Source organism: Stenotrophomonas sp. YJH_SMC_29 (assembly GCF_059371235.1).
In genome coordinates, this window is the sequence record NZ_JCAFUK010000024.1 from 1 (window position 1) to 54,512 (window position 54,512).

The 54,512-nt window shown below is 66.3% G+C and carries 61 protein-coding genes (1 of these 61 running past the window's edge); 49 read left to right on the plus strand and 12 right to left on the minus strand.

Annotated elements, in window-relative coordinates; all coding sequences use genetic code 11:
- From AC5P9I_RS19520 to AC5P9I_RS19660, 29 genes are all read left to right on the plus strand, one after another.
- Nucleotides 1–141 (plus strand): EF-Tu C-terminal domain-related protein (locus tag AC5P9I_RS19520; RefSeq protein WP_487247787.1); only part of this gene is annotated, 141 nt, incomplete at its 5' end.
- Between the two features lie 332 nt (nt 142–473).
- Nucleotides 474–785, plus strand: a complete 312-nt coding sequence (gene rpsJ, locus AC5P9I_RS19525; RefSeq protein ID WP_005408208.1) for a 30S ribosomal protein S10 — start codon at nt 474–476, stop codon at nt 783–785.
- A gap of 11 nt (nt 786–796) precedes the next feature.
- Nucleotides 797–1,447, plus strand: a complete 651-nt coding sequence (gene rplC / locus AC5P9I_RS19530; RefSeq protein WP_004145336.1) for a 50S ribosomal protein L3 — start codon at nt 797–799, stop codon at nt 1,445–1,447.
- A gap of 12 nt (nt 1,448–1,459) precedes the next feature.
- Entirely contained in the window at nt 1,460–2,065 is a 606-nt protein-coding gene (gene rplD / locus AC5P9I_RS19535) for a 50S ribosomal protein L4 (RefSeq protein ID WP_049470438.1), read from the plus strand.
- Nucleotides 2,062–2,361: a 50S ribosomal protein L23 gene (rplW, locus tag AC5P9I_RS19540; RefSeq protein ID WP_004145338.1), complete on the plus strand. Its 300-nt coding sequence runs from the start codon at nt 2,062–2,064 to the stop codon at nt 2,359–2,361. The genes rplD and rplW overlap by 4 nt, the downstream gene beginning before the upstream one ends.
- Before the next feature lie 10 nt (nt 2,362–2,371).
- Nucleotides 2,372–3,199 carry a 50S ribosomal protein L2 gene (gene rplB / locus AC5P9I_RS19545; protein WP_004145339.1) on the plus strand — a complete coding sequence of 276 codons (828 nt, stop codon included), beginning with the start codon at nt 2,372–2,374 and terminating at the stop codon, nt 3,197–3,199.
- Nucleotides 3,200–3,205: 6 nt separating this feature from the next.
- The gene (gene rpsS / locus AC5P9I_RS19550) at nt 3,206–3,475 is read left to right on the plus strand and encodes a 30S ribosomal protein S19 (protein WP_005415413.1); all 270 of its coding nucleotides are present in this window, start codon (nt 3,206–3,208) and stop codon (nt 3,473–3,475) included.
- Nucleotides 3,476–3,487: 12 nt separating this feature from the next.
- Nucleotides 3,488–3,823 carry a 50S ribosomal protein L22 gene (gene rplV / locus AC5P9I_RS19555; RefSeq protein WP_004145348.1) on the plus strand — a complete coding sequence of 112 codons (336 nt, stop codon included), beginning with the start codon at nt 3,488–3,490 and terminating at the stop codon, nt 3,821–3,823.
- An 18-nt stretch (nt 3,824–3,841) separates the two neighbouring features.
- Entirely contained in the window at nt 3,842–4,576 is a 735-nt protein-coding gene (gene rpsC, locus AC5P9I_RS19560) for a 30S ribosomal protein S3 (RefSeq protein ID WP_004145350.1), read from the plus strand.
- Nucleotides 4,577–4,581: 5 nt separating this feature from the next.
- Nucleotides 4,582–4,995: a 50S ribosomal protein L16 gene (gene rplP / locus AC5P9I_RS19565; RefSeq protein WP_004154486.1), complete on the plus strand. Its 414-nt coding sequence runs from the start codon at nt 4,582–4,584 to the stop codon at nt 4,993–4,995.
- Nucleotides 4,995–5,180 (plus strand): 50S ribosomal protein L29, encoded by a 186-nt coding sequence (gene rpmC, locus AC5P9I_RS19570; protein ID WP_004154487.1) that lies wholly within the window; start codon nt 4,995–4,997, stop codon nt 5,178–5,180. The genes rplP and rpmC overlap by 1 nt, the downstream gene beginning before the upstream one ends.
- Nucleotides 5,181–5,191: 11 nt before the next feature.
- Complete coding sequence (gene rpsQ / locus AC5P9I_RS19575; RefSeq protein WP_004154489.1) at nt 5,192–5,461, plus strand: 30S ribosomal protein S17; 270 nt, start codon at nt 5,192–5,194, stop codon at nt 5,459–5,461.
- Nucleotides 5,462–5,473: 12 nt separating this feature from the next.
- The gene (gene rplN / locus AC5P9I_RS19580) at nt 5,474–5,842 is read left to right on the plus strand and encodes a 50S ribosomal protein L14 (protein WP_010483978.1); all 369 of its coding nucleotides are present in this window, start codon (nt 5,474–5,476) and stop codon (nt 5,840–5,842) included.
- A gap of 16 nt (nt 5,843–5,858) precedes the next feature.
- A complete protein-coding gene (gene rplX / locus AC5P9I_RS19585) occupies nt 5,859–6,176 on the plus strand; it encodes a 50S ribosomal protein L24 (RefSeq protein WP_004154490.1) in 318 nt (105 codons plus the stop codon).
- A gap of 11 nt (nt 6,177–6,187) precedes the next feature.
- On the plus strand, nt 6,188–6,730 hold the full coding sequence (rplE, locus tag AC5P9I_RS19590) for a 50S ribosomal protein L5 (RefSeq protein WP_005415416.1): 543 nt from the start codon (nt 6,188–6,190) through the stop codon (nt 6,728–6,730).
- Between the two features lie 18 nt (nt 6,731–6,748).
- Entirely contained in the window at nt 6,749–7,054 is a 306-nt protein-coding gene (rpsN, locus tag AC5P9I_RS19595) for a 30S ribosomal protein S14 (RefSeq protein WP_005408209.1), read from the plus strand.
- A 259-nt stretch (nt 7,055–7,313) separates the two neighbouring features.
- Nucleotides 7,314–7,712, plus strand: coding sequence for a 30S ribosomal protein S8 (rpsH, locus tag AC5P9I_RS19600; RefSeq protein ID WP_005408210.1), 399 nt, complete (start codon nt 7,314–7,316; stop codon nt 7,710–7,712).
- Between the two features lie 18 nt (nt 7,713–7,730).
- Complete coding sequence (gene rplF / locus AC5P9I_RS19605) at nt 7,731–8,255, plus strand: 50S ribosomal protein L6 (protein WP_014646052.1); 525 nt, start codon at nt 7,731–7,733, stop codon at nt 8,253–8,255.
- 80 nt (nt 8,256–8,335) lie between these two features.
- Nucleotides 8,336–8,695: a 50S ribosomal protein L18 gene (rplR, locus tag AC5P9I_RS19610; protein ID WP_169411773.1), complete on the plus strand. Its 360-nt coding sequence runs from the start codon at nt 8,336–8,338 to the stop codon at nt 8,693–8,695.
- Between the two features lie 161 nt (nt 8,696–8,856).
- A complete protein-coding gene (rpsE, locus tag AC5P9I_RS19615) occupies nt 8,857–9,399 on the plus strand; it encodes a 30S ribosomal protein S5 (RefSeq protein ID WP_005408213.1) in 543 nt (180 codons plus the stop codon).
- The gene (gene rpmD, locus AC5P9I_RS19620; protein ID WP_005408214.1) at nt 9,392–9,583 is read left to right on the plus strand and encodes a 50S ribosomal protein L30; all 192 of its coding nucleotides are present in this window, start codon (nt 9,392–9,394) and stop codon (nt 9,581–9,583) included. Before rpsE ends, rpmD begins: the two co-directional genes overlap by 8 nt.
- 6 nt (nt 9,584–9,589) lie before the next feature.
- Nucleotides 9,590–10,033 carry a 50S ribosomal protein L15 gene (gene rplO / locus AC5P9I_RS19625; protein ID WP_004154498.1) on the plus strand — a complete coding sequence of 148 codons (444 nt, stop codon included), beginning with the start codon at nt 9,590–9,592 and terminating at the stop codon, nt 10,031–10,033.
- A gap of 7 nt (nt 10,034–10,040) precedes the next feature.
- Nucleotides 10,041–11,408, plus strand: coding sequence for a preprotein translocase subunit SecY (secY, locus tag AC5P9I_RS19630; RefSeq protein WP_495217395.1), 1,368 nt, complete (start codon nt 10,041–10,043; stop codon nt 11,406–11,408).
- A 347-nt stretch (nt 11,409–11,755) separates the two neighbouring features.
- Nucleotides 11,756–12,112: a 30S ribosomal protein S13 gene (gene rpsM, locus AC5P9I_RS19635; RefSeq protein ID WP_004154500.1), complete on the plus strand. Its 357-nt coding sequence runs from the start codon at nt 11,756–11,758 to the stop codon at nt 12,110–12,112.
- Between the two features lie 11 nt (nt 12,113–12,123).
- Nucleotides 12,124–12,513, plus strand: coding sequence for a 30S ribosomal protein S11 (gene rpsK / locus AC5P9I_RS19640; RefSeq protein ID WP_004145443.1), 390 nt, complete (start codon nt 12,124–12,126; stop codon nt 12,511–12,513).
- Between the two features lie 15 nt (nt 12,514–12,528).
- A complete protein-coding gene (gene rpsD, locus AC5P9I_RS19645; RefSeq protein ID WP_004145446.1) occupies nt 12,529–13,158 on the plus strand; it encodes a 30S ribosomal protein S4 in 630 nt (209 codons plus the stop codon).
- A 55-nt stretch (nt 13,159–13,213) separates the two neighbouring features.
- On the plus strand, nt 13,214–14,212 hold the full coding sequence (locus AC5P9I_RS19650) for a DNA-directed RNA polymerase subunit alpha (protein WP_005408216.1): 999 nt from the start codon (nt 13,214–13,216) through the stop codon (nt 14,210–14,212).
- 190 nt (nt 14,213–14,402) lie between these two features.
- On the plus strand, nt 14,403–14,786 hold the full coding sequence (gene rplQ, locus AC5P9I_RS19655; protein ID WP_005408217.1) for a 50S ribosomal protein L17: 384 nt from the start codon (nt 14,403–14,405) through the stop codon (nt 14,784–14,786).
- Between the two features lie 199 nt (nt 14,787–14,985).
- Nucleotides 14,986–15,492, plus strand: a complete 507-nt coding sequence (locus tag AC5P9I_RS19660) for a disulfide bond formation protein B (protein ID WP_049470440.1) — start codon at nt 14,986–14,988, stop codon at nt 15,490–15,492.
- Between the two features lie 63 nt (nt 15,493–15,555).
- Here the strand turns inward: AC5P9I_RS19660 and AC5P9I_RS19665 are convergent, their stop codons facing one another.
- Entirely contained in the window at nt 15,556–17,682 is a 2,127-nt protein-coding gene (locus AC5P9I_RS19665; RefSeq protein ID WP_049470443.1) for a TonB-dependent receptor, read from the minus strand.
- Nucleotides 17,683–17,913: 231 nt separating this feature from the next.
- On the opposite strand from AC5P9I_RS19665, the gene AC5P9I_RS19670 reads away from it, so the two are divergent.
- Both AC5P9I_RS19670 and AC5P9I_RS19675 read left to right on the plus strand, forming a co-directional pair.
- Nucleotides 17,914–19,305, plus strand: coding sequence for a class II 3-deoxy-7-phosphoheptulonate synthase (locus tag AC5P9I_RS19670; RefSeq protein ID WP_088476034.1), 1,392 nt, complete (start codon nt 17,914–17,916; stop codon nt 19,303–19,305).
- 642 nt (nt 19,306–19,947) lie between these two features.
- On the plus strand, nt 19,948–21,075 hold the full coding sequence (locus AC5P9I_RS19675) for a mechanosensitive ion channel family protein (protein ID WP_176422010.1): 1,128 nt from the start codon (nt 19,948–19,950) through the stop codon (nt 21,073–21,075).
- 83 nt (nt 21,076–21,158) lie between these two features.
- Here the strand turns inward: AC5P9I_RS19675 and AC5P9I_RS19680 are convergent, their stop codons facing one another.
- From AC5P9I_RS19680 to typA, 3 genes are read right to left on the minus strand one after another with little or no spacing between them, the layout of a single operon-like run.
- Nucleotides 21,159–22,781: an amidase gene (locus tag AC5P9I_RS19680; protein WP_088476005.1), complete on the minus strand. Its 1,623-nt coding sequence runs from the start codon at nt 22,779–22,781 to the stop codon at nt 21,159–21,161.
- A gap of 41 nt (nt 22,782–22,822) precedes the next feature.
- Entirely contained in the window at nt 22,823–23,290 is a 468-nt protein-coding gene (locus AC5P9I_RS19685; RefSeq protein ID WP_049467554.1) for a DUF2127 domain-containing protein, read from the minus strand.
- A gap of 11 nt (nt 23,291–23,301) precedes the next feature.
- Entirely contained in the window at nt 23,302–25,149 is a 1,848-nt protein-coding gene (typA, locus tag AC5P9I_RS19690; protein ID WP_049467556.1) for a translational GTPase TypA, read from the minus strand.
- A gap of 272 nt (nt 25,150–25,421) precedes the next feature.
- Between typA and AC5P9I_RS19695 the strand changes: the two genes are divergently transcribed.
- The 6 genes from AC5P9I_RS19695 (at nt 25,422) to AC5P9I_RS19720 (ending at nt 32,144) form a co-directional block, all read left to right on the plus strand.
- Entirely contained in the window at nt 25,422–25,913 is a 492-nt protein-coding gene (locus AC5P9I_RS19695) for a peptidylprolyl isomerase (protein WP_004153629.1), read from the plus strand.
- Nucleotides 25,914–26,031: 118 nt separating this feature from the next.
- Nucleotides 26,032–27,018, plus strand: coding sequence for a malate dehydrogenase (locus AC5P9I_RS19700; RefSeq protein ID WP_495217396.1), 987 nt, complete (start codon nt 26,032–26,034; stop codon nt 27,016–27,018).
- A 160-nt stretch (nt 27,019–27,178) separates the two neighbouring features.
- Nucleotides 27,179–27,793, plus strand: a complete 615-nt coding sequence (locus AC5P9I_RS19705; protein ID WP_049467560.1) for an RluA family pseudouridine synthase — start codon at nt 27,179–27,181, stop codon at nt 27,791–27,793.
- A gap of 649 nt (nt 27,794–28,442) precedes the next feature.
- The gene (gene prpE, locus AC5P9I_RS19710) at nt 28,443–30,323 is read left to right on the plus strand and encodes a propionate--CoA ligase (RefSeq protein ID WP_049468319.1); all 1,881 of its coding nucleotides are present in this window, start codon (nt 28,443–28,445) and stop codon (nt 30,321–30,323) included.
- A gap of 215 nt (nt 30,324–30,538) precedes the next feature.
- Nucleotides 30,539–31,042: a hypothetical protein gene (locus AC5P9I_RS19715; protein WP_049468321.1), complete on the plus strand. Its 504-nt coding sequence runs from the start codon at nt 30,539–30,541 to the stop codon at nt 31,040–31,042.
- A 46-nt stretch (nt 31,043–31,088) separates the two neighbouring features.
- Nucleotides 31,089–32,144, plus strand: a complete 1,056-nt coding sequence (locus AC5P9I_RS19720; RefSeq protein ID WP_049468323.1) for a suppressor of fused domain protein — start codon at nt 31,089–31,091, stop codon at nt 32,142–32,144.
- A gap of 93 nt (nt 32,145–32,237) precedes the next feature.
- On the opposite strand, the gene AC5P9I_RS19725 is transcribed toward AC5P9I_RS19720, so the two are convergent.
- The 5 genes from AC5P9I_RS19725 to AC5P9I_RS19745 form a co-directional block, all read right to left on the minus strand.
- Nucleotides 32,238–32,849, minus strand: a complete 612-nt coding sequence (locus tag AC5P9I_RS19725) for a glutathione S-transferase N-terminal domain-containing protein (RefSeq protein WP_032955882.1) — start codon at nt 32,847–32,849, stop codon at nt 32,238–32,240.
- Nucleotides 32,850–32,933: 84 nt separating this feature from the next.
- Complete coding sequence (locus AC5P9I_RS19730; protein ID WP_004154513.1) at nt 32,934–33,392, minus strand: cell wall hydrolase; 459 nt, start codon at nt 33,390–33,392, stop codon at nt 32,934–32,936.
- A gap of 298 nt (nt 33,393–33,690) precedes the next feature.
- On the minus strand, nt 33,691–35,721 hold the full coding sequence (locus tag AC5P9I_RS19735) for an NADPH-dependent 2,4-dienoyl-CoA reductase (protein ID WP_049468326.1): 2,031 nt from the start codon (nt 35,719–35,721) through the stop codon (nt 33,691–33,693).
- A gap of 137 nt (nt 35,722–35,858) precedes the next feature.
- Entirely contained in the window at nt 35,859–36,488 is a 630-nt protein-coding gene (yczE, locus tag AC5P9I_RS19740) for a membrane protein YczE (RefSeq protein WP_049468328.1), read from the minus strand.
- A 196-nt stretch (nt 36,489–36,684) separates the two neighbouring features.
- On the minus strand, nt 36,685–37,704 hold the full coding sequence (locus AC5P9I_RS19745) for a zinc-binding alcohol dehydrogenase family protein (protein ID WP_049468329.1): 1,020 nt from the start codon (nt 37,702–37,704) through the stop codon (nt 36,685–36,687).
- A 357-nt stretch (nt 37,705–38,061) separates the two neighbouring features.
- Between AC5P9I_RS19745 and AC5P9I_RS19750 the strand changes: the two genes are divergently transcribed.
- The 4 genes from AC5P9I_RS19750 (at nt 38,062) to AC5P9I_RS19765 (ending at nt 41,127) form a co-directional block, all read left to right on the plus strand.
- The gene (locus AC5P9I_RS19750) at nt 38,062–39,153 is read left to right on the plus strand and encodes an OmpA family protein (RefSeq protein ID WP_049468332.1); all 1,092 of its coding nucleotides are present in this window, start codon (nt 38,062–38,064) and stop codon (nt 39,151–39,153) included.
- A gap of 219 nt (nt 39,154–39,372) precedes the next feature.
- On the plus strand, nt 39,373–39,879 hold the full coding sequence (locus AC5P9I_RS19755) for a hypothetical protein (RefSeq protein WP_049468334.1): 507 nt from the start codon (nt 39,373–39,375) through the stop codon (nt 39,877–39,879).
- A 20-nt stretch (nt 39,880–39,899) separates the two neighbouring features.
- Nucleotides 39,900–40,706 (plus strand): pseudouridine synthase, encoded by an 807-nt coding sequence (locus AC5P9I_RS19760; protein WP_049468335.1) that lies wholly within the window; start codon nt 39,900–39,902, stop codon nt 40,704–40,706.
- 85 nt (nt 40,707–40,791) lie between these two features.
- Nucleotides 40,792–41,127, plus strand: coding sequence for a hypothetical protein (locus AC5P9I_RS19765; RefSeq protein ID WP_005412356.1), 336 nt, complete (start codon nt 40,792–40,794; stop codon nt 41,125–41,127).
- Nucleotides 41,128–41,218: 91 nt separating this feature from the next.
- On the opposite strand, the gene kbl is transcribed toward AC5P9I_RS19765, so the two are convergent.
- On the minus strand, nt 41,219–42,427 hold the full coding sequence (gene kbl / locus AC5P9I_RS19770; RefSeq protein WP_049468337.1) for a glycine C-acetyltransferase: 1,209 nt from the start codon (nt 42,425–42,427) through the stop codon (nt 41,219–41,221).
- 196 nt (nt 42,428–42,623) lie between these two features.
- On the opposite strand from kbl, the gene AC5P9I_RS19775 reads away from it, so the two are divergent.
- Entirely contained in the window at nt 42,624–43,316 is a 693-nt protein-coding gene (locus AC5P9I_RS19775) for a TorF family putative porin (protein WP_049468338.1), read from the plus strand.
- Between the two features lie 132 nt (nt 43,317–43,448).
- Here AC5P9I_RS19775 and tdh read toward each other — a convergent pair whose 3' ends face one another.
- Complete coding sequence (gene tdh / locus AC5P9I_RS19780) at nt 43,449–44,471, minus strand: L-threonine 3-dehydrogenase (protein ID WP_049468340.1); 1,023 nt, start codon at nt 44,469–44,471, stop codon at nt 43,449–43,451.
- Between the two features lie 512 nt (nt 44,472–44,983).
- Between tdh and AC5P9I_RS19785 the strand changes: the two genes are divergently transcribed.
- From AC5P9I_RS19785 to AC5P9I_RS19815, 7 genes are all read left to right on the plus strand, one after another.
- Entirely contained in the window at nt 44,984–47,146 is a 2,163-nt protein-coding gene (locus AC5P9I_RS19785; RefSeq protein ID WP_495217397.1) for a S46 family peptidase, read from the plus strand.
- Nucleotides 47,147–47,384: 238 nt separating this feature from the next.
- Nucleotides 47,385–48,029 (plus strand): histidine phosphatase family protein, encoded by a 645-nt coding sequence (locus tag AC5P9I_RS19790; protein WP_049465896.1) that lies wholly within the window; start codon nt 47,385–47,387, stop codon nt 48,027–48,029.
- Between the two features lie 32 nt (nt 48,030–48,061).
- Complete coding sequence (folC, locus tag AC5P9I_RS19795; RefSeq protein WP_049465899.1) at nt 48,062–49,333, plus strand: bifunctional tetrahydrofolate synthase/dihydrofolate synthase; 1,272 nt, start codon at nt 48,062–48,064, stop codon at nt 49,331–49,333.
- A gap of 81 nt (nt 49,334–49,414) precedes the next feature.
- A complete protein-coding gene (locus AC5P9I_RS19800; RefSeq protein ID WP_049465901.1) occupies nt 49,415–50,461 on the plus strand; it encodes an SPOR domain-containing protein in 1,047 nt (348 codons plus the stop codon).
- Nucleotides 50,462–50,507: 46 nt separating this feature from the next.
- The gene (locus AC5P9I_RS19805; RefSeq protein ID WP_049465903.1) at nt 50,508–51,287 is read left to right on the plus strand and encodes a CvpA family protein; all 780 of its coding nucleotides are present in this window, start codon (nt 50,508–50,510) and stop codon (nt 51,285–51,287) included.
- Between the two features lie 30 nt (nt 51,288–51,317).
- Nucleotides 51,318–52,784 (plus strand): amidophosphoribosyltransferase, encoded by a 1,467-nt coding sequence (purF, locus tag AC5P9I_RS19810; protein ID WP_049465904.1) that lies wholly within the window; start codon nt 51,318–51,320, stop codon nt 52,782–52,784.
- A gap of 9 nt (nt 52,785–52,793) precedes the next feature.
- On the plus strand, nt 52,794–53,618 hold the full coding sequence (locus AC5P9I_RS19815) for a ferritin-like domain-containing protein (RefSeq protein WP_049465906.1): 825 nt from the start codon (nt 52,794–52,796) through the stop codon (nt 53,616–53,618).
- Nucleotides 53,619–53,685: 67 nt separating this feature from the next.
- Here AC5P9I_RS19815 and AC5P9I_RS19820 read toward each other — a convergent pair whose 3' ends face one another.
- Nucleotides 53,686–54,512 carry the 3' portion of a T6SS phospholipase effector Tle1-like catalytic domain-containing protein gene (locus tag AC5P9I_RS19820; protein WP_049468178.1) on the minus strand. 631 nt of this gene lie beyond the right edge of the window, so only the last 827 of its 1,458 coding nucleotides appear in the window; the start codon falls outside the window, past its right edge; its stop codon occupies nt 53,686–53,688.

Consider the following 54,512-nt stretch of genomic DNA (forward strand, 5'->3'; position numbering starts at 1 on the left):
GAAATGGTGATGCCGGGTGACAACGTCAAGATGGTCGTCACCCTGATCAACCCGGTGGCCATGGACGAAGGCCTGCGCTTCGCCATCCGCGAAGGCGGCCGTACCGTCGGCGCCGGCGTGGTCTCGAAGATCATCGAGTAATCTGGTAGTATCTGCGCCCCGATGTTGCCTGGGTAGGGCATCGGGGCGTATCAAATGGGAAAGCAGGCACAGGACGTGCCTTGTGTTCCCCGGACCAGGAAGGGTCAATGCCATTCAGGCGGCGTCAACAGGCGACTGTTGACAGCTGCCTTGCGTGCCATTATGCTTCTACGTCTGGGCGGGCCGGGAAACTGGTCTGCCTACGTTTTTGAGGTCCATGGAGTGACCTTGTCGGCCTGCAGGACTGCGGGCCGTCCGTATTCAGGAATTTCATGGGGCAAAGCAACCCAGAGGCTTTGTCTGTCGCTCTTTTAACGAAGGAACCTACCGCCATGGCGGACCAAAAGATCCGGATCCGGCTGAAAGCGTTCGATCATCGTCTGATCGACCGTTCGGCCAGCGAGATCGTTGAAACGGCAAAGCGGACCGGCGCGCAAGTGCGTGGCCCGATCCCGCTGCCGACCAAGATCGAGCGTTACACCGTTCTCGTCTCCCCGCACGTCGACAAGGACGCGCGTGACCAGTACGAGACCCGCACGCACAAGCGCGTGCTCGATATCGTTGACCCGAATGACAAGACCGTGGACGCGCTGATGAAGCTCGAACTGGCTGCCGGCGTCGACGTTCAGATCAAGCTGACCTGAGGACTACGACCATGACGAAGAAGTATTCGTTGGGCTTCGTGGGCCGCAAGGCCGGCATGAGCCGCGTGTTCACCGAAGATGGCCGTTCCATCCCGGTGACCCTGATCGAAGCAACCCCGAACCGCATCGCGCAGATCAAGACCGTCGAAACCGACGGCTACAGCGCCGTGCAGGTGACCGTCGGCGCGCGTCGCGCTGCCCTGGTCAACAAGCCGGAAGCCGGCCACTTCGCCAAGGCGAAGGTGGAAGCGGGTCGTGGCCTGTGGGAATTCCGCGTTGAAGACGCGCAGCTCGGCGATTTCGCCGTTGGCGGCGAAGTCAAGGCGGACATCTTCGAAGTCGGCCAGATCGTCGACGTCCAGGGTGTCACCAAGGGTAAGGGCTTCCAGGGCACCATCAAGCGCCACAACTTCCGTATGGGCGATGCAACCCACGGTAACTCGCTGTCGCATCGCGCGCCGGGTTCGCTGGGTCAGCGCCAGACCCCGGGTCGCGTTTTCCCGGGCAAGAAGATGTCGGGCCACATGGGCGCGGTGCAGCAGAGCACCCAGAACCTGGAAGTGGTCAAGGTCGACGTCGAGCGCGGTCTGATCGCCGTTCGCGGCGCCGTTCCGGGCGCGGCGGGTGGCGATGTGATCGTCCGTCCGGCGAGCAAGGCATAAGGAGAGATGACGATGGAACTCGTTATCACGGGTAGCAACAACAAGGTCTCGGTCTCCGACGCCGTGTTCGGTCGCGATTTCAGCGAAGATCTGGTCCACCAGGTCGTCGTTGCCTACCGCAACGCCGGTCGCGCCGGCACCAAGGCACAGAAGACTCGCTCCGAAGTGGCTGGTACCACCAAGAAGTCGAAGAAGCAGAAGGGCGGCGGCGCGCGTCATGGCGCACTGACGGCTCCGATCTTCGTCGGCGGCGGTGTCACCTTCGCGGCCAAGCCGCGCAGCTTCGAGCAGAAGGTCAATCGTAAGCAGTACCGTGCCGCCATGTGCGCGATCCTGTCCGAGCTGAACCGTCAGGGCCGCCTGACCATCGTGGAGTCCTTCGACGTCGAAGCGACCAACACGAAGGGTCTGGTCGCCAAGCTGGCCGGCCTGGAAGTGGGCAAGCGCCCGCTGATCGTCACCGAAGAAGCGTCCGAGCACCTGTACCTGTCCGCCCGCAATCTGCCGTACGTGCAGGTGCGTGACGTCCAGGGCCTGGATCCGGTCTCGCTGGTGGGTGCCGACACGGTCGTCATCACCGCTGACGCGGTCAAGAAGGTCGAGGAGTGGCTGGCATGAACAGCAACGAAAAAATCTTCAGCGTGCTGCGTGCCCCGCGTGTCTCCGAAAAGACCGCGCGCCTGCAGGAACTCTCCAACCAGTATGTCTTCGAAGTTTCGAACGAAGCCACCAAGGCCGATGTAAAGGCCGCGGTTGAGCAGCTGTTCGACGTCAAGGTCGAAGCCGTCAACGTGGTCAACGTCAAGGGCAAGAACAAGTCCTTCCGTAACCGTGCTGGCCGCCGCGGCGATTGGCGCAAGGCGTACGTTCGCCTGGCCGACGGCCAGTCGATCGATGTAACGGCCAAGGCCTGAGGTACATCCCATGCCATTGATGAAATTCAAGCCCACTTCCCCCGGCCGCCGTTCGGCCGTGCGCGTGGTTACGCCCGACCTGCACAAGGGTGCTCCGCACGCCGCACTGGTCGAGTCGCAGAGCCGCTCGGGTGGCCGCAACCACCACGGCCGCATCACCGTGCGTCACGTCGGTGGTGGTGCCAAGCAGCACTACCGCATCATCGACTTCAAGCGCAACAAGCTGGGCATCCCGGCGCGCGTGGAACGCATCGAATACGATCCGAACCGCACCGCCCACATCGCCCTGCTGTGCTACGTCGATGGTGAGCGTCGCTACATCATCGCCCCGAAGGGCCTGAAGGCCGGTGATCAGGTGATCGCTGGTTCGGACGCCCCGATCAAGGCCGGCAACACCCTGCCGCTGCGCAACATCCCGGTCGGCACCACCATCCACTGCATCGAGCTGAAGCCGGGCAAGGGCGCTCAGATCGCTCGCGCCGCTGGTGCGGCCGTGCAGCTGGTGGCTCGCGAAGGCATCTACGCCACCCTGCGCCTGCGCTCGGGTGAAATGCGCAAGGTTCCGGTCGAGTGCTGCGCCACCATCGGCGAAGTCGGCAACGACGAGCACAGCCTGGAAAAGCTGGGCAAGGCCGGTGCCAAGCGTTGGCGCGGCGTCCGCCCGACCGTTCGTGGTGCTGCCATGAACCCGGTTGACCACCCGCACGGTGGTGGTGAGGCCAAGGCCGGCCAGGGTAACCCGCATCCGGTCACCCCGTGGGGTGTTCCGACCAAGGGTTACAAGACGCGCCATAACAAGCGCACTCAGCAGTTCATCGTCCGCGATCGTAGGGGCTAATCGACCATGGCACGTTCACTCAAGAAGGGCCCGTTCGTCGATCACCACCTCGTCAAGAAGGTGGAGGCCGCTGCGGGCAGCAAGAAGCCGATCAAGACCTGGTCGCGCCGTTCGATGATCCTGCCTGACATGGTAGGCATCACCATTGCCGTGCATAACGGCAAGAACCACATCCCGGTTCTCGTCAACGAGAACATGGTCGGCCACAAGCTCGGCGAATTTGCCATCACCCGGACCTTCAAGGGTCACGGTGGTGACAAGAAGTCGGGCAAGTAAGGAGAGATGACAATGGAAGCGAAAGCCATCCTGCGCACTGCGCGCATCTCCCCGCAGAAGGCTCGTCTGGTCGCTGACCAGGTGCGCGGTCTGCCGGCCGAACGTGCGGTCAACCTGCTGAAGTTCTCGGACAAGAAGGCTGCCCACCTGATCAAGAAGGTGGTGGAGTCGGCAATTGCCAACGCCGAGAACAACCAGGGCGCCGACGTCGACGAGCTGAAGGTTCAGACCATCATGGTTGATGAAGGTCCGACCCTGAAGCGTTTCATGGCGCGGGCGAAAGGCCGCGGTACCCGCATCCTCAAGCGCACCAGCCACATCACTGTGGTTGTGGGCGCCGCCAAGTAAGCGGATAAGGAAAAGACCATGGGTCATAAAGTTCATCCGATTGGTATCCGCCTCGGCATTTCCAAGGACTGGAACTCCAAGTGGTACGCCAACAAGGCCGAGTTCGCCGGTTACCTGGCAGCCGACCTGAAAGTGCGCGAAATGCTGCGCAAGAAGCTGGCCCAGGCCGGCATCAGCAAGATCCTGATCGAGCGTCCGGCCAAGACCGCTCGCGTGACGATCCACACCGCCCGTCCGGGCGTGGTGATCGGCAAGCGCGGTGAGGACATCGAGAAGCTGCGCAAGGAAGTGAGCGAGATGATGGGCGTCCCGGCGCACATCAACGTCACCGAAGTGCGCAAGCCGGAACTGGACGCGCAGCTCGTTGCCGAGTCGATCGCCCAGCAGCTGGAGCGTCGCATCATGTTCCGCCGTGCAATGAAGCGCTCGGTCGGCAACGCGATGCGCCTGGGTGCCCTGGGCATCAAGGTCAACGTTGGTGGCCGCCTCAACGGTGCTGAAATCGCCCGTTCGGAGTGGTACCGCGAAGGCCGCGTGCCGCTGCACACCCTGCGTGCCGACATCGACTATGGCTTCGCTGAAGCCAAGACGACCTACGGCATCATCGGCATCAAGGTCTGGATCTACAAGGGCGAGGTCTTCGATTTCTCCCAGGTTGGCCAGGAAAAGCAGGACGACACCCCGTCGCGCAACGATCGTCACGATCGCGGCGACCGTGGTGACCGTCAGCGCCCGGCCCGTGAAGCGAGGTAACGACAATGTTGCAACCCAAGCGAACCAAGTACCGCAAGGTACACAAGGGCCGTAACGATGGCCTGAGCTGGAGCGCCAACGCTGTCAGCTTCGGCGAATACGGCCTGAAGGCAACCGCACACGGTCAGCTGACCGCGCGTCAGATCGAAGCGGCCCGCCGCTCGATCAGCCGCTACGTCAAGCGCGGCGGCAAGATGTGGATCCGCGTGTTCCCCGACAAGCCCATCACCAAGAAGCCCATCGAAGTTCGAATGGGTTCGGGTAAGGGTAACGTGGAATACTGGGTGGCCCAGATCCAGCCCGGCCGCATGATCTATGAAATCGAGGGTGTTTCCGAGGAAGTGGCTCGCGAGGCGTTCCGCCTGGCCGCCGCCAAGCTCTCGGTCACCACCACTTTCGTGACCCGTACGGTGCGCTGATGGATATCAAAACTCTCCGTGAAAAGTCGGCTGACGAACTCAAGGCCCACCTGATCGACCTGCGTAAGGAACAGTTCTCTGTCCGTATGCAGCAGGTCACCGGCCAGCTGCCGAAGACCCACGACATTCGCCGGGTCCGTCGCGAGATTGCTCGCGTCAAGACCCTGCTCGGCAGCACGAAGTAAGGATGGCCGCTATGAGCGACAATACTGAAAAGAAGACGCTGCGCACGGTCGAAGGCCGTGTCGTCAGCAACAAGATGGACAAGACGGTTACCGTCCTGGTTGAGCGTCAGGTCAAGCACGCGCTGTACGGCAAGTACATCAAGCGCTCGACCAAGCTGCACGCCCACGATGCCGACAACGCCTGCAAGGAAGGCGATGTCGTCCGCGTGACCGAGATTGCTCCGATGTCCAAGACCAAGAACTGGCGCGTGGTGGAAGTCATCACGCGTGCGGCTGAATAAGGAGTCTGAATCATGATCCAGATGCAGAGCTACCTTGACGTCGCGGACAATTCGGGTGCCAAGCAGGTGATGTGCTTCAAGGTGCTGGGTGGTTCCAAGCGCCGTTACGCCGGCATCGGCGACATCATCAAGGTCACCGTGAAGGATGCGATTCCGCGCGGCAAGGTCAAGAAGGGTGAAGTGTATGACGCCGTCGTGGTGCGTACCCGCAAGGGTGTGCGTCGCGCCGACGGTTCGCTGATCCGCTTCGACGGCAACGCTGCCGTCCTGCTGAACAACAAGCAGGAGCCGATCGGTACCCGTATCTTCGGGCCGGTGACCCGTGAACTTCGTTCGGAGAAGTTCATGAAGATCGTCTCGCTCGCTCCCGAAGTGCTGTGAGCGACAGGAGATAATCATGGCTAACCGTATCAAGAAGGGCGACCAGGTTGTCGTCAACGCTGGCAAGGACAAGGGCAAGCAGGGCGAAGTCGTCCGCGTCGACGGCGACCGTGTGGTCGTCGCCAACGTGAACATCGTCAAGCGCCACACCAAGCCGAACCCGCAGGCAGGTGTTGCCGGCGGCGTGGTCGAGCGCGAAGCTTCGATCCATATCTCCAACGTGAACGTGCTGAACCCGGCTTCGGGCAAGGGCGAACGCGTTGGCTTCAAGGTGCTGGAGGATGGACGCAAACTGCGTGTGTTCCGCTCCAGCGGTGAGGCGCTCGACGCCTGAGGAATGTGAAGATGACTTCCCGTCTCGAAAAGATCTACAAGGAAGAAGTGGTGCCGGCGCTGATGAAGCAGTTCGGCTACACCAATCCGATGGAAGTACCGAAGCTCGTCAAGGTCACCCTGAACATGGGTGTCGGCGAGGCTGCCACCAACAAGAAGATCCTGGAAAACGCCGTCGCGGACATGACCAAGATTTCCGGCCAGAAGCCGGTTGTCACCAAGTCGCGTATCTCGGTTGCGTCGTTCAAGATCCGTGATGGTTGGCCGATCGGCTGCAAGACCACGCTGCGTCGCCACAAGATGTACGAGTTCCTGGACCGCCTGATCAACATCTCGCTGCCGCGCGTGCGCGACTTCCGTGGTGTTTCCGGTCGTTCCTTCGACGGCCGCGGCAACTTCAACATGGGTGTGAAGGAACAGATCATCTTCCCGGAAATCGACTTCGACGCCGTCGACGCGATCCGCGGTATGGATATCGCCATCACCACCACTGCGAAGACCGACGCGGAAGCGAAGGCGCTGCTGGCAGCGTTCAAGTTCCCGTTCCGTAACTGATCTGTCGAGGAAACCGAAATGGCAAAGACCTCCATGGTCAACCGCGACATCAAGCGGGAAAAGCTGGCCAAGAAGTACGCTGAGAAGCGTGCGGCTCTGAAGAAGATCGTGTCCTCCGTGGACGCGACCTACGAAGAGAAGATCGACGCCGCAACCAAGCTGGCCAAGCTGCCGCGCGATTCGTCGCCGAGCCGTCAGCGCAACCGTTGCGAGCTGTCGGGTCGTCCGCGTGGCGTGTACAGCAAGTTCGGCCTCGGCCGCAACAAGCTGCGCGAAGCCACCATGCGTGGCGACGTCCCGGGCCTGCGCAAGGCCAGCTGGTAATCCCAGCCGGCCCTGCGATCAGCACCTCCTTGCGGGGGTGCTGAACCGGGGGAGGGGGCTGTTCAGCTTCCTTTCTGCGAAAAAAACCCGAAGAGCCCGACGCAAGTCGGGCTCTTTTGGCGTATACTCCCGCGTCTTGCCCTGTGCAGACGGGGTTGTAGGAGTGGGCCCTGGCCCGCTGCATCAAGGGACCTGGCCCGTTTCCAGGAGACAACAGATTTTCGCGAAAGCGGATATCGGTGCACTCAAAGGTACTCATATGAGCATGACTGATCCCATCGCCGACCTGCTGGTCCGCATCAAGAATGCGGCCGCAGTTGGCAAGCAGACGGTGAAAGCCCCGTCGTCCAAGATCAAGGTTGCGATCGCCCAGGTCCTGAAGGACGAGGGTTACATCACCGACCTGCGCGTGACCCAGCTGGAAAACAACAAGTCCGAGCTGGAAATCGTGCTGAAGTATTTCGAAGGCAAGCCGGTCATCGCGACCCTGAAGCGCTTCTCGCGTTCGGGCCTGCGCCAGTACCGCGGCAAGAGCGAGCTGCCGAAGGTCATGAACGGCCTGGGTATCTCCATCATTTCCACCTCCAAGGGCATCATGACTGATGCGCAGGCGCGCCAGCTGGGCGTCGGCGGCGAAGTCCTGTGCTTCGTGGCCTAAGGCGAAAGGAGTAGAACTATGTCCCGCGTAGCCAAGAAGCCGATCACCCTGGGTAAGGTTGAACTGAACGTCCAGTCGGACAGCGTCACCGCCAAGGGCCCGAAGGGCACCCTGTCGCTGGCCAAGCCGGCCGGCATTGCCATCAACGTCGACAATGGCGTTGCCACCCTGAGCACCGAGAACGCCGAGCTGGTCGCACTGACCGGCACCGTGCGTGCGATCCTGTCCAACATGGTCAAGGGCGTGTCCGAAGGCTTCGAGCGCAAGCTGGAGCTGGTTGGCGTGGGTTACCGCGCTGCCATGCAGGGCAAGGACCTGAGCCTGTCGCTGGGCTTCTCGCACCCGGTCGTGTTCGTGGCGCCGGAAGGCATCACCATCACCACCCCGACCCAGACCGAGATCCTGGTCCAGGGCGCTGACAAGCAGGTTGTCGGTGAAGTCGCCGCCAAGATCCGTGCGTTCCGCAAGCCGGAGCCGTACAAGGGCAAGGGCGTGAAGTACTCCGACGAAGTCATCATCCGTAAGGAAGCCAAGAAGGCGTAAGTGCGAGTCCCTCGCGAGAGCCCGCACATCCATGTGCGGACTCCTCAGGGAAAAGCCCATCCTTCAGCTTTCAAGGAACAATCAAAATGAACAAGAACATCGCCCGCCTGCGTCGCGCCAAGTCGACCCGCGCCCACATCCGTGAGCTCGGCGTCGCCCGCCTGTCGGTGCTGCGCACCGGCCAGCACCTGTACGCCCAGGTCTTCACCGCTGACGGTTCGAAGGTGCTGGCTGCCGCCAACACCACCCAGACCGACGTCAAGGAAGGCCTGAAGAACGGCAAGAACGCCGATGCCGCTGCCAAGGTTGGCCGCATCGTCGCCGAGCGCGCCAAGGCCGCCGGCGTCGAGAAGGTTGCCTTCGATCGTTCGGGCTACCGCTACCACGGCCGCATCAAGGCCCTGGCAGAAGCCGCCCGCGAAGCCGGCCTGCAGTTCTAAGGGACAAGGGCAGGGGGCCGATGGCCTCCTGCCTGCCTGCTCGCCAGCCTGAGCGAGGCTGGACGGCGCCGCTCTTCTGCAGCGGCCCACCGGAACAACGCGTCACTCCACAACCATAAGCGGCCTCGAGCCGTACATACCCAAACAACCAAGGAATCAACATGGCAGAAGAGCGTCAGCAGCGGGGTCGCGATCGCGACCGTAACCGCGAAGAGAAGATCGACGACGGCATGATCGAAAAGCTGGTCGCGGTCAACCGCGTCAGCAAGACCGTCAAGGGTGGCCGCCAGTTCACCTTCACCGCCCTGACCGTTGTCGGCGACGGCGAAGGCAAGGTCGGTTTCGGTTATGGCAAGGCCCGCGAAGTGCCGGTCGCCATCCAGAAGTCGATGGAGCAGGCCCGCAAGAACCTGGTCAGCGTTGACCTGAACAACGGCACCCTGTGGCACACCATCAAGGATGGTCACGGCGCAGCCCGCGTGTTCATGCAGCCGGCTTCGGAAGGTACCGGCGTGATCGCCGGCGGTGCCATGCGCGCCGTGCTGGAAGCCGTTGGCGTGAAGAACGTGCTGGCCAAGGCCACCGGTTCGCGCAACCCGATCAACCTGGTGCGTGCCACCGTGAAGGGCCTGTCTGCTGCGCAGTCGCCGGCTCGCATCGCGGCCAAGCGCGGTAAGAAGGTGGAGGAACTCAACCATGGCTAATGAGTCCAACAAGACTGTGAAGGTCCGCCTGGTGCGTGGCCTGCGTGGTACCCAGTCGCGTCACCGCCTGTCGGTGCGTGCCCTGGGCCTGAACAAGCTCAACGATGTGCGTGAACTGAAGGACAGCCCGCAGGTACGCGGCCTGATCAATAAGGTTCAGTACCTCGTCCAGGTTGAGGAGTAATCGACCATGACTCTGCGTCTCAATGAACTGAGCCCGGCACCGGGCGCCCGCACCGAGCGCACCCGCGTCGGCCGCGGTATCGGCTCGGGCCTGGGCAAGACTGCCGGCCGCGGCCACAAGGGTTCGTTCGCCCGTAAGGGTGGCGGCAAGATCAAGGCTGGCTTCGAAGGCGGCCAGACCCCCATGCAGCGCCGTCTGCCGAAGATCGGCTTCCGTTCGCCGATCGCCAAGGACACCGCTGAAGTGCTGCTGTACGCGCTGGACAAGCTGCCGGCCGGTGAGATCGATTTCGCCGCCCTGCGTGCTGCCAAGCTGGTCCCGAGCACCGCAAAGAAGGCCAAGGTCGTCGTCAAGGGCGAAGTGACCAAGGCGTTCACCCTGAAGGGTATTGCTGCCACGGCCGGTGCCAAGGCTGCAATCGAAGCTGCCGGCGGCAGCGTAACGGAGTAAGAAAATCATGGCGCAAGCTGGCATCGGTAACCTCGCGGGCGGAATGGGCAAGTTCACTGAACTTCGCCAACGTTTGCTGTTCGTCGTCGGGGCTTTGATCGTCTATCGCATCGGCTGCTACGTGCCGGTGCCGGGCGTCAATCCCGATGCCATGCTTGCCATGATGCAACAGCAGGGCGGCGGCATCGTGGACATGTTCAACATGTTCTCGGGCGGCGCCCTGCACCGTTTCAGCATCTTCGCGCTGAACGTGATGCCGTACATTTCGGCATCGATCGTGATGCAGCTGGCGGTGCACATCTTCCCCGCGCTGAAGGCGATGCAGAAGGAAGGTGAGTCCGGCCGCCGCAAGATCACCCAGTATTCGCGCATCGGCGCCGTGCTGCTGGCGGTGGTGCAGGGCGGCTCGATCGCGCTGGCCCTGCAGGGCCAGGTCTCGCCGTCGGGCGCTCCGGTCGTGTACGCGCCGGGCATGGGCTTCGTGCTCACCGCCGTGGTCGCGCTGACCGCCGGCACCATGTTCCTGATGTGGGTGGGCGAGCAGGTCACCGAGCGTGGCATCGGCAACGGCGTCTCGCTGATCATCTTCGCCGGTATCGTGGCCGGCCTGCCGGGTGCGGTCATCCACACCTTCGACGCCTACCGCGACGGCAACATCCAGTTCATCCAGCTGCTGCTGATCGCCATCGTTGTGCTTGCCTTCACCTTCTTCGTGGTGTTCGTCGAGCGCGGCCAGCGCCGGATCACGGTGAACTACGCGCGCCGCCAGGGCGGTCGCAACGCGTACATGAACCAGACCTCGTTCCTGCCGCTGAAGCTCAACATGGCCGGCGTCATCCCGGCGATCTTCGCCTCGAGCCTGCTGGCCTTCCCGGCCACCCTGGCCATGTGGTCGGGCCAGGCGGCCAACCAGAGCAGCTTCGGCCAGGTGCTGCAGAAGGTCGCCAACGCGCTCGGCCCGGGCGAGCCGCTGCACATGATCGTATTCGCTGCGCTGATCACCGGCTTTGCGTTCTTCTATACCGCGCTGGTCTTCAACTCGCAGGAAACCGCCGACAACCTGAAGAAGTCGGGCGCGCTGATCCCGGGCATCCGTCCGGGCAAGGCCACCGCCGACTACATCGACGGCGTGCTGACCCGCCTGACCGCTGCCGGTTCGGCGTACCTGGTGATCGTCTGCCTGCTGCCGGAACTGATGCGCACGCAGCTGAACGCCTCGTTCTACTTCGGTGGTACTTCGCTGCTGATCGTGGTGGTGGTGGTGATGGACTTCATCGCCCAGGTGCAGGCGCACCTGATGTCCCAACAGTACGAGAGCCTGCTGAAGAAGGCCAACCTGAAGGGCGGCAACCGCGGCGGTTTTGCCCGCGGCTGATTGAGCTGTTATACTTTCGTCTTCCTGACGTGATGGTCCCTCCGCTTCGCGGACTTCGGCCACACAAACGAAGGGCGGCCCCCGCAGCGGTTCCGGGTGGGGGTGTGATGAGGTGGTCCCGCGCTGGAGTAGCGCGGGCGGCCCCGGGGGAAACCCCAGGTCCAACCCCATCCGGCGCCGGAGCCTGGGCACACTCCCCAGGCCGGGTTCATGAAACCAATGGTTTCACGGGCTTCCATGTAAACCGGAACCTTGTTAGTATCGCTAGTTCACTTTTTTGATCCATCCTGCCGGATTGGCGTGCCCGAGGCGCGCTGTCGGCCATCACTCAGCTGGAGAACCGCGTCATGGCGCGTATTGCAGGCGTCAACCTGCCAGCCCAGAAGCATGTCTGGGTCGGGTTGCAAAGCATTTACGGCATCGGCCGTACCCGTTCGAAGAAGGTCTGCGAAGTCGCAGGCGTTGCTTCGACCACCAAGATCCGCGATCTGTCGGAGCCGGAAATCGAGCGCCTGCGCGCCGAAGTCGGCAAGTACATCGTGGAAGGCGATCTGCGCCGTGAGATCGGCATCGCGATCAAGCGCCTGATGGACCTGGGCTGCTACCGCGGCCTGCGTCACCGTCGTGGTCTCCCGCTGCGTGGCCAGCGCACCCGTACCAACGCCCGCACCCGCAAGGGTCCGCGCAAGGCGATCAAGAAGTAAGGGACTGAGAAATGGCTAAGCCCGCTGCTAAGACCAAGAAGAAGATCAAGCGCGTCGTCACCGACGGCGTCGCCCACGTCCACGCTTCGTTCAACAACACCATCGTCACCATCACCGACCGCCAGGGCAACGCTCTGTCGTGGGCAACCTCCGGTGGCGCTGGCTTCCGCGGTTCGCGCAAGTCGACCCCGTTCGCTGCCCAGGTGGCGGCTGAAAAGGCCGGTCGTGCTGCGCTGGACTACGGCGTGAAGTCGCTGGAAGTCCGCATCAAGGGCCCGGGTCCGGGCCGTGAGTCGGCCGTGCGTTCGTTGAACAACGTCGGCTACAAGATCACCAACATCATCGACGTGACGCCCATCCCGCACAACGGGTGCCGTCCGCCGAAGAAGCGTCGCGTCTAAAGGGAGCGATAAGAAATGGCTCGTTATATCGGTCCTACCTGTAAGCTCGCCCGCCGCGAAGGCGCCGACCTGTCCCTGAAGAGCCCGGCGCGTGCGCTGGACTCCAAGTGCAAGCTGGAGCAGAAGCCCGGCCAGCACGGCGCCACTGCCCGCAAGGGCAAGCTGTCCGACTACGCCACCCAGCTGCGTGAAAAGCAGAAGGTCAAGCGTATCTACGGCCTGCTGGAGCGTCAGTTCCGCAACTACTACAAGAAGGCCTCGACCAAGAAGGGCAACACCGGCGAGAACCTGCTGCAGCTGCTGGAAACCCGCCTGGACAACGTCGTCTACCGCATGGGCTTCGCCGTGACCCGTCCGGCTGCCCGTCAGCTGGTGTCGCACCGCGGCGTCACCGTGAATGGCAAGTCGGTCAACCTGGCCTCGTACCAGGTCAAGGCTGGCGACGCCATCGCTCTGTCCGAAAAGGCTGCCAAGCAGCTGCGCGTCCAGGAAGCCCTGACCGTCGCCGCCCAGCATGACCTGAGCCCGTCGTGGGTTGAAGTGGATTCCGGCAAGTTCACCGGCATCTTCAAGGCTGTTCCGGATCGTTCGGATCTGCCTGCGGACATCAACGAAGCGCTGATCGTCGAGCTGTATTCGAAGTAATTCACATTGGAGAGCCCCCGGCGACGGCCGGGGGTTCACTAGGAGAACCCGCAACATGACGGTTACCGCCAACCAGGTTCTGCGTCCTCGCGGTCCGCAGATCGAACGCCTTACCGACACCCGCGCAAAGGTCGTCATCGAACCTTTGGAGCGGGGTTACGGGCATACGCTGGGCAACGCCCTGCGTCGCGTGCTGCTGTCGTCCATCCCGGGCTTCGCCATCACGGAAGTCGAAATCGACGGCGTGTTGCATGAGTACACCACGGTCGAAGGTCTGCAGGAGGACGTGCTCGAAGTCCTGCTGAACCTGAAGGACGTGGCCATCCGTATGCACTCCGGCGACAGCGCCACCCTGTCCCTGTCCAAGCAGGGCCCGGGCGTTGTCACCGCTGCCGACATCAAGGTCGACCACAATGTGGAGATCCTGAACGGCGACCATGTGATCTGCCACCTGACCAAGGATACGGCGATCAACATGCGTCTGAAGATCGAACGTGGTTTCGGCTACCAGCCGGCGGCCGCGCGTCGTCGTCCGGACGAAGAAACCCGTGCCATCGGCCGCCTGGTCCTGGATGCCTCGTTCTCGCCGGTCCGCCGTGTCGCCTACGCCGTGGAAGCGGCGCGTGTCGAACAGCGCACCGACCTGGACAAGCTGGTCATCGATATCGAGACCAACGGCACCATCGATGCCGAGGAAGCCGTGCGCACCGCCGCCGACATCCTCAGCGACCAGCTGTCGGTGTTCGGTGACTTCACCCACCGCGACCGCGGTGCGGCCAAGCCGGCCAACAACGGCGTGGATCCGGTGCTGCTGCGCCCGATCGACGATCTGGAGCTGACCGTGCGTTCGGCCAACTGCCTGAAGGCTGAAAGCATCTACTACATCGGCGATCTGATCCAGAAGACCGAAGTGGAGCTGCTGAAGACCCCGAACCTGGGCAAGAAGTCGCTCACCGAGATCAAGGAAGTGCTGGCTCAGCGCGGCCTTTCGCTCGGCATGAAGCTGGAGAACTGGCCGCCGGCCGGCGTCGCCAGCCACGGTATGCTGGGCTGATATCGGTAATGCCTGGAGGCTCCACCGCTCGCGGTGGAGCCTTCAACGCAACACACCACGCCACGACGAACCGCAGGTTCGCGGGCAGGTCGTCCAGGACGGGTGACCAGGACCAACCGCAGTCCGCGCAGTAACGCCAGGATGGCGACAACGATCCACACAGCCGCATCATTAACCAAGGAATATCACCATGCGTCACCAGAAGTCTGGCCGTAAGTTCAGCCGCACCAGCGCCCACCGCGAAGCGATGTTCAAGAACATGGCCGCCTCGCTGTTCAAGCACGAGCTGATCAAGACCACCCTGCCGAAGGCCAAGGAACTGCGCCGCGTTGCCGAGCCGCTGATCACCCTGGCCAAGGTCGACTCCGTCGCCAACCGCCGTCTGGCCTTCGCCCGCCTGCGCGACAACGAAGCCGTGGGCAACCTGTTCACCATCCTGGGCCCGCGCTACGCGAACCGTCCGGGCGGCTACCTGCGCCTGCTGAAGTGCGGTTTCCGCGCCGGCGACAACGCACCGATGGCCTACGTCGAGCTGGTTGACCGTCCGGTCGTGGCCGAGGAAGTGGCCGAGTAATCGGACTGCTCCAATGCGACACAGCGAAAGCCCGGCCTCTGCCGGGCTTTTGCATTTCCGGAGCGGAGGTCCGGGGTCGGATCCCGTGCCACGGGCGCGGGATCTGACCCGCACCGTTCCGACAGGCGTCACCTGTGGCGGTTCGAATGGCGCGCGCTCTCGGTTACGCTTGGCGCCTTGATCCATTCGAGCGTTGACGATGAATCCACTGCGCTGGCCCTTCCGCGCCCAGTTCTTCCTGGGCTTCCTGATCTGCGCGGGCCTGCTCGGCTACGCGATCTTCCTGCAGCTCAAGATGGGCCTGGAGCCGTGCCCGCTGTGCATCTTCCAGCGCCTGGCTTTTGCCGCGCTGGGCCTGCTGTTCCTGATCGGTGCGCTGCACGGGCCGTCCAACCGTCCCGGCCGAGCCACCTACGGCGTGCTGGCCTTCATCGCGGCGGCCGTCGGCGTGGGCATCGCTGCGCGCCACGTCTACGTGCAGATGCTGCCGCCGGAGATGGGCGCGACCTGTGGCCCGCCGCTGAGCTTCCTGCGCGAGACCATGGGGCCGCTGGAAGTGTTCCGCACGGTACTGACCGGTACCGGCAACTGCGGCAACATCGACTGGACGTTCCTGGGCCTGACCATGCCGATGTGGTCGGGCGTGTGGTTCGTGCTGCTGGCGCTGTGGGCGCTGGTGGCGTCGCTGCGCAAGGTCAAGCGCTGAAGCAAGGCGGGGTCGGAGCCCTTTCCTGCGGAAAGGGATCCGACTCCAGGCACCCTGGCGTCCTCAGAAGTCCTGCTGCAGGCTCAGGTAGGCGCCCCGGCGCGGGCCCCACTGCGGGGCGAACACGCCGACGCCACCGCCATCACGCAGCTGGTAGCTGCGGTCCAGTGCGTTGATCAGGGCGAGTTGCACGTGCAGGGGATGGCCACTGTCGGCGTTGAAGTCATGCCCGGCGCTGAGGTTCACCTGCAGGTAGGACGGCAGTTCGCCGCCGTTGGGCACGCCGTCGGGGTCCGAGCGCAGGCCGCTGCCGAACAGGTAGTTGGCACCGATCCGGTTGTGCCCGGCAAAGGCGTAGCTGAAGCCGCCCGAAGATGTCAGTTTCTGGTCGTGGTCGAGGTGGATCCAGTGGTTGGCCACATAGGCCAGTGCGTCCGGGTCGAGGTTGTACTGGCTGGTGATGACCTGGGTGCCGATCGCCTTGTTGTAGGCCGCGTTGAAGTAGGCGCTGAACGGGCCGTTGCTGTAGTCGGCGCTGAACTCCAGCCCACGGATGTGGCCACGGCGATAGTTGAACGTCGAGTAGATGTAGGCGGCGCCGAACTGGCCTTCGTCCTGCAGGCGCGCAACGCGGCGGTCGTAGGCGTCCAGGCCCAGGGTCAGGTGGTCGCCCAGCTGCTGCGAGATGCCGATGTCGTAGTAGTCGCTGCGTTCGGCCAGGGGCGTGTTGTTGCCGCCGCTGGGCTGCTGGTTGGTGGTGCCGTCGTACAGCGCGATGTCGCTGCTGGCAATCAGCTCACTGGCCGGCGGCGTGAAGTAGCGCGCGTAGCCCGCATGCACGGTGGTACGGTCGCTGGCATTCCAGACCACGCCTGCGCGCGGGCTGAGCTGGCCCTCGGTGCGTCCAAACGCCTTGTAGCGATCGCCGCGCAGGCCGTAGTTGACGGTCCAGTCGTCGCCGATCTTCCACTCGTCCTGTACGTACATCGCCAGCGTGCTGGCGTGGAAGGCGCTGCGGTCTGGAATCAGCAGTGGCGTGGTGCTGGATTGCTGGCCGGCGCCATCGACCGGGAACACCCAGCTGTTGTTGCTGGCGCGCGCATTCTCGTAGTTGCCGTACAGGCCGTAGCGCAGCGTGTGGTCATTGCCCAGCGGGGTGGAGAAGTCGGCCTGCAGCGTGTTGGCGCGGTTGCTGCGCTGCACCTGTGAGGCGACGCCACTGAACACCAGGTCGCCGATGACATCCGGATGGAATGCCACATCGCTGTAGCGCTGGCCGGCCGAGAGCTGATAGGCGGTGCTGCCCAACGTGCCCTGCAGCACCAGCATGCCGAAGCGGGTGGCCTCGCGCTGGGTTTCATCCAGCTGGCTGGAGTCGAAGGCGGTGGTATCGAGGTAACCGAACTGCGGCGTCTGCCCGGGGTTGACCGGGATCTGGAAGCGATTGTTGGCAAAGCCGGCGAACACGCTCAGGCGCGTGTTCTCGTTGACCAGGTAGGTGAGGTCGGCGAAGGCCTTGCCCTGGTGGGTGTCGTCGTGCTGCGGCTTGCGCGTGCTGGTCGGGTTCTCCAGGCCCACCTCGTTCTGGTCGTAGTTGCCGGTCAGGAACCAGCTCCAGCGCCCCTGGTTGCCCCACCAGGAGGCATTGGGATTGATCTTGCCGAACGCGCCTGCGGTCAGCCCGGCGCTGCCGCCATTGCCAAGCTCGGCGCCGCTGCGGGTGGTGATGTCGACCACCGCTGCCGTGCGTTCGCCGAACTGTGCCGGCAGCGCGCCATCCATCAGGCGGAGGCTCTTGATCGTGCGGGCATCCAGGGTCTGGCCAAAGCCGGAGATCGACTCGGGCAGCAGGACGCCGTTGATGCGGTACTGCAGATTGGCGTGGTCGCCGCGCACGTGCACGCCGCCGTAGGAATCCTGGACCACGCCCGGGGCCTGCAGCAGCACCTGGCTCAGCGGCGCAGAGGCGCCCAGCGGCTGCTTCTGGATGTCCTCGGCGGTGATCTGGTACTGGCTGCTGCCGATGTCCGGCGACAGCGCATTGCGGGCCTGGTCGAGCTGGGCACTGACGGTGACCGTATCCAGGTCCTTGACCGACGGTTTGCCGTCGTCGGGCGCGGCCGCGAACGCGGGCAGGCTGGCCAGGGCCAGGGCGAAGGTGATGCCGGTAGCGAGCAGGGAGGGCTTCATGGCAGGCGGGCTGTGGAAGGGAGCTGTGGAAGGGAGGGCGGGGCGATTGTTACTTCGTAACAGTGCGTGGCGAATCATGCGCCTGTCCGGGAGCCCCCGGCCATGCGGTTTCTGGCTGATCGCGAGAGCCTTTGCCCGGCGTTCAGCCATGTGCAGGCGGCGGCCGGGCCTTTGCGGCAGCGGTCGGCTCTGCGACCATGAACGCCTTCTCCCCCCCGCCGGAAACCTGCAATGAGCCTGTCCGCCGTTTCGCCTGTTCCCGATCCTGCCGTGACCGCCGTCGGCGCTGCCTGGTCGCCGGAGAGCTGGCGTGGCAAGACCGCGCTGCAGATGCCGACCTACCCCGACCCGGTGGCCTTGGACGCTGCCCTGCACGAGCTGAAGCGGCTGCCACCACTGGTCACGTCGTGGGAAATCCTGGCACTGAAGCAGCAGCTGGCCGAGGCCCAGGAAGGCAAGCGGTTCCTGCTGCAGGGCGGCGATTGCGCCGAGAACTTCAGCGACTGCGAATCCGGCACGATTTCCAACCGGCTGAAGGTGCTGCTGCAGATGAGCCTGGTCCTGGTGCATGGGCTGCGCCAGCCGGTGATCCGCGTCGGCCGCTTCGCTGGCCAGTACGCCAAGCCGCGTTCGGCCGATACCGAAACCCGCGACGGCGTGACCCTGCCCAGCTACCGCGGCGACGTGATCAATGCGCCGGCGTTCACCGAGGCGGCGCGCCTGCCCGACCCGAAGCGCATGCTGCAGGCGCACGCGCATTCGGCGATGACGATGAACTTTGTGCGCGCGCTGATCGATGGGGGGTTCGCCGATCTGCACCACCCCGAGTACTGGAACCTGGAATGGGTGAGCCATTCGCCGCTGGCCGCCGAATACCAGAAAATGGTGGCGTCCATCGGTGATGCGGTGCACTTCATGGAAACCCTGGCCGGGGCCCGCGTGCACAACCTCAACCGCATCGACTTCTACACCTCGCATGAAGCATTGCTGCTGCCCTACGAGCAGGCGCTGACCCGGCAGGTGCCGCGCCAGCAGGGCTGGTTGAACCTGAGCACGCATTACCCGTGGATCGGCATGCGTACCGCCGCGCTGGAGGGCGCCCACGTGGAGTACCTGCGTGGCGTGCGCAATCCGATTGCAATCAAGGTGGGCCCGTCGGTGTCGCCGGACCAGCTGCTGCGCCTGATCGATGTGCTCAACCCGCATGACGAGCCTGGCCGCCTGAGCTTCATCCATCGCATGGGGGCGGCGCAGATTGCCGAGAAGCTGCCGCCGCTGCTGGATGCGGTCAAGCGCGACGGTCGCCGCGTGCTGTGGGTGTGCGATGCGATGCATGGCAATACCGAGAGCACCGCCAATGGCTTCAAGACGCGCCGCTTCGACAACGTGCGCGGCGAAGTGGAGATGTCGTTCGATCTGCATGCGGCGGCAGGCACGCGCCTGGGCGGTGTGCACCTGGAGCTGACCGGCGAGGACGTGACCGAGTGCACCGGCGGCGCGCGCGAGCTGACCGAGCGTGACCTGGAGCGCGCATATCGTTCGACGGTGGATCCGCGGTTGAACTACGAGCAGTCGCTGGAGATCGCGATGGCGATCGTGCGCAAGCAGGAGCAGGTGCGGTAAGGGGGTTGCGGCAGGGCCTGCAGCCCTGCACCTGCGGACGCAACGGCAACGGTAACGGCCGAAGCAACGGCAACAGCACTCATTCCGTGGGATGGCGGGGCGGTGTCGGAGTGCGGGGACGCTGCAAGTACGTCCCTGTAAGCTTGGCAGCCGCATCCATGCGGCTGACACCCCGCACTCCGACACCGCCCCACCTTTGACAGATTCCCGCGGCTGTTGGTAGGTGTCGACCTTGGTCGACACGGTAGATCCACGCCATGCGTGGATGCTTTGGGATTCCAATTCGAAATATTCGATTCCGATGGAGATTCATCCACGCACGGCGTGGATCTACTGCAGATCGCGGGAATCTGTCGAAGGCGGGGTGGGTCCGGTTGCGGGAGTGTCCGCGGCATGGATGCCGCGGCCAAGCCCCCATGGATGGGTTTACGGCGTCTCCCGCAACCGGACCCACCCCGCCATCCCTCGGAATGCACGCTGTTGCTGTTGCCGGCCAGCGGCCGGCACTGCCGCAGGTGCAGGGCTGCACGCCCTGCCGATCAACACCCTGCTTACGAACGACTGACACGGCGCTCATGCGCCATGCGCGACGCTGCCCGTTGGTGTGTTCACGCAGAGGTGGCAAGGGTGCATTGGGAGCGCATGCAGGCCTATGCATGGCCGTTGGGTCTGGCGGTGCTGGTGGGTGGCATCGGCGCCTGGCTGATCCTGTGGATCTATCATCGGCTGAAAGGGCGTGATCGGCGGCGCGCGCGCATCGGTCGCGTGCTTGGATTGCCGATGGCCACCGCATGGCCGCTGCTGCTGTTGATCCCTGCATTGCAGGCCACCCCGCTGCAGGATCCCGTTCTGGGCAACCTGCAACGGGTGCTGCATATCGCGCTGACCGCGTGCTTCATCTGGCTGCTGGTGCGGGCGGTGGCGGCGGGCGAACGGGCCATCCTGCGCAGCCATCCCATCGATGTCTCCGACAACCTGGAAGCGCGCCGCATCCAGACCCAGACCCGGGTACTCAGCCGCGTGCTGATGGGCGGCATCATCGTGCTGGGCGCATCGCTGGTGCTGCTGACGTTCCCGATGGTGCAGAAGATCGGCACCGCATTGCTGGCCTCGGCGGGGCTGATCGGGCTGGTTGCGGGCATCGCCGCCAAGCCGGTGTTCGGCAACCTGATCGCCGGCCTGCAGATCGCAGTGACGCAGCCGATCCGGCTGGATGACGTGGTGATCGTCGAGGGCGAGTGGGGCCGCATCGAGGAGATCGGCAGCAGCTATGTCGTGGTGCGCATCTGGGATGAGCGGCGGATGGTGGTGCCGCTGACCTGGTTCATCGAGAACCCGTTCCAGAACTGGACGCGGCGCAGCGCCGACCTGCTCGGCACCGCGTTCCTGTGGCTGGACTATCGTGCCCCGGTGGCAGCGATCCGTGCCGAGCTGGAGCGCATCTGCCGCGGTGAAGCGCTGTGGGACGGCCGGGTCTGCGTGACCCAGGTGACCGAGACCAGCGAGCGTGCGATCCAGGTCCGCCTGCTGGTCAGCGCGCGCAGCTCCGGCGATGCCTTCGACCTGCGCTGCCTGGTCCGCGAACGCATGCTCGATTTCCTCGCGCGCGAGCATCCGCAGTCGCTGCCGCAGGTGCGTGCGCGGCTGCAGCACGAGGACGAGCAGGACATGCCGCGGGCGCCTCGCGCGCGTACCGCCGATGTGCGTTCGCCGGGTGCTGAAGATGGTGAGGCGGCGATCGTGCCGGTAGAGCTGGAGCCCGAACGGTAGCGCCGGTCGCTGGCCGGCGAGCGTGGTTCTGCCGGCCAGCGGCCGGCACTACCGGAAGCAGGATGTCGCGGCGTTACCGGAGCTCACGGCTCGCCGGCGTCGATCAGCGCATCGGTATCGAAGTGCGGAGGACGCCGCGCGCGGGTGCGCTGTTCGTAGGCGTAGGCCATTTCGATCAGCTTCGGCTCGCTCCAGGCGGTGCCCATGAACAGCAGGCCCACCGGCAGGCCGTTGATCTGGCCCATCGGCACGCTGAGGCTGGGATAGCCGGCCACGGCGGCGGCGCTGTAGCTTTCGCCGGGAAAGTCGTCGCCTTCGCTGCGGATCGGCCACGCCACGCCGGTGGTGGGGGCCACCAGCGCGTCCAGCCGGTGGGCGGCAAGGGCCGCATCGATGCCTTCGGGGCCGGCCAGCCGGCGGGCATCGCTGCGTGCGCGGATGTAGGCGGGGTCGGCCAGGCCAGCGGTAGCCTCGGCTTCCACCAGCAGTTCCTGGCCGAACAGGCCCAGTTCCTGCTTGCTGTGCGCCTGGTTGAAGGCGATCAGGTCGGCCACGCTGCGCACGGGGGCATGGTGGGCGCTGAAGTAGCGCTCCAGCCCGGCCTTGAACTCGTACAGCAGCAGCGTGCGCTCGGCCTCGGCCCAGGCGCCCTGGTTGGGCAGCGTCACCGGCACCACGACCGCACCCGCGCGGCGCAGCTCGGTGGTGGCCTGTTCGATCAGCGGTGGCATGCCGCGGTACGTCAGCAGCGGTGTCTGCAGCAGGCCGATGCGCTTGCCGCGCAGGCCCTGTGGATCCAGCCGCGCGGTGTAGTCGTAGACCGCGCGGCCGGGCATGGTCGCCGTGGCCGGGTCGGCATCATCGCGGCCGGCGATCGCGGTCAGCACAGCGGCGGCGTCGGCGACGCTGCGTGTCATCGGCCCGGCGGTGTCCTGGCTGAAGGAAATCGGGATGATGCCGTCACGACTGACCAGGCCGACGGTCGGCTTGAGCCCGACGATGCCGTTGATCGCTGCCGGGCAGACGATACTGCCGTCGGTTTCGGTGCCGATCGCCACGCTGGCCAGGTTGGACGCGACTGCCACCGCGCTGCCGCTGCTGGAGCCACAGGGCGAGTGGCTCAGGCGATAGGGGTTGCGGGTCTGGCCGCCGCGCGCGCTCCAGCCGGAAATCGAATCATTGCCGCGGAAATTGGCCCATTCGCTGAGATTGGTCTTGCCCAGCACCACCGCACCGGCGTCGCGCAGCCGCCGTACCAGGTACGCGTCATCCGGGCGGAAGCCCTGCAGGGCCAGCGAGCCGGCGCTGGTGGCCATGGGCGCGGCGTTGATGTTGTCCTTCAGCAGCACCGGGATGCCGTGCAGCGGGCCGCGCAGGCGTCCCTCACGGCGCTCGCGGTCGCGTTCGGCGGCGTCCTTCAGGGCATCGGGGTTGAGCTCGATCACCGCGCGCAGGCGGGGCCCGGCGCGATCCAGGGAGGCGATCCGCTGCAGGTAGGCCTGGACCAGGGTGGCGCTGTCCAGCTCGCCGGCGGTCATCTGCGCCTGCAGGTCGGCGACATCGGTTTCAGCGTAGGGGAACGGCACGTTGCGGCTCGCGGGTTCGGCCGCATGCGCGCTGGACGCGGCCGGGCTGCAGCCAGCCGAAAGCAGCGCAGGCAGCGCGGCAAGCAGGCAGGTCAGCAGAGGCGGCAAGGACGGGCGCATGGGGCGGCTTGGTCGGCTCCAATCCCCAGTGTAGCCGGTGCTCAGCGGTGGCGCTTGCGCAGGTCGCGGGCGAGGACGTAGACCACGATCAGGTTGATCGCCAGGATCGTCCACGATGGCCAGCCGGGATGGCGGATGATCGCGAAGATATCGAAAGGCAGGTACAGGGAGGCGGTCAGGCAGCCCAGCCAGGAGGCCCAGGCCTTGGCCCGCCACAGGCCCCAGGCTTCGACCAGGTGCAGCAGGCCGTAGCCGATCATCCCCGCCGCGGCCAGATGGACCGCGTCGGGGCTGATCATGTGCAGCAGCGAGGGCAGGGTGCCATGGTCCGGATCCAGGCTGAAACGCCGGATCAGGACCATGATGCCGTGCCGCAGCGGTTGCGGTCCGAGCACTTCCAGCCCGGTCGCGGCCAACAGCGCCAGCATCGCCTTGCTCGCTTCGAGCAGGGCGATGACGTGCAGACCCGGATGCCGGTGCGGATCCGGGTTGTAGCCGCTCGGGTTCACGGGGTGCTGGCTCAGCCGCCGCGCGAAGCCTTCTTGCGGTCGCTTTCGGTCAGGAACTTCTTGCGCAGGCGGATCTCCTTCGGGGTGATCTCGACCAGCTCGTCGTCTTCGATGAAGTCCAGCGCCTGTTCCAGCGAGTACTTGATCGCCGGGGTCAGCTGGATCGCATCGTCCTTGCCCGAAGCGCGCATGTTGGTCAGCGGCTTGGTCTTGATCGCGTTGACGGTCAGGTCGTTGTCCTTGGAGTGGATGCCGACCAGCTGGCCTTCATACACGTTGTCGCCTTCGGCAGCGAAGAGCTTGCCGCGCTCCTGCAGCGGACCCAGCGAGTAGGCGGGGGTGACGCCCGGCGCATTGGCGATCATCACGCCGTTGATGCGCTTGGCGATCGCGCCCTGTTCCTTCGGACCGTAATGGTCGAACACGTGGAACAGCAGGCCCGAGCCCTGGGTCAGGGTCTTGAACTCGTTCTGGAAACCGATCAGGCCACGGGCCGGGATCTGGTACTCCAGGCGCACACGGCCCTTGCCGTCCGGCTCCATGTTCTTCAGCTGGCCCTTGCGGGTGCCGAGCTTTTCCATCACGCCGCCCTGGTGCACTTCCTCGATGTCGACCACCAGCTGCTCGATCGGCTCCATCATCTGGCCGTCGATTTCCTTGATGATCACTTCCGGGCGCGACACGGCCAGCTCATAACCTTCACGGCGCATGTTCTCGATCAGCACCGACAGGTGCAGTTCGCCGCGGCCGGAGACCAGGAACTTGTCGGCGTCTTCCAGCTGTTCCACCTTCAGGGCCACGTTGTGGACCTGTTCGCGGTCCAGGCGGTCCTTGATCTGGCGGCTGGTCAGGAACTTGCCACCGGACAGGTCCTTGTTGCCGGCGAACGGCGAGTTGTTGACCTGGAAGGTCATCGAGATGGTCGGCTCGTCGACGGTCAGCGCCGGCAGGGCTTCGGGGGTGTCCGGGTGGCACAGGGTGTCGGAGATGGTCAGCTCCGGAATGCCGGAGATGGCCACGATGTCACCGGCTTCGGCGGTGTCCTGCTCGATGCGCTCCAGGCCCAGGAAGCCCAGCACCTGGGCGACCTTGCCGTTGCGCTTCTTGCCTTCACGGTCGATGACGGCGACCTGCATGTTCTTCTTCAGGGTGCCGCGCTGGATGCGGCCGATGCCGATCACGCCCACGAAGTTGTTGTAGTCCAGCTGGCTGATGCGCATCTGGAACGGGCCTTCCGGGTCCACTTCCGGACGCGGGGCGTGCTGCATGATCGCTTCGTACAGCGGGGTCATGTCGCCGTCGCGCACGGTGTCTTCCAGGCCGGCGTAGCCGTTCAGGGCCGAGGCGTAGACGATCGGGAAGTCCAGCTGCTCATTGGTGGCGCCGAGCTTGTCGAACAGGTCGAAGACCTGGTCGATCACCCATTCCGGACGGGCGCCCGGACGGTCGATCTTGTTGACCACGACGATCGGCTTGAAGCCCATCGCGAAGGCCTTCTGGGTCACGAAGCGGGTCTGCGGCATCGGGCCGTCCATCGCATCGACCAGGATCAGCACGGTGTCGACCATCGACAGCACGCGCTCGACCTCACCGCCGAAGTCGGCGTGGCCGGGGGTATCGACGATGTTGATCCGGTTCTTGATGCCGGTCTTCTTGTCTTCCCAGGTGATGGCCGTGTTCTTGGCCAGGATGGTGATGCCGCGTTCCTTTTCCTGGTCGTTGCTGTCCATCACGCGCTCGGCGAGGACGGTACGCTCGGACAGGGTGCCGGACTGCTTCAGCAGCTGGTCGACCAGGGTGGTCTTGCCATGGTCGACGTGGGCGACGATGGCGATGTTGCGAAGATTTTCGATGGACATACGAAAGGGGGCCAGTCGGCGCCGGATTTGGAAAAAGAAGTCCAACATTATACGTCGAACTTGACGATTCGCGAAAAGGTGGATTTCACGCCGGTCCCGGGCGCCATTCAGGTGGCTGTCCAGCGCCCCGGCCGAGGCTGCCAGGACGGCGGGCGGCGCTGCCCGTCCGGTGGCTGAAGCCGGCGTCTCCACCGATGGTCGAAGCCGCCGCCGCCACGAGGCAGGTGTAAACTAGGGGGCTAGACGCATTCCCCTTTGCATCAAGGATCTTCATGTCCCTCATCGCCACTTTCGACACCACCCAGGGCCCGATCAAGGTCGAGCTGTTCGCCGACAAGGCGCCGCTGACCGTGGCCAACTTCGTGAACCTGGTCAAGCACGGCTTCTATGACGGCCTGATCTTCCACCGCGTGATCGCCGACTTCATGATCCAGGGCGGCTGCCCGCAGGGCCGTGGCACCGGCGGCCCGGGCTACAAGTTCGAAGACGAGAAGAATGGCGTGAAGCACGAGGTCGGCTCGCTGTCGATGGCCAACGCCGGCCCGAACACCAACGGCAGCCAGTTCTTCATCACCCACATCAAGACCGATTGGCTGGACGGCCGCCACACCGTCTTCGGCAAGGTCCTGGAAGGCCAGGCCATCGTCGATTCGGTCAAGCAGGGCGACGTGATCCATTCGATTACCCTGGAAGGCGACGTCGACGCCGTGCTGGCCGCCCAGGCCGAGCGCGTGGCGGAGTGGAACAAGCACCTCGCCGCCTGATCCCCCTTCGAAACGGCCACCCACGGGTGGCCGTTTCCCTGTTCCCCGCCGCCCGCCCGGCCTGCATGGCCACGCCCGCGGCGTCCCATCAAACGCTTGCAAGCAAGAGGAAACCCCCATGAAAGCACCCGTTCGTGTTGCCGTGACCGGCGCCGCCGGCCAGATCGGTTATGCCCTGCTGTTCCGCATCGCCTCCGGCGAAATGCTGGGCAAGGACCAGCCGGTCATCCTGCAGCTGCTGGAACTGCCGGTCGACAAGGCCCAGGCCGCCCTGAAGGGCGTGATGATGGAGCTGGAAGACTGCGCCTTCCCGCTGCTGGCCGGCATGATCGGCACCGACGACGCTGAAGTCGCGTTCAAGGACGCCGACATCGCCCTGCTGGTGGGTGCACGTCCGCGCGGCCCGGGCATGGAGCGCAAGGACCTGCTGCTGGAAAACGCCAAGATCTTCACCGCCCAGGGCGCGGCGCTGAACAAGGTCGCCAGCCGTGACGTGAAGGTGCTGGTGGTCGGCAACCCGGCCAACACCAATGCCTACATCGCGATGAAGTCGGCCCCGGACCTGAAGCCGGAGAACTTCACCGCCATGCTGCGCCTGGACCACAACCGCGCGCTGAGCCACCTGTCGGCCAAGCTCGGCAAGCCGGTCGGTGGCATGGAGAAGCTGGTCGTGTGGGGCAACCACAGCCCGACCATGTACCCGGACTACCGTTTCGCCACCGCCGATGGTGCGTCGATCGCCGATGCGATCAACGACCAGGAGTGGAACGCCAACACCTTCATCCCGACCGTCGGCAAGCGCGGCGCGGCGATCATCGAAGCCCGCGGCTCGTCCTCGGCCGCTTCGGCCGCCAACGCTGCCATCGACCACGTGCGTGACTGGGTGCTGGGCAGCAACGGCAAGTGGGTCACCATGGGCGTGCCGTCCGACGGTTCCTACGGCATTCCGGAAGGCGTGATCTTCGGCTTCGCGGTCACCACCGAGAACGGCAAGTACACCCTGGTCAAGGATCTGCCGATCGACGACTTCAGCCAGAAGTACATCGACAAGACCCTGGCCGAGCTGGAAGAAGAGCGCGCCGGCGTCGCCCACCTGCTGGGCTGATGCAGGCGGTACCGGCTCCGGCCGGTACGTCTTCCATCGAGGTCGGTACCGACCGCTGGTCGGTACTTTTCCTTCAGGGTAGGTACCGACCGCTGGTCGGTACGCAGAGAACGGGGAAGCTTCGGCTTCCCCGTTTGCGTCTGGACGGATACGGAACGGCATGATCCACCTGCACTACATCGACGACGCACTGCTGGTGGCCGAGAAGCCGGCCGGACTGCTGTCCGTGCCCGGCCGCAGTGCCGAGAACCAGGACTGCGTGGTTGCGCGCCTGCAGGCGCTGTACCCGGATGCATTGACCGTGCATCGCCTGGATCAGGTGACGTCCGGCCTGCTGCTGCATGCGCGCGGCAAGGCGATGCAGGCAGCACTGTCGATGCAGTTCGAGCAGCGCCAGGTCGGCAAGCGGTATGAAGCGGTGGTGCAGGGGCTGCTCGAGGGTGATGCCGGCGCAGTGGACCTGCCGTTGATCGTTGACTGGCCGAACCGGCCGAAGCAGAGGGTCGATCACGAATGCGGCAAGCCGGCGCTGACACGCTGGCGCGTACTGGATCGCGATGCTGGGGCGCAGCGCACCCGCGTGGCGCTGGAGCCGGTCACCGGCCGCAGCCATCAGCTGCGCCTGCACATGGCCAGCCTCGGCCATCCCATTGTCGGTGACGTGCTGTACGGCGCCGCCCCGGCGCAACGCGTGCACCTGCATGCGCGCAGCCTGCGGTTCATTCATCCGGTGACGGGCGAGGCGCTCGCGTTCGAGTCCGCGGCTCCGTTCTAGGGGTTCGGCAGGGCTGCGCCCTGCACCCGCGGTAGTGCCGGCCGCTGGCCGGCAACCTCAGAAGCAACAGCGGGCTATCCGTGGGATGGCGGGGCAGTGTGGGTCTGCGGGGACGCCGTAAACCCATCCATGGGGGCTTGGTCGCGGCATCCATGCCGCTCACACCCCGCAAACCCACAGTGCCCTGCCTTCGACAGTTGGCCGGCGGCCAGTAGATCCACGCCATGCGTGGATGCATCTCAATCGGAATCGAATATTCCGAATTGAAATCGAAATGCATCCACGCATGGCGTGGATGTCGACCAAGGTCGACACCCACCAAGGCAGAACGCAGTTCCGACAGATCGCGGCAGTCTGTCGAAGGCGGGGTGGGTCCGGTTGCGGGGGCGTGAGCCGCATGGATGCGGCGACCGAGCCTCCATGGACGGATTCACGGCGTCCCCCGCAACCGGACCCACCCCGCCATCCCACGGGAAACCCGCTGTTGCTTCGGCTGTTGCTTCTGAGGTTGCCGGCCAGCGGCCGGCACTACCGCGGGTGCAGGGCGCAGCCCTGCAGAACAAACCCCACCCCCTACCAAGGTAGGGCGGCCCGCGCGGCAGCGCCGGACTATCCTCGAACCCATGACTTTGTCTGGGAGGGCTGCGTCATGAACTACGAGGAAACCTACCGTCGCTCGATCGACGAGCCGGAGGCCTTCTGGGGCGAGGAAGCCAAGCGCATCCACTGGCATAAACCGCCGCAGCAGGTGCTCGACTACAGCAATCCGCCGTTCCGGCGCTGGTTCGTCGGCGGTGAAACCAATCTCTGCTACAACGCCGTCGACCGCCACCTGGCCGAGCGCGCCGACCAGCTCGCTCTGGTCGCCATTTCCACCGAAACCAACAGCACCCGCGAGATCACCTATCGCCAGCTGTATCGCGAAGTGAACGACTTCGCCGCCGTGCTCAAGCACCTCGGCGTCGGCCACGGCGACCGCGTGGTGATCTACATGCCGAACATGGCGGAAGCCGTGTTCGCAATGCTGGCCTGCGCGCGCATCGGCGCGGTGCATTCGGTGGTGTTCGGTGGCTTTGCCGCGCACAACCTGGCACTGCGCATCGACGACGCCAAGCCCAGGCTGCTGATCGCTGCCGACGCGGGCATGCGCGGTGGCAAGCTGATTCCGTACAAGCCGATGGTCGACGCCGCCTGCGCCGAAGCGGCGTCGCCTCCGCCATACGTGCTGATCGTCTCGCGTGGGCTGGATGCCGCCGAACCGCGCGTGCCGGGTCGCGACGTGGAGTACGCCGCGCTGCGCGCACAGGTGGGTGAAGTCGACGTGCCGGTGCAGTGGCTGGAAGCGAGCGAGCCGAGCTACCTGCTGTACACCTCCGGCACCACTGGCAAGCCGAAGGGCGTGCAGCGCGATGTCGGCGGCTACGCGGTGGCGATGGCGCAGTCGATGGAAACCGTATTCGACTGCAAGCCGGGGCAGGTGATGTTCTCCACCTCCGATGTGGGCTGGGCGGTAGGCCATTCCTACAATGTGTACGGGCCCTTGATCGGCGGCTGCACGTCGCTGCTGTACGAAGGGTTGCCGACGAATCCGGACCCGGGCATCTGGTGGGCGCTGTGCGAGCAGTACAACGTGCGCACCATGTTCTCCTCGCCCACTGCCATCCGCGTGCTGAAGAAGCACGATGCGGACTTCATCCATCGCCACGACCTGCGCGCGCTGAAGTACCTGTTCCTGGCCGGCGAGCCGCTGGACGAACCGACCGCGCACTGGATCAGCGAAGCGCTCGGCAAGCCGATCATCGACAACTACTGGCAGACCGAGACCGGCTGGCCAGCGCTGACCCTGCTGCCGGGCCTGGAAATGAAGCCGGTGCGCTTCGGCTCGCCGGGCTTCCCCAACCTCGGCTACCGGATGAAGGTGATCGACGAGAACACCGGCGAGGAAGTCGCAGCGGGGCAGAAGGGGGTGCTGGTGGTGTCGCCGCCGTTGCCGCCGGGCTGCATGAGCACGGTGTGGAACGACGACAACCGTTTCCTGCAGAGCTACTTCAGCCACTTCAAGGAACTGCTGTACAGCTCGCTGGACTGGGCGATCCGCGACGACGATGGCTACACCTTCATCCTCGGCCGTACCGACGATGTGATCAATGTGGCCGGACACCGGCTGGGCACGCGCGAGATCGAGGAGGCCATTTCGAGCCACCCGCGGGTGGCCGAGGCGGCGGTGATCGGGGTCAAGGACGAACTGAAGGGGCAGGTGCCGCTGGTGTTCGTTACCCTCAAGCAGGGCCTGGATGGCGAGGATCCGGCGCCGGTGGTGGCCGAGATGATGGCCACGGTGACCACCTCGCTCGGCGCGGTCGCGCGCCCGGCGCACGTGCACGTGGTCAACGCGCTGCCCAAGACCCGTTCGGGCAAGCTGCTGCGGCGCTCGTTGCAGGCGCTGGCCGAGCAGCGCGACCCGGGCGACCTGTCGACGCTGGACGACCCCGGCGCGCTGGAAGAGATCCGGCGGGCGCTGGGGCGTTGACCGGGTAGTGCCGGCCACTGGCCGGCACCCCCATCAATCCCGAGGTTGCCGGCCAGCGGCCGGCACTCCCCTCTGCACTTGCGCTAAGCTCGGCCTGTCATCGACCTGCAATACGCGGCGCGCGCCGGGGAAGGCGCGTGCCCTCGGGGGATGGCACACAGGGGGGCGTGCCCGCGAGGGCCCGCCGGCATGGCGCATCGAGGGAGGGGGAGGCAATGGCATTGCTGCACGCCAAGACGGCTGCTGGCCGTCAGGAAATCGAAGACCGTGGCCGGCGCCTGCCGGCGGGGCTGCGCTCGATCCTGCTGATGGTCGATGGCCGTCGCGACGACACTGAACTGCGCGGCCTGTTGGAAGGCCTGCGCGCGCCTGCCGATGCGCTGGAGCAGCTGGCCGCGCAGGGACTGATCGAAGTGATCGGTGGAAGCGCAGACGTGGCGCCCGCACGTGGCCTCAGCACCGGTCGCGAACACGACCCGGCGCTGTACCAGCAGCTGTACGACGCAATGAGCGAGGCGGTGCGGCGTCATCTGGGCCTCAAGGGGTATTTCATGCAGTTGAAGATCGAACGCTGCACCGATGCACTGGCACTGGAACGCCTGTGCCCGGAACTGCTGGCGGCGGTCGCCAAGGCGCGCAGCCCGGCGCTGGCCCAGCGCTGGTGGCAGGAAACCCGGCTGGCCCTGCTGGACACCGGCAGCGAGGTCGTGCAGGCCTGAGCCAACGCTTAAAGTGATCGGTTCACTTCCCCACAAGGAGTCCCGCGTGCAGGACGACCACGACGACACCGATACCCCTGGCTGGGACGCGATCAATGCGGCACTGGCACCGCTGTACGCGGGCCAGGAACCCCGCCACTACGGCACGGCATTGCCGTACACGCTGGGGGGCCAGGATCCACTGGATGGCATCAGCGTGTACTGGGTGGACGCGCCGCTGCCGCATTGGCACTACATCACCTATGGCTTCTCCGAGCTGTATGCCAAGGAGAGCCGCGATGCCGCCGCCAGCGGCTATGGCTTCGAGCTGACCTTCCGCCTCGCGGCCGAAGCCGGCGAGGAAGCCGGCAGCCCGCCACCAGTGTGGCCGATGAACCTGCTGCAGAACCTGGCGCGCTATGTGTTCGGCAGTGGCAACGTGTTCGAGGACGGTCACCACCTCAATGCCAACGGCCCGATCGCGCTGGAGACCGACACGCGGCTGTGCCATCTGGCGTTCATTGCCGACCCGCAGTTGCCGGCACGCGACACCGCCAATGGCCACCTGCAGTTCCTGCAGCTGGTCGGACTGACCGATGAGGAAATGGAGGCAGTCAAGCGCTGGTCCACGCGCGGCGTGCTGCAGGCGTTGCAGCCGGCAATGCCGCTGTGGGTCAGCGACCTGCACCGCGGCAACCTGCTGGAGGACCCGGTGCTGGCGGCTGAGGTGCGGGCCGGCAGCGAGCGCGAAGGCTCCAGCACCGGCATGTTGTTCATCGAGACACTGGACTGGCGCCAGGAGGCGGGCATGACCACGCTGGTGCTTGGCGCCGGCCAGGTGGCGAGCGTGTGCGAACTGCTGCCGCTGCGCCTGCGCCACGGCAGATCGCTGGAACTGGTCAGCCGCGAGCGGCAGTGGGAGTTCATCGCGGACGGGGGCGGTGAAGTGGCGGACGTATCCGCCGACAGCGCGCGCTGGTCACTGGACGAGGCGGGCCTGCAGGCCCTGGCAGGAGTGCGCGCCGAGCGCGGGGTCTACCCGCTGGCAGGAAGGTTGCGTATCGAGGTGGTGCCGACCTACCTGCGCGATGCCAAGGGGGAAGTGATCCGCCAGATCGGCTGATCACGCCAATGACATCGAGGGGGTCGGAGCCGCCTGGTAGCCGATGGGGTCAGAGCCGTTCGCCACGCGAACGGCTCTGACCCCTGACCAAGGTCAGGCCAGGCCTTCGGCCTTCAGCGCGGCCTGCACGCCGGCGTCGGCGTCCATGCGTGCCTTGTAGGCGGCCAGGTTGTCCAGGCCCGACAGGTCGACCTTGGTGCCGGCGGCCCAGCGCAGGGTGATGTAGAAGTACGGGTCGGCGAAGCTGCGGAAGCCGGCCAGCCACGGCTTGTCGGCCAGCTGCCTGTCGGCGGTCTCGAACAGGCCACGCAGGCGCTTGTGCGCGGCGGCGCGGATCGCGTCGTACTGGCCTTCGTCGGCAATGAACTTGCCCGGCGCGAACAGCGGCGAGAAGGCCGGATGCACGTCGGAATTGACGAACGCCAGCCAGCGGGTGGCTTCGGCGCGCTGGCGCGGGCTGCCATCACCGCCGAGGCCGGCCTGCGGGAAGCGATCGGCGATATAGCCCATGATCGCGGCGTTCTGCAGCAGCACGAAGTCGCCGTCGACCAGCGCGGGCACCGCACCGGCCGGATTGATCTTGAGGAATTCCGGACCCTTCAGGGTGTCCTTGTTCAGCAGTTCGACCTCGAACGGCTGGCCGGTCCACTGCAGGGCAATGTGGTCGGCGGTGGAACAGGCACCGGGCTTGCTGTACAGCTTCATGGGAACTCCAGGTGATGCGGGCGGGAAACGCCCACTATCCCAGAGCCTGCCGGCAGGCGGCAACGCTGCCGCCGGCACGGATCGTTACGACTGCCGCGGCTTGAGGTTCTGCACCTTATAGAAGGTGTGATCGCCGATGGTGGCCACCTGGTAGGCATTGCGCCAGTTCGGGCTGGCGATGGACAGCGCGGCGAAGTGGCTGGCACCGGGCACGATCTCGCGGCGCTCGCCGGCCGGCAGCGCCCAGTTGCGCTCGGCGTCGAAGGCCACGTTCATGGCCTCGCTCCAGGCCGCGTCGTTGCCCAGCTGGGTGCCGGGGGAGACGATGGTCGGTGCGAACTGCTTGCGTGCGGTGACCACCTGGCACATCGAATCACCCCACAGGCCGCTGTCGAGGCGGCGCAGCGCGACCTCGGCGACGGCCTGCTGGCCGCGCAGGGTCTGGTCGCGGGCTTCCAGGTAAACGGTGGTGCTCAAACACAGTGAATCAGCGGCCGGCTGAGGCAACAACTGCGACAGCCAGAGAATCCAGGCCAGTTTCATATAACTCCTTGCTCCGTATGGGTCGCACTCTCCGGTTCCGGCCGCGGGGGCGACAGGAGGCGGGGTACGACTTGGCGTCATGGGGAGGCGGCCATCGGGGCCGCCCCGTGGGCAGCCCCAAAAGAAACGACCAGTACCGGTCGTGGGGGCTGCGCCGGCTCACCGGAAACTGGCTGGTGAGCGGAAAGATGGCGCAAGGTAGGGGGGCGTAGCCGAACGCATCGTGAACCGCCCGGCTTGACATTCAGGTTCGCCGGGGGTGACGGAAATCACATTCCGTCCCCCATTCATCCGCAGGTCAAAGCGCGGCGGCGACCCGGCTGCCCTGGTCGATGGCGCGCTTGGCGTCGAGTTCTGCGGCCACGTCGGCGCCGCCGATCAGTTGCGCGCTGATGCCGGCGGCCTGCAGTTCGGCCTGCAGCGCGCGGTTGGGTTCCTGCCCGGCGCAGATCACCACATGGTCGACCGGCAACAGCTGTTCGCTGCCGTCCACGCGGATGCGCAGGCCCGCGTCGTCCACGCCCAGGTACTCGACACCACCGAGCATGCGCACGCCCTTGGCCTTCAGCGTGGCGCGATGGATCCAGCCGGTGGTCTTGCCCAGCCGCGCGCCGGGCTTGCCCGGGCTGCGCTGCAGCAGCCACAGCCGGCGCGGCGAGGCCTCGACCTGCGGCCGGGCCAGCGAGCCACGGGCCTCGAACGTACTGTCCACGCCCCATTCGGCCATCCAGCGCTGCGGGTCCAGCGAGGGCGACTCACCGGCGTGGCTGAGGAACTCGCCGACATCGAAGCCGATGCCGCCGGCGCCGATGATCGCCGCACTGGCGCCCACTTCGACCCGGCCCAGCAGCACGTCCAGGTAGCTGACCACTTTGGCGTGGTCGGCGCCGGGGAAGTCGACCTTGCGCGGGGTGATGCCGGTGGCCAGCACCACCGCGTCGAAGCCGGCCAGGTGGGACGCGTCCGCGCGGGTGCCGAGGCGCAGCTGCACGCCGGTCTCCTGCAGTGTGTGGCGGAAGTAGCGCAGGGTCTCGTGGAACTCTTCCTTGCCGGGGATGCGCTTGGCGACGTTGAACTGGCCACCGATCTCGTCGCTGGCATCGAACAGGGTGACCTGGTGGCCGCGCTGGGCGGCGACGGTGGCACAGGCCAGGCCGGCCGGGCCGGCGCCGACCACGGCAATCTTCTTCGGCGTGGCGGCCGGGCGATAGACCAGCTCGGTCTCGTGCGCGGCGCGCGGGTTGACCAGGCAGCTGGCCAGCTTGTTCTCGAAGACGTGGTCCAGGCAAGCCTGGTTGCAGGCGATGCAGGTGTTGATCGCCTGGGCGCGGCCGGCGCGGGCCTTGTTCGGCCACTGCGGGTCGGCCAGCAGCGGGCGTGCCAGCGACACCATGTCGGCGCCGCCATCGGCGAGGATGCGTTCGGCCACCTCGGGCATGTTGATGCGGTTGGTCGCCACCAGCGGCAGCGCCACGTGCGGCTTCAGCTTGGCGGTGACGCCGGCGAAGGCCGCGCGCGGCACCGAGGTGGCAATCGTCGGGATGCGCGCTTCATGCCAGCCGATGCCGGAATTGATGAGGGTCGCGCCGGCGGCCTCGATGGCCTGCGCCTGTTGCACGATCTCTTCCCAGTTGCTGCCGTCTTCCACCAGGTCGACCAGCGACAGGCGGTAGATGATGATGAAGTCCGGGCCACACGCCTCGCGGATGCGGCGCACGATCTCGACCGCGAAGCGCATGCGCTGGCTGGCGTCACCGCCCCAGCGGTCGGTGCGCGTGTTGGTGCGCGGGGCGATGAACTCGTTGATGAGGTAGCCCTCCGAGCCCATGACCTCGACGCCGTCGTAGCCGGCCTCGCGGGCCAGTTTCGCGCTGCGTGCGTAGTCGGCGATATGCCGGTCGACGCCACTGGCCGACAGTGCGCGCGGGGTGAACGGGTTGATCGGTGCCTTCAGCTTCGACGGTGCCACCGACAAGGGGTGGTAGGCATAGCGGCCGGCATGCAGCAGCTGCAGGCAGATCTTCGCGCCATGCTGGTGCGCGGCGGCGGTCAGTTGGCGGTGCGGCCGCACTTCCCAGGGCCAGGACAGCTTGCCGCCGAACGGCTTCAGCCAGCCGACCACGTTCGGTGCGAAGCCGCCGGTGACGATCAGGCCGACGCCGCCCTCGGCGCGTTCGGCGAAGTAGGCCGCCAGCCGCGGGAAGTCGCGGGCGCGATCCTCCAGGCCGGTGTGCATCGAGCCCATCAATACGCGGTTGCGCAACTGGGTGAAGCCCAGGTCCAGCGGGGCGAACAGATGGGGATAGGCGCTTTCGTTGGCTGGCGACATGGTCGATACGCTTGCGTACGGAAGCGCGAAGCGTGCCGCGAAACGGCGGCCGGGGCAAGGGTTGCTGGATGGCGCCGGCGGCGGCGCCCCCGAACTCCGGGGCGGGCGGGCCGGCCGCTGGCCGGGTACGGGGCAGCTCAGGGTGATTGCGGTTGCCGGGCAGCGGCCGGCACGACTGCGGGGCGACCGATCCCGAACCAGCCCAGGGTCACCCCGCACAGCGGGCCGATCAGCAGGGCGAAGGCGAGGGTGCCGAGGCCGACGTTGCCGCCCAGCCACCAGCCCAGCAGCAGGACGCTGCCTTCGATCAAACTGCGCACCTTCCAGATCGGCCAGCCGGTGCGGGCATGCAGGCCGGTCATCAGGCCATCGCGTGGACCCGGGCCGAGGCGGGCGCCGATGTACAGGCCGGTGGCCAGGGCCACCAGCAGCATGCCCGCGCAGAACATCGCCAGCTGCCAGCCAAGGCCGACGGCCGGCGGCAGCAGCCACAGCCCGAACTGCGCAGAGGGACCGATCAGCATCACGTTGAGCACGGTGCCCACGCCCGGCTTCTGGCGCAGCGGCCACCACAGCAGCAGCACCAGCGCGCCGATCACGTTGGTCGCCAGGCCGAACGACAGCGGGGTCTGCGCAGCGATGCCCTGCGACAGGACATCCCAGGGCGCCACGCCGATCGCGGCACGGATCATCAGCGAAGCACCGAAGCCGTACAGGAACAGGCCAGTGATCAGTTGCAGCAGGCGCAGGGGCAGGGCGGTGGGCATGGCGGGCTCGGGGGAGGGGGAATCTGTTCCCACCGTATCCCTGATTTCCTTGATGCCATAGATACAGATTCAAGCCAATCCGGCGCTACAGGCGGCGCCGAACCTGCATGCGGGCGGTTGTGCAGGTCCGAGCCCGTGCTCTGCGGGTGGCGGCAGGCACAGCGGCCGAGCGTGGGCCCGGCTCTACATCACCGCGTCAGTCGCCCCAGCCGACCAGCGCCAGCTTGCCCACCGTGTGGCCGCTGGCCAGGCGCTGATGCGCGATGTCCAGGTTGGCTGCGTTGATCGTGCCCAGCGTCTCACTGAGCGTGCCGCGCAGCTGGCCGGCATCGATCATGCTGGCGGCGCGGCTGAGGATGCGGTGCTGTTCGATACGGTCGGCGGTGGCAAAGCGCGAGCGCGCGAACATGAATTCCCAGTGGATGCCGATGCACTTGGCCTTGTACGGATCGCCGATGCGCAGCGCGCCACGCGGCTCCACGATCAGTCCGACATGACCCTGCGGTGCCAGCAGCTGGCCCAGCTCGTCCCAGTAGTGGTCGGTATCGGCCAGGTTGAGCGCAACCTGCACCGCAGCGATGCCCAGCGCCTGCAACTGGGGTTGCAGTGGCTGCCGATGGTCGATCACGTGCGTGGCCCCCATCTGCCGGCACCACTCGATAGAAGCGTCGCGCGAAGCCGTGGCGATCACCTCGAAACCGGCGTGGCGGGCGAGCTGGATCGCCATCGAGCCCACGCCGCCCGCACCGCCGATCACCAGCAGGTGCTGGCCGCCATGGCGGCGGTCGTCCAGATGCAGGGGCATGCGCTGGAACAGCAGCTCCCACGCGGTCAGCGTGGTCAGGGGCAGCGCGGCGGCTTCGGCGAAATCGAGCGTGGTCGGCTTGCGGGCGACCAGCCGTTCGTCCACCCACTGGTACTGCGCATTGCAGCCCGGGCGGGTGACGTCGCCGGCGAAGTAGACCTCGTCACCGGAGGCGAACAGGCTGGCCTCATCGCCGATGGCTTCAACCACGCCGGCGGCGTCCCAGCCGAGCACCCGCGGCGTCTCCAGCGCTGCCGGATCGGTGGCGGCCCGCTGCTTGGCGTCGACCGGGTTGACCGAGACCGCTTCGATCCGGACCAGCAGGTCCCGGCCGCGTGGAGGCAACGGTGGTGGCAGCAGGACATCACGCAGGGCAGGGGCGTATTCACGACTCAGGGCGACGGCTTTCATCACGGCTCCGGCTGGGTTCGTGACCCCATCATAAGGTTCCTCACGTTTCCGCAAACGCGCTGAACCGTGTGATGCGGCGCGTTGCGCAATATGTCGCATTCGACACTTAAACCCCGTCAAACCCTTGCAGTGCGTGGGTCTTGCGGATTTTCATCATCCTGTATAGGGTTTCAACGTCGGACCGGTGGCCGGTCGGGCGCAACACTTCACATGTTACGGGACTGTTAACATGGCCTTCACCCGCCTGAGCATAATGTTCGCGGCGGTGGCGTGCTGAATCGGCTGTCGTACATCGATGCACTAGTGCTGGCCCATGCCTCTACCGGTTTCATACCCCCGAAATAGGAGCTGTACTCAATGAACAAGAAGATCCTTACTGCCGCGCTGCTGGGCGGCCTGGCTTTCGCCCAGGCAGCTTCGGCGCAGGAGTTCGATGACCGCTGGTACCTGACCGGTTCGGCCGGCTTCAACTTCCAGGACAGCGACCGTCTGACCAATGACGCTCCGTTCGTGACCCTGGGCCTGGGTAAGTTCATCAGCCCGAACTGGTCGCTGGACGGTGAGCTGAACTACCAGAACCCGAACTTCGACAGCAACCAGGACCTGAACTGGTCGCAGTACGGCGTCTCGCTGGACCTGCGTCGCCACTTCATCAAGGAAGGCCGCGGCTGGAACCCGTACATCGTCGGTGGCCTGGGCTACCAGAAGTCGGAAGAAGAGTACGCTGCGATCGACAACAACGGTCCGCGCCAGCGTAAGGACGGCAACCTGGCCGCCAAGCTGGGCGTCGGCCTGCAGACCACCTTCGAGAAGCGCGTGGCTGTCCGCGCCGAAGTGGCCTACCGCGCTGACTTCGACGACCAGAGCGTCGCTGCACGCGACGAAAGCTGGTTCGGCGACGTGCTGGCTTCGGTCGGCGTCGTGATCCCGCTGGGCCCGGCTCCGGTCGCGGCTGCTCCGGCTCCGGCTCCGGTTGCCCCGAGCTGCGCCGACCTGGATGACGACGGTGACGGCGTCAACAACTGCGACGACAAGTGCCCGAACTCGCAGCCGGGTCAGACCATCGGTCCGGACGGTTGCCCGGTTCCGGTCTCCATCGACCTGAAGGGCGTCAACTTCGACTTCGACAAGTCGAACCTGCGTCCGGACGCCGTGGCGATCCTGAGCGAAGCCACCGAGATCCTGAAGCGTTACCCGGATCTGCGCGTTGAAGTTGCCGGTCACACCGACTCGAAGGGTACCGACGCTTACAACCAGAAGCTGTCGGAGCGTCGTGCCACCGCCGTGTACAACTACCTGACCAAGAACGGCGTCGACGCCGGTCGCCTGGTCGGCCCGATCGGCTACGGCGAGAGCCGTCCGATTGCTCCGAACACCAACCCGGATGGTTCGGACAACCCGGAAGGTCGCGCCAAGAACCGTCGTACCGAGCTGAACGTCCAGAACTAAGTTCTGACGCTCTGCCAGTAGGACACAGCAGGACCCGGCTTCGGCCGGGTCTTGTTGTTTCTGCCGCCGGGAAACCGGCCTGGGGCGGGCGGGGAATCGCCGTTCGTCGGGATTTTGCCCGTAAATCCAATGAGTTGCCGTATTCATTGAAAGTGGCGCTTGAAAGCTGACGCGGCATTGCTAAACTCGCCGCGTCACTTCCTTTCGTGGATGCCCCTCATGCTGCGCTCTGCATCGGCCGCCGTTCTGGCGCTGGCCCTGGTTCCCGCCGCCCACGCCGCGGTTGATTGCTCGGTCAACACCAGCGCCTCGCCGCTGCCGTTGCCGGCCACGACCATCGCGCCGGTGGCCGACGAGCTGTACATCCGTGGCAACCAGCTGGGCATGCCGGCCGGCGTGCTGAGCAGCAACTACGATCCGTCGCAGTCGCTGGACCAGGTGCTGCAGCGCCTGCGCATCGATGGCTGCCAGAACATCGCCAAGGCCATCCCTAGCGCGCCGGCGGTGAAGCCGAACGATCCGGCGGCCTACAAGCCGCAGACCGAGTTCGACAATACGCCGTGGCGCTTCGACATGAGCCAGAACGGCAAGCGCATGACCGCCGAAGAATTCGACGCCTGGATGAAGGCGCGCGGTGTGCGCGTGGTCAAGGCGCGCCCGGCCCCGGCCGCCACTCCGGCTGCGGCCGAAGCACCGGCTGAGACCAAGCCGGTCGACAAGAAGTAAGCGCCGCGGGGAGCAGAGGCTTGCGCACGCGCCGCCCACCTGCCACCCCCGCCGCCCGCTCCCACGCACCGCGTGGGCGTGCGGCGCCGAACGTCTCCAGCGGTGCGCGTCATGGCTTGGCGCGCGTGCTGTCCAAGGCCGGCGTGTGCTCGCGCAGCGAGGCCGCGCGCTGGATCGCCGAAGGCCGGGTGCGCGTGTCCGGCCGCGTCGTGCGTGATCCCGAGTTCCCGATCGGACAGCCTGTGCCGCCGATCGAGGTCGATGGCCAGCCGATGGCTGCGCCGCAGCGCCTGTACCTGATGCTCAACAAGCCGCGCGGGGTCGTGACCACGGCGCAGGACGAGCGTGGCCGTGACACGGTGTACCGCTGTTTTGATGGCGCCGGTCTGCCCTGGATCGCACCGGTCGGGCGCCTGGACAAGGCCAGCGAAGGGTTGCTGCTGTTCAGCAACGATCCGCAGTGGGCCGCGCGCCTGACCGACCCGCAGACCGGGCCGGACAAGACCTACCACGTGCAGGTGGATGGCCTGCCCGATGCCGCCACCCTGGCGGCATTGCAGGCCGGGGTGGAGGACGAGGGCGAGTTCCTCGCTGCCCGCGCCGTGCACGTGCTGCGCCGTGGCGACAAGACCGCATGGCTGGAGGTGGTCCTCGACGAGGGCCGCAACCGCCATATCCGCCGCCTGTTGGCGGCTTTCGACCTGCAGGTGCTGCGCCTGGTCCGGGTCGCGATCGGTGGGCTGCTGCTCGGCGATCTCGGCAAGGGCCAGTGGCGGGTGCTGGAGGTCAGCGACCAGCAGCGGCTGGGGGCCGCTGCACCGGGCTGATCACCGCCCGCGGCCGGCAGCTGCCGGCCACCGTTCCAGGCGTAGGGGGCGCCTGGTTGCTGAATTTCCCGAACGGAGCCTGCCCATGTACCACCCGACCCTCAATCAAACCCTGCGCTGCGCAGGCCTGCTGCTGCCGATGGTGCTGCTGACCGCCTGTGGCGGCCACAAGAAGGTGGCCAAGGCGGAAACGCCGGCCGAAACCCCGGTGGTGGAAGTGAAGACCCCGGAGCTGGATGGTCGCGGCAGCTACCGCTTCCTGATGAGCAACGGCGACAAGAAGATGACCGCCGATGAGTTCGATGCCTGGATGAAGGCCAACGGCATCCGCGTCGCCAAGGGCAACGGCCAGGACGCCGCCGCCAAGCCGGTGGTGGTGGCCAGCAAGGACGAGCCGAAGGGCAAGAAGAAAAAGAAGTGACGCCTGGGGTGCCGACCGGGGTCGGCACGCCATCGGTGGGGTGATGGGGCCAGGGCCCTTTCCTGTGGAAAGAGACCCGGCCCCGGCGTGATCAGCCCTTGATCACGCCCAGCTCGACACCAATGCGGGTGAACGCATCGATCGCGCGATCCAGGTGCTCGCGGCTGTGCGCGGCGCTGATCTGGGTCCGGATGCGGGCCTGTCCCTTGGGCACCACCGGGAAGAAGAAGCCGATCGCGTAGATGCCTTCCTCGAGCAGGCGCTCGGCGAACTTCTGCGCCAGCGGTGCGTCGTACAGCATGACCGGGCTGATCGGATGCACGCCCGGCTTCACGTCGAAGCCGGCGGCGGTCATCTTCTCGCGGAAGTAGGCGGTGTTGTCGGCCAGCGTGCTGCGCAGGTCGTCGGCGGCCGCCAGCATTTCGAACGCCTTGATGCCAGCAGCCACCACGTGCGGCGGCAGCGAGTTGGAGAACAGGTACGGGCGCGAGCGCTGGCGCAGCAGTTCGATCACCTCGGCACTGGCGCAGGTGAAGCCGCCCAGTGCGCCGCCCATGGCCTTGCCCAGGGTGCCGGTGATGATGTCGATCCTGTCCAGCACGCCCTTCACTTCGGCCGAGCCACGACCGGTGGCACCGAGGAAGCCGGTGGCATGGCATTCGTCGATGTGCACCAGCGCGTTGTACTTCTTCGCCAGCGCGGTGATCTCGTCCAGCGGCGCGATGAAGCCATCCATCGAGAACACGCCGTCGGTGGTGATCAGCTTGGTCTTGCAGCCGGCGGCATCGGCGGCCTGCAGCTGGGCTTCCAGGTCGGCCATGTCGCAGTTGGCGTAACGGAAGCGCTTGGCCTTGCACAGGCGCACGCCGTCGATGATCGACGCATGGTTGAGTGCATCGGAAATGATGGCGTCGTTCTCGCCGAGCAGCGGCTCGAACAGGCCGCCGTTGGCATCGAAGCAGGCCGCGTACAGGATGGTGTCCTGCTTGCCGAAGAAGTCGGCGATCTGCTTTTCCAGCTGCTTGTGCAGGTCCTGGGTGCCGCAGATGAAGCGCACCGACGCCATGCCGAAGCCATGGGTGTCCAGCGCGTCCTTGGCGGCCTGGATCAGGTCCGGGTGGTCGGCCAGGCCCAGGTAGTTGTTGGCACAGAAGTTCAGCACCTGGCGGCCGTCATCGAGGGTGATCTCGGCCGACTGCGGGCTGGTGATGATCCGCTCGGACTTGAACAGGCCCTGGGCGCGGATGGCGTCCAGTTCCTCGGCATAGTGGCGGGTCAGGGCGGAGGAGGCGTCGGTCATGGCGTGGGCACGGCTCTGCACGGGAAACCGCCGATTCTACCGGGCAACGAGGTTCACCGACCGCGGTGGGCAGGGCACCACCATGGCAGGCACATGTTGCAATGCAGTAACAAATGGTTAAATATTCGTGAACCGTGCCTGTCTGGCATCGGCTTCACTGCTGCCCCCTTCCCGCCCCCCGCCCCCGGAGACGCTCATGAAGCACGCCCATGCCTGCCTCGCCATTGCCGCCGCCCTGACCCTTGCGCCGTTCGCGGCCAGTGCCCAGGAGACCGAATCGCCGTACAGCTGGAACGTCACTGCGGTGTCGGACTACCTGTTCCGTGGTGTGTCGCAGACCGACGAGAAGCCGACCCTGCAGGCGGGCTTCACCTACACCTCGCCGGTCGGCCTGTATGCCGGTGTCTGGGGTTCGGGCGTGGACTTCGGTCCGGGCGACCCGAGCACCGAGATCGACTACCAGATCGGTTACGGCGTGGACGTCACTCCGCGCGTCAACTTCGACGTGCTGCTGAACCGCTACACCTACCTGGGTGCCAGCGACCTGAACTACAACGAGCTGATCACCACCACCACGCTGGACGAAACCTACAAGCTGACCGTGGCCTACACCAACGACCAGTGGAACAGCGGCACCGATGGCTGGTACTACGGCGTCGGCGGCCAGTGGGGCCTGCCGCAGGAGTTCACCCTCAGTGCCAACGTCGGCCGCAGCAGCTTCGAGAAGGGCCTGGCCAAGGACTACACCGACTGGAACGTCGGCGTCAGCCGCCAGTTCGGCCTGTTCAATGTCGGCCTCGGCTACTACGGCACCGACAGCAACGGGCGCGAAAACTCGGGCAAGCTGGCGCACAGCCGCGTGCTGCTGACCGTGGCCGTCGGCAAGTAACGCCGCAGGCGTTACCGGTAGTGCCGGCCGCTGGCCGGCAACACCGGAAAAAGGCGCCCATCGGGCGCCTTTTTCAATTTCATGGTGTGCCGAGCAAGCTCGGCACCCACCATTCGTGCGCGGAACCGAGGATCAATTCCAGCTGAGCACGACCTTGCCGGCCTTGCCTTCTTCCATCAGGTCGAAGCCCTTCTGGAACTCGTCGATCGACAGCTGGTGGGTCATCACCTTGCCGAGCGGGAAACCGGACAGCACCAGCTGGGTCATCTTGTACCAGGTCTCGTACATCTTGCGGCCGTAGATACCCTGCACGGTCAGGCCCTTGAAGATGATCTTGTCCCAGTCGCAGCCGGCGCCCTTGGGCATGATGCCGAGCATGGCGATCTTGCCGCCGTGGTACATGCAGTCGAGCATGTCGTTGAACGCACGCGGGTTGCCGCTCATTTCCAGGCCCACGTCGAAGCCCTCCATGTGCAGTTCCTTCATCACGTCCTTCAGCGACTGGTTGGCGACGTTGACCACGCGGGTGGCGCCCATGTCGGCGGCCAGCTTCAGGCGGAAATCGTTGACGTCGGTCACCACCACGTTGCGCGCACCGATGTGCTTGCAGATGCCGGCGGCGATGATGCCGATCGGGCCGGCGCCGGTGATCAGCACGTCTTCACCGATCACGTCGAATTCCAGCGCGCAGTGGGCGGCGTTGCCATACGGGTCGAAGAACGCGGCCAGCTCCGACGGGATCTGGTCCGGGATCGGCCACAGGTTGCTGGCCGGCATCACCATGTATTCGGCGAAGGCGCCATTGACATTGACACCGATGCCGACGGTGTTCGGGCACAGGTGCGGGCGGCCACCACGGCAGTTGCGGCAATGGCCGCACACGATGTGGCCTTCGGCCGAAACGCGCTGGCCGATCTCATAACCGGTCACTGCCGAGCCGAGCGCGGCGATGCGACCGACGAACTCGTGGCCGATGGTCAGGCCCGGCTTGATCGTGCGCTGGCTCCATTCGTCCCACAGGTAGATGTGCAGGTCGGTACCGCAGATCGCGGTCTTCTCCAGCTTGATCAGGACCTCGTTCGGGCCGGGGGTCGGCACCGGAACTTCTTCCAGCCAGATGCCCTTGGCTGCTTCGCGCTTGACCAGGGCCTTCATCGTTTGCTGCGCCATCGGGGTGGAACTCATCAGGGGGAAAGCGCGGATTATAGGGTGCCGGACGGAATTCCCATGTTGCGCTGCGGGTGCTTTGGCGGAACGAAAGGCGTGCGCCGGCGGGCGTTTCGAACGTACTGCAAACAGCAGCGCCGCTTCGCTCGCCGGGCATGGCTCGGCGCTACCGTCCGAGGCCAGGGGACTGTGGGTAGGCGAGAGGCCAGGCCGATGCAGGACCGTGAGCGCCATGGATGGCGCGACCGAGCCCCCATGGGTGAGGGCGCTTTGCTTGCGAAGCACTGCTTCGCAAGCGCCCGAACGCACAGCCGCCAGCGGCTGGGCCGGGCCGCGGAGCGGGGTTTACGGCGTGTCCTGCATCGGCCTGGCCTCTCGCCTCTGACCGATCGCAATGGAAACGCTGAACGGTGGAGGCACCTGATTGCATGACTTCCGGGGTTCGGGCCGGGGCAGGGCGGCGGGCTACAATCGAGGGTTCCACTACCAGGGGCTGCTCCATGCGCTCGAACCTGCTTGCATTTTCCATCGTCGCCAGCCTCGGCCTGGCCCAGGTCGCCCATTCCGCTGAAGGCATGTGGGTGCCGCAGCAGCTGCCGGAAATCGCCGGCCCGCTGCAGAAGGCCGGCCTGAAGCTGTCCCCGGAACAGCTGTCCAACCTGACCGGCGACCCGATGGGCGCGGTCGTCGCCCTCGGCGGCTGCACCGCCAGCTTCGTCTCGCCGCAGGGCCTGGTGGTCACCAACCACCATTGCGCGTATGGCGCCATCCAGCTGAATTCGACCGCGCAGAAGAACCTGATCAAGGACGGCTTCAATGCGCCGACCCTGAAGGACGAACTGAGCGCCGGCCCGAACGCCCGCGTGTTCGTGCTCGACCAGATCACCGACGTCACCGCCCAGGCCAAGGCCGCCATCGCCGCTGCCGGCAACGACCCGCTGGCCCGCAGCCGCGCGCTGGACGCCTTCGACAAGGCCCAGGTTGCCGCCTGTGAGGCCGATGCCGGTTTCCGCTGCCGCCTGTACAGCTTCTCCGGCGGCAACACCTACCGCCTGTTCCGCAACATGGAAATCAAGGACGTGCGCCTGGTCTACGCGCCCCCGGGCAGCGTCGGCAAGTTCGGCGGCGACGTCGACAACTGGATGTGGCCACGCCACACCGGCGATTTCTCGTTCTACCGCGCCTACGTCGGCAAGGACGGCAAGCCGGCCGCCTTCGCCGCCGACAACGTGCCGTACCAGCCCAAGCACTTCCTGAAGTTCGCCGACCAGCCGCTGGGCGCCGACGACTTCGTGATGGTGGCCGGCTACCCGGGCCGCACCAACCGCTACGCACTGGCTGGCGAGTTCAACGAGACCGCCAGCTTCACCTACCCGACCATCGCCAAGCACTACAACGCGGTGCTGAAGATGATCGCCGACGCCGGCAAGGCCGACGCCGACGTCAAGGTGAAGTACGCCGCCACCGCCGCCAGCATGAACAACGTGGCCAAGAACTACCTGGGCCAGCTGGAAGGCTTCAAGCGCATCGACGCCGCTGGCCAGAAGCAGGCCGAGGAAGCCGCCGTGCTGGCATGGCTGAAGAAGCAGGGCGCGGCCGGCAAGCCGGCGCTGGCCGCACACGCGCAGCTGGTCAAGCACCTGGACACCAGCAAGGCCACCCGCGAGCGTGACCTGTTCGTCGGCCAGTTCAACAACACCTCGGCCGTGGGCGCAGCGATCACCCTGTACCGCCTGTCGATCGAGCGCAGCAAGCCCGATGCCGAACGCGAAGCCGGTTACCAGGAACGTGACCTGACCACCATCGAAGGCGGCCTGAAGCAGATGGACCGCCGCTACGTGGCGAAGATGGACCAGCAGCTGCAGGCCTACTGGCTGGAGCAGTACGTGGCCCTGCCGGCCGCGCAGCGCGACAATGAAGTGCTGAACAAGTGGCTGGCCGGCAGCGATGCCGCTGCGGTGAAGTCGCTGGTGACCAAGCTGTCGGGCACCGAGCTGGGCAGCCTGGATGCACGCCTGAAGTGGTTCAAGGCCGACCGTGCCGCGTTTGAAGCCAGCAGCGATCCGGCCATCCAGTACGCCGTGGCTGTCATGCCGGCACTGCTGAAGCAGGAAGAGCAGAAGAAGATCCGCGAAGGCGAGTCGCTGACCGCGCGCCCGCTGTACCTGCAGGCCGTGGCCGACTACAAGAAGAGCCAGGGTGAATTCGTCTACCCGGACGCCAACCTGTCGCTGCGCATCACCTTCGGCAACGTCATGGGGTATGGCAAGGACGGCGTGAAGTACACCCCGTTCACCACCCTGGAAGGCGTGGCAGCGAAGGAAACCGGTGAAGATCCGTTCGATTCGCCGGAGGCGCTGCTCGATGCGGTCAAGGCCAAGCGTTACGGCGGCCTGGAAGACAAGCGCATTGGTTCGGTGCCGGTGAACTTCCTGTCCAACCTGGACATCACCGGCGGCAACTCGGGTTCGCCGGTGCTGGATGCCAACGGCAAGCTGGTCGGCCTGGCCTTCGATGGCAACTGGGAATCGGTCAGCTCCAACTGGGTGTTCGACCCGGTGATGACCCGCATGATCGCCGTCGACAGCCGCTACATGCAGTGGATCATGCAGGAAGTGGCGCCGGCGCCGCAGCTGCTGAAGGAGCTGAACCTGGCCAAGTGAGGTAGTGCCGGCCGCTGGCCGGCAACGCCTGCAGACACTGCCGGGCGGTGCATCCGCGCATGGCGTGGATCTGCTGCCCGGCGCGCCGTCCGCGATTCCAAAACCCCGCGACCCACGTCGCGGGGTTTTTTCATGCCCGGCCCGGCCCGGCGCGCCGAACAGGTATCATCCCTGTTCCGCGCACTTCACAGGATGTGAACGAAACGCGGAACCTCCTCCCCCAGGACCCCTTGCACGCATGCGCATCCTGCTTGCCCGCCACGGCGAAACGCCGTGGAACGCCGAAGGCCGCTACCAGGGCCAGATCGACATCCCGCTTTCGCCGATCGGCGAAGCCCAGGCCCAGGCCCTCGGCGCGCGCCTGGCCTCGGTGGACATCACCCGTGCCGTCGCCTCGCCGCTGTCACGCGCGCAGCGCACCGCGCAGCTGGCGCTCGGCGCCGCCCGTGCCGGGATGCTGCAGACCGAACCGGAACTGCAGGAAATCGCCCACGGCGAATGGGAAGGGCTGTTGGCCAGTGAGATCCATGAGAAGGATCCCTCACGCCTGAAAGCGTGGCGCGAGGAACCGGATACCGTGCTGATGCCCGGCGGCGAGTCGCTGCGCCTGGTGCTGGAGCGCAGCTGGCGCGGCCTGGCCCGCGCCACCGAAGGCCTTGGTGAGCACGACACCCTGCTGGTGGTCGCCCACGACGCGGTGAACCGCGTGATCCTGTGCAAGGTGCTGGGGCTGCCGATTTCCCGGCTGTGGACCTTCCGCCAGGCACCGACCACGCTCAACCTGCTCGAAGGCGCCGACCTGGACAGCTTGGAAGTGGTGCGCCTGAACGACTGCGCCCACCACACGCCATTCTTCGGCGAAGCCAAGCATCGCGCTCTCTGATCCATCCCCCTGCTTCTGCTGGAACCGCTGCCGTGACGAACACCCCGACCACCCTGGCCGACTGGCTGGACTACATTGAACGCCAGCATCCGGCGAGCATCGACATGGGCCTGGAGCGCGTGCGCGCCGTGGCCACGACGATGGGCCTGGGGGCGCCGGCCAAACGCACCATCGTGGTCGGTGGCACCAACGGCAAGGGCTCGACCGTGGCCTTCATCGAAGCCATTGCACGCGCCGCTGGCTGGAAGGTCGGCGCGTACACCTCGCCGCACCTGCTGCGCTACAACGAGCGCGTGCGCATCGACGGCCAGGACGTGGACGATGCGGCGCTGGTCGCTGCGTTCAATGCGGTCGAGGCCGCGCGTGGCCAGACCACGCTGACCTATTTCGAGTACGGCACGCTGGCCGCCCTGCACCTGTTCGCCGACGCAGAGCTGGACCTGGCGGTGCTGGAAGTGGGCCTGGGCGGTCGCCTGGATGCGGTCAACATCGTCGACGCCGACGTGGCGGTGATCACCACCGTGGACATCGACCATGCCGAGTGGCTGGGCGAGGACCGCGAAGCGATCGGCACCGAGAAGGCCGGCATCATCCGTGGCTGGAAACCGGTGATCCTGGGTGAAACCGACCCGCCATCGAGCGTGCTGCGCCGCGCCTACCTGGTCGGCGCCAATGCGATCCGCGGCGGCAGCGATTACTTCTACGAACCGATCGATGCCCAGCGCTGGCGCTGGCGCGATGTCGGCCTGCGCATGGAACTGCCGACCCCGGCCCTGGCCGGCCCGATCCAGCTGGCCAACGCCGGTGCCGCCATCGCCGCGCTGCGCGCGCTGGACAAGCCGGTGCCGCGTGCGGCGTGGGCGGCCGGTATCGCGGCGGCGCGGATCTCCGGCCGCCTGCAGGCGTTCGAGCGCGACGGTGTGCAGATCCGCGTCGATGTCGGCCACAACCCGCAGGCCGCCGGTCAGCTGGCACGCGCATTGAAGGCCGATGTGTCGGCCGGGCGCACGCTGGCGGTGTACGCCGCGCTGCAGGACAAGGACGCGGCGGGCGTGGTGCAGGCGCTGCAGGACGTCGTGGGCGCGTGGACGTTGGCCGGCCTGGACGGCCCGCGTGGGCAGAGCGCGGCGCAGCTGCAGGCGCGCCTGGCCGGCACCGCCGCCGCCGGTGCGCAGCTGGCCGGTTCCGTCGAACAGGCACTGGCCCAGGTCCTGGCCCAGGCCGGGCGCGGCGACCGCGTCCTGGTCTTCGGCTCGTTCCATACCGCTGCGGCCGCGCTGCGCTGGCTGCAGGGCGCCGCCTGATCCGCGTTCAGCCAATGCCGACGCCGGCCGGTCCGGCACCCGTATAATCGACGGCAATCTCCGGACCGTTGCCTGCCTCACGTGGATACGCCTCTGAAACAGCGTCTGATTGGTGCCATCGTGCTGGTGGCGCTGGCCGTGATTTTCCTGCCGATGCTGGTCAAGGGTCCGGCACCGGACAGTGGCGTGGCCTCGGTGCCGATCGCCGCGCCGGATGCGCCGGCCGATGGCCAGTTCGAGACCCGTGAGCTGCCGCTGGTCGCCCCGGCCGGTGGCGCCACCGGACTGCAGACCGGGCAGGCCAAGCCACTGCAGGAAGCGGCCGCGCCGGCCACGCCGCCGACCGTGGACACTTCCCCGGCCGTTGCCGCGGGCAACTTCGCGGTCACCTTTGGCGCATACGGCAGCAAGGCCGACGCCGATGCGGTGATCGCCTACCTGCAGCGCTCGCAGCTGCCGGGCTTCGCAGAAGCGACCACCATCAGCGGGCGCCAGGCGTGGCGCGTGCGCGTCGGGCCGTATGCCGACCGTGCCCAGGCCGAGGCCGCCCGCCTGCAGGCAGTGAAGATCCGCGCCGACGTGAAGGCCGAAGTCATCACGCTGGATGCGGCCGCAGGCAACAGTGCCGCGGTCGCTGCCACACCGGCACCGGCGGCCAGCACACCGGCCGCAGCGACCAGCCCGTCGGCCACCAGCAACCCGGTGCGCAGCGAAAGCCTGCCGCCGAGCACGGCGACCGTGACTACGCCGCCGGCCACCAAGCCGGAGCCGGCCAAGCCGGCGCCGAAGCCTGAGGCGCCGAAGCCTGAGGCCAAGCCGGAACCGAAGCCTGAGGCCACCGCCAGCAAGCCGGCCACGGCGCCGGCCACGCCGGCCGCACCGGCGGCCAGTGGCGTCGGCTTCGCCGTGCAGCTGGGCGCGTTCGGCCAGGCCAGCGATGCCGCTGCGCTGCGCGACAAGGTCCGCGCCGCCGGCTTCAGTGCGTTCGTCGAGCAGGTGCGCACCGAAAAGGGCACCCTGCATCGCGTCCGCGTGGGTCCGGTGGCCAACCGCGCGGATGCCGAACAGCTGAAGGCGCAGGTCGCTGCCAAGGTCGGCGTCGCCGGCATGGTCCGACCGCACCCATGACCGACGCGCAGGCCCGTTGCCAGCGCCGCCGAAGGAGCGGGGCGCCATGATCGACGTGGTGCTGCTCATCGTGATCGCCGCCTCGACCCTGTTGGGGATGCTGCGCGGCTTTGTTGGCATCGTCATCGGCACGCTGTCGTGGCTGCTGGCCGCATGGGCGGCCTTCGCCTTCGGCAGCGACGCCGCGCGCTGGTGGGCGGCCCCGGCCGCGCCCGGCGGCGAGCACTTCGTTGGCGGCTACCTGGGCGTGGGCATCGGCGTGATGATCGTGGTCGCGGTGATCGGCATGGTCATCAAGGCGATGATCCACCGCAGCATGCTGACCAGCCTGGACCGCCTGCTGGGCGGCGTGCTGGGCGCCGTGCGCGGCGGCCTGATCGCGGCGATCCTGGTACTGCTGGCGGGTTTCACGCCGCTGACCGCCGAGCCGTCCTGGAAGCGTTCGGCGGTACGCCCGGTGCTGAATCCGGCCGTCGCCTGGATGAACGGCAAGCTGCCGCACTGGCAGGTGCCCGGCGCCGATATGCTGCCCAAGGCCTTGCCCACCGACATGCTGTCCCCATCTGCACTGATGGAGTTGGGGAAGAACGCGGGCGCCGGGTTGGGAAAGCCGGGCGAGGCAGGCGATAATGGCATCCTCAACCAGGTGGTGGCGGGCGGCGGATGGCTGCGGCCCGCGAAAGCGGAACAGGGCGATGCATACGATCCGGCCGAAGTGCGCCCGGACGCCCCAGCACTGCCGGACAGTATCGAGCCGGGCGATCCGGCCAACGTCGACCGCAGGCGCGGCGACCACCGCGGCCAGGTACGGCCACCTTCCTTGTAACTGGGCACAGCCCAGCGGAGACCTCGCACCATGTGTGGCATCGTCGGAATCGTCGGCAACCAGAACGTCGCCGGGCAGTTGTATGACGGCTTGACCGTTCTCCAGCACCGCGGCCAGGACGCGGCAGGCATCGCCACCGCCAGTGGCAGCCGCCTGCGCGTGCAGAAGGCCACCGGGCTGGTCCGCGATGTGTTCGACGCCCGCACCATGTCCACCCTGGAAGGCAGCGTCGGCATTGCCCACGTGCGCTACCCGACCGCGGGCTCGGAAGGCATGGACGAGGCACAGCCGTTCTACGTCAATTCGCCGTACGGCATCGCGCTGGCCCACAACGGCAACCTGATCAACACCGAGGCGCTGCGCCAGCAGGTGTTCGAACAGGACCGCCGCAACGTCAACACCGATTCGGACAGCGAAGTGCTGCTGAACGTGTTCGCCTACGAACTGGAGCAGCAGCGCCAGCTCAGCCCGGAAGCCGCGATCCGTGCGGTGGCCGGCGTGCATCGGCGCTGCAAGGGCGGCTATGCGGTGGTCAGCGTGGTGCTGGGCCTGGGCCTGGTCGCCTTCCGCGACCCGCATGGCATCCGTCCGCTGGTGCTGGGCAAGCGCAGCCATGCCGAGGGCGACGAGTACATCGTGGCGTCCGAGTCGGCGGCGCTGGACGTGCTGGGCTTCCAGCGCGTGCGTGACGTGCAGCCGGGCGAAGCGCTGGTGATCACTGCACGCGGCGAGCTGTTCTCGGAGATCTGCGCCGAGCCGGTCGAGCACACTCCGTGCATCTTCGAGTACGTGTACTTCGCGCGCCCGGACTCGATGATCGACAACGTCTCGGTGCACAAGGCGCGCATGCGCATGGGCATCAAGCTCGGCGAGAAGATCCTGCGCCTGCGCCCGGACCACGACATCGACACCATCATCCCGATCCCGGATACCTCGCGCGACGCCGCGCTGGAGATTTCCAACGTGCTCGGGGTGAAGTACCGCGAAGGCTTCATCAAGAACCGCTACATCGGCCGCACCTTCATCATGCCGGGGCAGGGGGAACGCGTGAAGTCGGTGCGCCGCAAGCTCAACCCGATCCACCTGGAGTTCCGCAACCGCGTGGTGCTGCTGGTGGACGACTCGATCGTGCGTGGCACCACCAGCCAGCAGATCGTGCAGATGGCCCGTGATGCCGGCGCGCGCAAGGTCTATCTGGCCAGCGCGGCACCGCCGGTGCGCTATCCCAACATCTACGGCATCGACATGCCGGCGGCCGAAGAGCTGGTCGCGCACAACCGCAGCGTGGAAGAGATCGAGGCCCACCTGGGGTGCGACTGGCTGATCTACCAGGACATCGAGGACATGGAAGCGGCGGTGAGCGAGGGCAACCCGGCGCTGCGCAGTTTCGATTCGTCCTGCTTCAACGGCCACTACCCGACCGGTATCGAGCCAGGCTACTTCGAGCGCATCCAGCAGCTGCGTTCGGACGACGCCAAGCACAAGCGCCGCGCCTGAGGTCCAGGCGTGGTCGCGGTGCCCGATGCCGGAGGTGACCTGCTGCGCGCGGCGCAGCAGTGCCTGGTCGAGGCCGACCCGCTGCGCAAGGTCGCGCTGACCCAGGCCTATGCCGCCGCGTTCCGTGCCGGCCGCCTGAAGGTGGCCGCCGATGCGCCGCCGCCGGAACCGATCCGCATGCCCGGCCGGCCGGCGCAGCTGGTGCTGGTGCATCCGCGCGACGTGCCGCGGCGTGGACTGGGCGGCGTGGAAGGGCGAGCGGCCTTCATCCACGCCATCGCCCACATCGAACTCAATGCGATCGACCTGGCCTGGGACGCGGTGTACCGCTTCCGCGGTCTGCCAGCGGCGTTCCATGCCGACTGGGTCAGCTGTGCCGACGACGAATCACGGCACTTCATGCTGCTGCGCGAGCGCCTGCAGGCGCACGGCCACGACTACGCTGATTTCCCCGCGCACAACGGCCTGTGGGAAATGTGCGAAAAGACCGCGCATGACGGCCTGGCGCGCATGGCGCTGGTACCGCGCGTGCTGGAAGCGCGCGGCCTGGACGTCACCCCGGGCATGATCGAGAAGCTGCGCAACGTCGGTGATGGCGAAACCGCCGACGTACTGGAAGTGATCCTGCGTGAGGAAGTGGCGCATGTTGCCGCCGGTTCGCGCTGGTACCGCTGGTACTGCGACCGCGCCGGCGTTGAACCGCGCGCACGGTTCAAGGCGCTGCTGGTGGAATACGCCGGCGGCTACCTGCACGGGCCGTTCAACATCGAAGCGCGCCTGCTGGCCGGCTTCGACGCCGATGAGCTGGCCAACCTGGTCGAACAGGCCGGTTGAAGAAAAGGGGACGGAGGGGATTAAGTCGTTTGTGCCACAAACGACTTAATCCCCTCCGTCCCCTTTTTCATGCGTTGGGCAGCACCACGCGCTTGCCATCCACGGTGGGCCGGTTGATGTAGAACAGGCCGGGGCCGGGCCGATACGGCAGCTCGCTGACACCGGCGTCGGCGGCATAGGTCAGGGCGGTGTCGCCCAGTGCGTCGAAATTCCAGTGCGCCGACTGCATCAGGTAGCGTCGCCGCAACAGTGCCTCCTGGGGCTGGGTCAACGCCTGGCCGGCCACCAGCCGCCGTGCGATCGGTTGCAGGGCCGACGGCAGTTCCCAGCCGGGAACCCCGGCAGCGCTGGCGCGCCAGGTCACGCCGGCATCGATGGCATGCTGCTGCATCACCTGGAGCGCGATCAGCTGGTAGCGCCAGTCGATGCGCCGCCGCAGTACCACGGCGGCCGTCACGTACAGCACCGGTGACAGCAGCACGCTGCGGCTGCCGGCGCGCCGCTGCTGCTGCCACTGGTGCCAGACATCCACCCACACTTCCTTTTCGTCCACGCCCAGCTGCTGCCGCCAGCGCTCGGCGTCGGCCTGTGCCTCGGCGTAGGCGGTGGTCGCCTGCAGGACCGCCAGCGGTGGCGTCTGGTAGTCGGCCACGCCCGCGCGGCGCAGCATCTGCCGGCGCGGACGGCTGAGCAGCTTGGGCCCTTCGTCGAGCTGGTTGTAGCCGCCGCCGATGTTGGCGTGCACGCCAGGCAGCGCGATCTCGGCAAAGGGCGGCGCGACGCTGGTGAGCGGATAGTGCTGGCGGTGCTCGTCGCGCGCACACAGCTGAAGCACCTGCCTGGCAACGCCGGGCCGCAGCGCGACGCGGGGCTGTTCATCGGCACGCCCGCCGT

What these genes read in the sequence shown, in the direction of transcription:
- AC5P9I_RS19695 (WP_004153629.1), top strand. Translation starts at nt 25,422, where the DNA reads ATGTCCCTCATCGCCACTTTCGACACCACCCAGGGCCCGATCAAGGTC.
- AC5P9I_RS19790 (WP_049465896.1), top strand. Translation starts at nt 47,385, where the DNA reads ATGCGCATCCTGCTTGCCCGCCACGGCGAAACGCCGTGGAACGCCGAA.
- rplW (WP_004145338.1), top strand. Translation starts at nt 2,062, where the DNA reads ATGAACAGCAACGAAAAAATCTTCAGCGTGCTGCGTGCCCCGCGTGTC.
- AC5P9I_RS19705 (WP_049467560.1), top strand. Translation starts at nt 27,179, where the DNA reads ATGATCCACCTGCACTACATCGACGACGCACTGCTGGTGGCCGAGAAG.
- AC5P9I_RS19765 (WP_005412356.1), top strand. Translation starts at nt 40,792, where the DNA reads ATGTACCACCCGACCCTCAATCAAACCCTGCGCTGCGCAGGCCTGCTG.
- rpsN (WP_005408209.1), top strand. Translation starts at nt 6,749, where the DNA reads ATGGCAAAGACCTCCATGGTCAACCGCGACATCAAGCGGGAAAAGCTG.
- AC5P9I_RS19700 (WP_495217396.1), top strand. Translation starts at nt 26,032, where the DNA reads ATGAAAGCACCCGTTCGTGTTGCCGTGACCGGCGCCGCCGGCCAGATC.
- secY (WP_495217395.1), top strand. Translation starts at nt 10,041, where the DNA reads ATGGCGCAAGCTGGCATCGGTAACCTCGCGGGCGGAATGGGCAAGTTC.
- AC5P9I_RS19745 (WP_049468329.1), bottom strand. Translation starts at nt 37,704, where the DNA reads ATGAAAGCCGTCGCCCTGAGTCGTGAATACGCCCCTGCCCTGCGTGAT.
- tdh (WP_049468340.1), bottom strand. Translation starts at nt 44,471, where the DNA reads ATGAAGGCCCTGGTCAAGCGCGAAGCAGCCAAGGGCATCTGGCTGGAA.
- kbl (WP_049468337.1), bottom strand. Translation starts at nt 42,427, where the DNA reads ATGACCGACGCCTCCTCCGCCCTGACCCGCCACTATGCCGAGGAACTG.
- rplX (WP_004154490.1), top strand. Translation starts at nt 5,859, where the DNA reads ATGGCTAACCGTATCAAGAAGGGCGACCAGGTTGTCGTCAACGCTGGC.
- AC5P9I_RS19785 (WP_495217397.1), top strand. Translation starts at nt 44,984, where the DNA reads ATGCGCTCGAACCTGCTTGCATTTTCCATCGTCGCCAGCCTCGGCCTG.
- rpsH (WP_005408210.1), top strand. Translation starts at nt 7,314, where the DNA reads ATGAGCATGACTGATCCCATCGCCGACCTGCTGGTCCGCATCAAGAAT.
- yczE (WP_049468328.1), bottom strand. Translation starts at nt 36,488, where the DNA reads ATGCCCACCGCCCTGCCCCTGCGCCTGCTGCAACTGATCACTGGCCTG.
- AC5P9I_RS19670 (WP_088476034.1), top strand. Translation starts at nt 17,914, where the DNA reads ATGAGCCTGTCCGCCGTTTCGCCTGTTCCCGATCCTGCCGTGACCGCC.
- rplF (WP_014646052.1), top strand. Translation starts at nt 7,731, where the DNA reads ATGTCCCGCGTAGCCAAGAAGCCGATCACCCTGGGTAAGGTTGAACTG.
- rpmC (WP_004154487.1), top strand. Translation starts at nt 4,995, where the DNA reads ATGGATATCAAAACTCTCCGTGAAAAGTCGGCTGACGAACTCAAGGCC.
- rpsK (WP_004145443.1), top strand. Translation starts at nt 12,124, where the DNA reads ATGGCTAAGCCCGCTGCTAAGACCAAGAAGAAGATCAAGCGCGTCGTC.
- rpsE (WP_005408213.1), top strand. Translation starts at nt 8,857, where the DNA reads ATGGCAGAAGAGCGTCAGCAGCGGGGTCGCGATCGCGACCGTAACCGC.
- rplV (WP_004145348.1), top strand. Translation starts at nt 3,488, where the DNA reads ATGGAAGCGAAAGCCATCCTGCGCACTGCGCGCATCTCCCCGCAGAAG.
- rpmD (WP_005408214.1), top strand. Translation starts at nt 9,392, where the DNA reads ATGGCTAATGAGTCCAACAAGACTGTGAAGGTCCGCCTGGTGCGTGGC.
- AC5P9I_RS19750 (WP_049468332.1), top strand. Translation starts at nt 38,062, where the DNA reads ATGAACAAGAAGATCCTTACTGCCGCGCTGCTGGGCGGCCTGGCTTTC.
- AC5P9I_RS19755 (WP_049468334.1), top strand. Translation starts at nt 39,373, where the DNA reads ATGCTGCGCTCTGCATCGGCCGCCGTTCTGGCGCTGGCCCTGGTTCCC.
- AC5P9I_RS19715 (WP_049468321.1), top strand. Translation starts at nt 30,539, where the DNA reads ATGGCATTGCTGCACGCCAAGACGGCTGCTGGCCGTCAGGAAATCGAA.
- AC5P9I_RS19805 (WP_049465903.1), top strand. Translation starts at nt 50,508, where the DNA reads ATGATCGACGTGGTGCTGCTCATCGTGATCGCCGCCTCGACCCTGTTG.
- prpE (WP_049468319.1), top strand. Translation starts at nt 28,443, where the DNA reads ATGAACTACGAGGAAACCTACCGTCGCTCGATCGACGAGCCGGAGGCC.
- AC5P9I_RS19735 (WP_049468326.1), bottom strand. Translation starts at nt 35,721, where the DNA reads ATGTCGCCAGCCAACGAAAGCGCCTATCCCCATCTGTTCGCCCCGCTG.
- rpsQ (WP_004154489.1), top strand. Translation starts at nt 5,192, where the DNA reads ATGAGCGACAATACTGAAAAGAAGACGCTGCGCACGGTCGAAGGCCGT.
- rplD (WP_049470438.1), top strand. Translation starts at nt 1,460, where the DNA reads ATGGAACTCGTTATCACGGGTAGCAACAACAAGGTCTCGGTCTCCGAC.
- rplB (WP_004145339.1), top strand. Translation starts at nt 2,372, where the DNA reads ATGCCATTGATGAAATTCAAGCCCACTTCCCCCGGCCGCCGTTCGGCC.
- AC5P9I_RS19650 (WP_005408216.1), top strand. Translation starts at nt 13,214, where the DNA reads ATGACGGTTACCGCCAACCAGGTTCTGCGTCCTCGCGGTCCGCAGATC.
- AC5P9I_RS19730 (WP_004154513.1), bottom strand. Translation starts at nt 33,392, where the DNA reads ATGAAACTGGCCTGGATTCTCTGGCTGTCGCAGTTGTTGCCTCAGCCG.
- rplN (WP_010483978.1), top strand. Translation starts at nt 5,474, where the DNA reads ATGATCCAGATGCAGAGCTACCTTGACGTCGCGGACAATTCGGGTGCC.
- AC5P9I_RS19665 (WP_049470443.1), bottom strand. Translation starts at nt 17,682, where the DNA reads ATGAAGCCCTCCCTGCTCGCTACCGGCATCACCTTCGCCCTGGCCCTG.
- rplO (WP_004154498.1), top strand. Translation starts at nt 9,590, where the DNA reads ATGACTCTGCGTCTCAATGAACTGAGCCCGGCACCGGGCGCCCGCACC.
- rplQ (WP_005408217.1), top strand. Translation starts at nt 14,403, where the DNA reads ATGCGTCACCAGAAGTCTGGCCGTAAGTTCAGCCGCACCAGCGCCCAC.
- rplE (WP_005415416.1), top strand. Translation starts at nt 6,188, where the DNA reads ATGACTTCCCGTCTCGAAAAGATCTACAAGGAAGAAGTGGTGCCGGCG.
- typA (WP_049467556.1), bottom strand. Translation starts at nt 25,149, where the DNA reads ATGTCCATCGAAAATCTTCGCAACATCGCCATCGTCGCCCACGTCGAC.
- rpsC (WP_004145350.1), top strand. Translation starts at nt 3,842, where the DNA reads ATGGGTCATAAAGTTCATCCGATTGGTATCCGCCTCGGCATTTCCAAG.
- AC5P9I_RS19775 (WP_049468338.1), top strand. Translation starts at nt 42,624, where the DNA reads ATGAAGCACGCCCATGCCTGCCTCGCCATTGCCGCCGCCCTGACCCTT.
- AC5P9I_RS19680 (WP_088476005.1), bottom strand. Translation starts at nt 22,781, where the DNA reads ATGCGCCCGTCCTTGCCGCCTCTGCTGACCTGCCTGCTTGCCGCGCTG.
- rpsS (WP_005415413.1), top strand. Translation starts at nt 3,206, where the DNA reads ATGGCACGTTCACTCAAGAAGGGCCCGTTCGTCGATCACCACCTCGTC.
- AC5P9I_RS19675 (WP_176422010.1), top strand. Translation starts at nt 19,948, where the DNA reads ATGCAGGCCTATGCATGGCCGTTGGGTCTGGCGGTGCTGGTGGGTGGC.
- rplC (WP_004145336.1), top strand. Translation starts at nt 797, where the DNA reads ATGACGAAGAAGTATTCGTTGGGCTTCGTGGGCCGCAAGGCCGGCATG.
- rplP (WP_004154486.1), top strand. Translation starts at nt 4,582, where the DNA reads ATGTTGCAACCCAAGCGAACCAAGTACCGCAAGGTACACAAGGGCCGT.
- rpsD (WP_004145446.1), top strand. Translation starts at nt 12,529, where the DNA reads ATGGCTCGTTATATCGGTCCTACCTGTAAGCTCGCCCGCCGCGAAGGC.
- AC5P9I_RS19660 (WP_049470440.1), top strand. Translation starts at nt 14,986, where the DNA reads ATGAATCCACTGCGCTGGCCCTTCCGCGCCCAGTTCTTCCTGGGCTTC.
- purF (WP_049465904.1), top strand. Translation starts at nt 51,318, where the DNA reads ATGTGTGGCATCGTCGGAATCGTCGGCAACCAGAACGTCGCCGGGCAG.
- rpsM (WP_004154500.1), top strand. Translation starts at nt 11,756, where the DNA reads ATGGCGCGTATTGCAGGCGTCAACCTGCCAGCCCAGAAGCATGTCTGG.
- AC5P9I_RS19725 (WP_032955882.1), bottom strand. Translation starts at nt 32,849, where the DNA reads ATGAAGCTGTACAGCAAGCCCGGTGCCTGTTCCACCGCCGACCACATT.
- rpsJ (WP_005408208.1), top strand. Translation starts at nt 474, where the DNA reads ATGGCGGACCAAAAGATCCGGATCCGGCTGAAAGCGTTCGATCATCGT.